Below are 57,671 nucleotides of genomic sequence, written 5' to 3' on the forward strand. Positions count from 1 at the left end.
GTGCTGCCGATGGTCATCCCGGCGCTGATCTCGATCGGGCTATACTTTGGTATGATGTGCGCGGCGCTGCTGCTGCTGGCAGCGGCAACCCAGATCGTGCTCGGCATGCGCCGATTCAGCCCGCCCGAGCAGGCCGAGCCAGGCCGGGCGACCACAGGATAACCATGGAAGATGCACGCGCGGCCCGCGACGCAGGCGGGTGGGAGATCGTCGAATCGGTAGCGCTAGAGCTGGATTTTGGCATAAGCATCGCGTGCGATCGGCTGCCCGCGCCGTTCCGCCAGGAGCGCTCGCGCCAGATCGCCCAGCAGGCCGCCGCCTGGCGCGAGGACTGGGCCGCGCTGATCGGCAGGCCGACCGGCTGGATCACGATCTGCGAGTACCTGGCCGACTTGGCGGGCGTGCTGACCGAGCGCGACTATGGGCGGGCCAGCATGGCCATGCGCGAGCTAGGCCAGCAGGATGCGCTGGAGCGCCTGATCGACAAGGCCGCGCGCTACGGCCTTGCGCCCCACCCCGATCTGCCCCCCGCCGAGCGGCTGCCCGAACTCTACAACCGGCTGATCCAGGCCCGCCGCCAGCACGTGGGCTTCAGCGAGGTGCCGCGCTCGGCGGTGCTGCGCCACGGCCAGCACGAGATCGCGCGGGCGGCGCGCTTCTTGGCGGGCGGCGATCTGCACACGCGCGGCTGGCACCTGATCGACCGCTTCTACTACGAGATCTATGCGCCCTGGCGGGCCGAGCAGCAGCCCGTGATCGACCAGGCCTACGCCGAGGCCGAGGCCGCCATGGGTGGGCGGGCGGGCGCGGGCAGGCCCGACACCAGCTGGCTGCCCGCCCAGAACCCGCTGCGCCACCAGCTGCCGCTGAGCAACGCGCTGGACGCGGGGATGCTGCGCGCGCTGCTGTGGGTCGAGCCATTTGGCTCCTTCGACTCGTGGGCGCTGGGCGATGGGGCGGTGTTCGCCTCGTGCAGCACATCCACCACGGCGCTGACCGGGGCCATGGACAAGCTCGAAGACCTGAGCCGCCGCATCCAGGCGCTGGCCGACCCCACCCGCCTGCTCATCCTGCGGCTCATCCGCAACCGCGATGCCAGCAACACCGGGCTGGCATCCTACCTCGATCTGGCCCGGCCCACCGTGAGCATCCACGCCAAGATCCTGCGCGAGGCGGGCCTGATCACCACCACCAGCGCCGGGCGGGCCGTGCGCCACCACATCCAGGCCGATGCCATCCGCAGCCTGTTCCGCGAGCTTGAGCAACTGCTCGACCTGCCCGAGATCAGCGAGGACTAGCCCTTCCAGATGCGGCGCGGCGCACAAAAGAACATTTGTTTCACCAGCATGAGCGTGCTATAATGCGGCCAAGGTACGAGTATCTACCACGAAACGGAGCCGCAGCATATGGCCACAGCCCCCGACCGTCGCGCTCTCCAGCGCCGCCTCGACGACGAGTTCCCCGACCTCCAGCTGCTCAACTGGTACATCCAGTACCGCCAGCTCAAAGCGGGCTGCCCGGATGCGGTGCTGCTCTACCGCATGGGCGACTTCTACGAGACCTTCGACGACGACGCCAAGCTGGTCGCCGAGAAGCTGGAGATCACGCTCACCTATAAAAAGTTCGCCAACAACAAGGCCACCGGGGCCGAGCAGCGCTGCCCCATGGCGGGCCTGCCCTACCACGCCGCCGAGCGCTACACCAGCCAGCTGGTGAGCGCGGGCTACCGCGTGGCGATCGCCGAGCAGATCAGCGAGACGCCATCCAGCCGAAAAGACACCCGCCCCAAGTCGGTGTTCGCGGGCGGGATCGAGGCCGGCGAGGCCCGCAAGGGCATGGTCGACCGCGAGGTGGTGCGCATCCTCACCCCCGGCACGATCACCGAGACCACCATGCTGCCAGCGGTGCAGAACAACTACCTGGTGGCCGTGATCGCCGAGGGCGGCAAGGTGGGGCTGGCCTACGCCGACCTGAGCACCGGCGAGTTCGCCTGCACCGAGTTCGCGGGCGACCGCGCCCACGCCCAGGCCCAGGGCGAGCTGGCCCGCCTGAGCGCCGCCGAGCTGCTGGTGCCCGAGGATGAGAAGCTGCGCATCCCCGGCCTCGACCCGGCCAGCGCCCGGCTGGAGCACGACCTGGAGTTCATGACCAAGGGCGAGCGCGAGATGCTGCTGCCCGGCGAGCGCCTGGCCCGCCGCACCGAGCGCGAGAACAACGCCCGCTGGGCGCACGGCCACGTCACCGGCGTGCCCGCGTGGAAGTGGGATCTGCGCACCACCTACGATGCGCTGACCCAGCAGTTCGGCGTGCGCTCGCTCGACGGCTTCGGCCTGAGCGCCGAGAAGAAGCTGGCCATCCGCGCCGCCGGGGCCATCCTGCAGTACACCCGCGAGACCCAGAACGGCGCGCTGGTGCACATGACCTCGCTGCGGGCCTACACCACCAGCGACGTGATGTTCCTCGACCCGCAGACGCGCCGCAACCTGGAGCTGCTGGAGGGCAGCGGCGGGCGCTCGAAAGGCTCGCTGGTGCAGGTGCTGGACCAGACCCGCACGCCCATGGGGGCGCGGCTGCTGCGCCGCTGGATCGGCCAGCCGCTGCTGGATGTGGCCCAGCTCACATCGCGGCAGGAAAACGTGGGCTTCTTCGTGGAGAACGCGCTGCTGCGGGCCGACATGCGCGAGCGCCTGAAGGCGCTGGGCGACATGGAGCGGGCGGTCAACCGCGTGGCCCAGGGCGGCGGCGTGGCCGTGCCGCGCGACCTGGTGCGCCTGCGCGAGGCGCTGCGCGCGCTGCCCGCCACCATCGAGGCGCTGGGCGGCTGGCGGCCAGCGGGCATGGCCGCGCCGGTGGCCGCGCCCGAGCAGGATGCCCAGGGCGAGCCAGAGCTGGGCGGCGAGTGGGACATGCTGTTCGATGAGGAGCCGCCCACGCCCGAGCCACCAGCGCCCGAGCCGCCCACGCCCGAGCCAAGTCTGCGCGAGCAGCGCGAGGCCAGGCGCAAGGTGGCGGCCCGCTACGCCGAGCAGGAAGACCTGTTCGCCGACTTCGACTGGGGCGCGGATGAGGATGAGGAGCCGCTGCCCGAGCCGCCCGCCCCCGAGCCGGAGCCGCCCGCCCCCGAGCGCCGCGCGCTGCCCCGCCCGCGCCGCAGCGCGGCCCCCAGCCCCAGCGGCATCGACGCCTGCGCCGACGTGCTGGCCTTCCTTGAGGGCGCGCTGGATGACGACCCGCCAGCGCTGCTGGGCGCTTCCAACTACCTGCGCGCCGTGGCGGGCGGCGAGACGCCCCGCCGCGTTATCCGCCCGGGCTTCGACAAGGGCATGGATGAGGTCGTGAAGGCAGCTCGCACGGCCCAGCAGTACATCAGCAACCTTGAAGCCCGCGAGCAGCAGAAGACCGGCATCAAGTCGCTGCGGGTGGGCTACAACCAGGTGTTCGGCTACTACATCGAGGTGGCCAAGAGCTACGCGGGCGACGTGCCCGCCGACTACATCCGCAAGCAGACGCTGAGCACCGGCGAGCGCTACTACACCAGCGAGCTGAAAGAGTTTGAGAACATCGTCATCACCGCGCAGGAGCGGCTGAACGACCTGGAGCGCCAGGCCTTCGCCCGCGTGTGCGCGATCGCCGCCGAGGCGGGCGAGCGCCTGCTGGCCACCGCCCGCGCCCTGGCCGAGATCGACGTGTACCTGGCGCTGGCCGAGGTGGCGGCGCGCGGCGGCTACACCCGCCCGCTGCTGGCCGAGGACAGCCGCCTGATCATCCAGGCGGGCCGCCACCCCATGGTCGAGCAGGCCCTGGATGACCCGTTCATCCCCAACGACGCGCTGCTGGACACCGACGCCAACCAGATCCTGGTGATCACCGGCCCCAACATGGCGGGCAAAAGCACGGTGCTGCGCCAGATCGCGCTGATCGTGCTGATGGCCCAGATCGGCTCGTTCGTGCCCGCCGAGCGCGCCGAGATCGGCCTGGTCGATCGGATCTTCACCCGCATCGGCGCGCAGGACGACATCGCCACCGGCCAGTCGACCTTCATGGTGGAGATGACCGAGACAGCGGCGCTGCTCATCCAGAGCACACGGCGCAGCCTGATCATTCTGGATGAGGTGGGGCGCGGCACCAGCACCTACGACGGCATGGCCATCGCCCAGGCGGTGATCGAGTACATCCACAACGAGCCGCGCCTGGGCTGCCGCACGCTGTTCGCCACCCACTACCACGAGCTAACCCGCCTGGAGCACGTGCTGCCCAGGGTGAAGAACTACCACATGGCGGCGGTAGAGCAGGATGGCCACGTGGCGTTCCTGCACAAGCTGCGCAGCGGCGGGGCCGACCGATCCTACGGCATTCATGTGGCCGAGCTGGCGGGCATCCCCCGCGCGGTCACCAAGCGCGCCAAGGAGCTGCTGGCCGACCTTGAGCAGTCGACGGCGCAGCCCGCCCCCGCGCCCCAGGCTGAGGGTGCCGCGCCCGAGGCCGCGCCCGAGGGGCTGCACCCGGCGGTGGAGTTCATTCGGCGGCTCCAGGTGAACGAGCTGACGCCGATCGAGGCGCTCACCAAGCTCTACGAGCTGCAGCAGCTGGCGAGGCAGTAGTTTTTCTTCACCACGAAGACGCGAAGGCGCGAAGGTTTTTTACCACCAAGGCTCCAAGGCTCCAAGTTTGCAGACTTGGGGCCTTGCGCCTTCTTCGAGCATTCACCTGCCTTCGTCGAGCGTTCACCCGCCTTCATCGAGCATTCACCTGCCTCATTCGAGCGCTCACCTGCCTCATTCGAGCGCTCACCTGCCTCATTCGAGCGTTTCCCAGCCTCATTCAAGCCGCCGCAATGAATCGCGCCGTATGCATCGCGTGCATCGTGTGCATCGTGCGATGGTTCGATGTGGCGATGCACGCGGCGCGGGCGGACACGAGATCCGCCCCTACATCGATGTGTGACACTGTGCGCATCGGGCGGGGCGGCAATAAGGGCAAGGCGGGCATTCTCGCACTCCTCAAGCATCTTTTCCCAGCACATCCAAAATCTTGGCGCCTTGGTGGCAAAAAATCCACGCCGAGCACATCCAAAATCTCCGAATCTTGGAGTCTTAGAGTCTTGGTGGTAAAAAATCCTCGTGGTGAATCTGGGTGTTGCCTTGGGGCGAGGCGGCGTGCTATACTGCGGGCAAGAAGAGGAACCCCTATGGATATGACAGCGGCACAGCCCAGCGTCAACGCTATCGCCCTTCACGACTACGGAGGCCTGGGCTGCTGCGTGCCATGGCTGTGGGGGCGCAGGGCCTAGTGTACCTTGCTAGGCAGAACCTCTTCCACAGCCTTCCCGAGCGGGAAGGTCTTTTTATTTTCCTGCTCTGATCGCGCGATGTCCGTGGCGGCGAGGCGTACCCGCGCCCGCTCGACGGCGAGCCAGCGGCCCCCATGCGGCTGCGCGCCCCACAGATGCGACAGAGCCAAGCAGAGAGGACTCTGTATGAGTACCATCAAACCGTTCGCGATCAAGACCCACGCCCCGCGCATGCCGTCGATCCTCAAGCTGTTCCAGCGGATCGCCAAGGCCCACCCGATGATCATCGCCGTCTCGCCCCCCGACCAGCACACGCGCCCCGAGCGCACCACCCGCTACTAGCCCTACCGCGCCGTAGGCGCTGCCACCACCCCTCCGCCCCGCTATGGCCAGGGCAGGGGGCGAACACAGCCATACGCCGCGTAGGTGTGAGGAACACCGAAACGAATGACCGCACGACCAAGCAAACAGGGCATCAGGCGCAACCTGATGCCCTGTCTTTTTTTGTGCCAAGCCCCGCTACGGCGCTAGATCGCCTTCTGGTTCTCGCGCGCGGTCTCTAGGCGGCCCAGGTGGCTGGCCTCGCTCAGCGAGACCAGGTAGGGCATGCCCTCGCCGTACTCGATCACGCTGATGCTGGCGTTGGTGACCCAGATGCGGTTGATGCGGTCCATGTCCATGCCCAGCGCATCGGCCACCAGGATCTTGACCACCACATCGTGGGTGGAGAGCAGCACGTTGCGGTCGGCGAACTCGCTGTACAGCCGCTCTTTAAAATCGAGCACGCGCTTGAGGATGTTGCTGAAGCTCTCGCCGCCGGGCATCTGCGAGCGGGTGGGGTGCATGCGCCACTCGACCAGGCCCGCGCCGTAGCGCGCGACCACCTCATCCAGCATCAGGCCCTGCCAGTCGCCGTGGTCGATCTCCAGCAGGGAAGGCTCGACGGTGAAGGGCACCGCCGGGTGGTGGGCGGCGATGGCCTCCGCCGTGCGGCGGGCGCGCTGTAGCGGGCTGGCGAAGATCGCATCGATCGGCTCGCCCTTGAGGCGCTCAGCCAGGGCGGCGGCCTGGCGCACGCCAAGCTCGGACAGCGGCGCGTCGGCCTGCCCCTGGTAGCGCCCGATTCGGTTCCACTCGCTCTCGCCGTGGCGAATAATGATGAGACGCATAGTTACCCTCTGCTCAAATGACTGCCTGGCAGATGCCAAGGGACCACGCTGAACCAGAGACACTGCCGGCTACCGCAAAACCGCAACCTGTTTACCGCGCGCCATTATAGCGGAAACTCGCCGCGCCGATGTGGTACCATGCGGCCACGAAGAAGCGCGATACAGGCCGCCCCACGCGCCAGAGAGGCTTGCGCAGGCTCTGGCCGCGCGCGGCAAGCGAGGAAAATATGGCCGAGACCCAAACCTGGCAGATCCTGCCCACCGCCGACGACGTGGCCGCCGAGGCCGCGCGGCGCTTCGTGGCGCTGGCCCAGCAGGCCGTGGCCCAGCGCGGCGTGTTCACCGTGGCGCTGGCGGGCGGCACCACGCCCAAGCGCATGTACGAGCTGCTGGCCCAGGCCCCGCTGGTCGACCAGGTGCCCTGGCCGCAGGTGAAGTTCTTCTGGAGCGACGAGCGTTTCGTGCCGCTGGACCACCCCGACAGCAACTACCTTGCCGCCCGCCTGGCGCTGCTCGACCACATCGCCATCCCAGCCAACACGGTGTTCCCCGCGCCGGTGGCCAGCGACACCCCCGAGCATGTCGCCGCATCCTACGCCGCCACCATCGCCCAGGAGCTTGGCGAGGGCGGGGTGTTCGACCTGGTGCTGCTAGGCATCGGGCCGGATGGCCACACCGCCTCGCTCTTCCCCGGCCGCCCCGAGGTGGACGCGCCCAGCGCGCCCGATGTGATCGCCATCCGCGAGTCGCCCAAGCCGCCGCCCAGCCGCATCACCTTCGCACTGCCGCTGATCAACGCCGCCGCCCACGTGATCGTGCTGGCCCCTGGGGCCGAGAAGGCCGACGCCGTGCGGCGCTGCCTGCGCCCGGCTGCGGGCGAGCTGCCGCCGCCCGCCGGGCGGGTGCGCCCCGGCGCGGGCCGGCTCACCTGGCTGATCGACGAAGCCTCGGCCAGCCAGCTCTAGCGGGAGAGGCAGCACCGATGATAGCCGAGCAATCTACCTTCGCCCAGATCCGCGCCCTGCTCGACCGCGCCGAGCGCGACACCGTGGCGGTGCGTCAAGATGCGGCCCGCGCCGCCGAGCTGCTGCGCGGCATCGAGCAGGCCGAGGCGCTGCTGGATGTGCAGCGCGGCCAGGGCATCGACAGCCGCGCCGAGGAGGGCCGCGCCAGCTCGCTGCGCGGCTTCGCCCTGCGCGAGGCCCGCATGATCGTGCGGCAGGCCCAGGCCGCTGGCCAGGCCCAGCAGCTGGCGGACAGCCCGCTGTGGGCCGAGCTGCTGGCCAGCGAGGCCGCGCGCACGGCCCGCCAGCGCCGCAGCCTGCTGCTGTGGCTGGGCGGCATCGCCGCGCTGGCCGTGCTGCTGGTGGTGGTGGTGCCCCGCGTCTTCCCATCCGCGCCGGTGGCCAGCACGCTAGAGGTGAGCGCGCATGTGGAGCAGGGCGACCTGCAGGGCGCGCTGGCCCTGGCGCTGGCCGAGCAGGCCAGGGTGCCCGAGGATGAGCAGATCGGCATGTGGGTGGCGGCGCTCCAGCAGCAGCTGGGCCAGGCCAGCGCGGCCAGGGCCTCGTGGGATGCGGCCAGGGCGCGCTACCCCAGCGAGGCCAGCTACCTGAACGATCAGGTGGGCGTGCTGGTGGCCGTGGGCGACACCGCCCAGGCCGAGCAGGCGGCCACCCGCCTGCAGCAGCTGCCCGGTGGCGCGGCCTTCGGCACCTACCAGCTGGGGGCCGTGCGCGAGGCCCAGCTGCGCTACAGCGAGGCCATCCAGCTCTACGACCAGGCCAGCCAGCTGGCCGACAAGGAGGATCGCCCGCAGCTGGTGGTGGTGGCCAGGGCGCGCATGGCCGCGCTCATGCAGCTGCCGCAGCAGCCCTAGCGGGCGCGGCGGGTCGCAAAAAACGGCGCGGGCGGCATCACAACCGCCCGCGCCGTTTTGCCATGATCTCGCCCGGCTAGAACAGCTCGTCCATGTCGTTCTGGGCGCGGCGGGCGCGCACCTCCAGCGGCTCGGCCTCGCGCGCGCCCATGGCCCTGTAGAAGTGTTCGTCGTAGGCGCGGGTGCGCACCACCACCGGCATAGGCACGGCGTGGCCCAGCACCATGGCCTGCTGGCGCGAGTCCAGCGTGGCCAGCACCGACTTCAGCGCGCTGCCGCCGCTGACGCCGGTGAACACCGCGTCGATGTCCTTGTCGTCGTTGAGCAGCGCGGTGATGCGCGTGCCCAGCTGGCTCATCACCTCGTTGCTGATCGACGAGGGCCGCTGGTCCACGATCAGCAGCGTCACGCTGTACTTGCGCAGCTCGCGGGCGATGGTGCCAAAGATCGTCGCGCCCGAGGCCGAGGCGCTGAGGAACTTGTGGGCCTCCTCGATCGTGATCATCAGCGGGTGGGGCTTGTCGGCCTTGTTCTTCGAGCGCAGGTAGCTGTCCGTCATCTCGACCCAGCGGCGGTGGATGCGGCGGGTGATGATGTTGGCGGTGAGCATGTACGAGAGCGTGTCGGTGTGGCGGCCAAACTCCAGCACCACGTGCTTACCGTGGCTCAGCGCGTCGATCATGCGGTCGATCGTGGCGCTGGGCGCGGTCTCGCGCACGAACTCCTTGCGGGCCACCTGCTCCAGCTTGCGCTTCAGCGCGCTGATCGCCCCGGCGTGGCCGCCCGCCTCCTCGGCGAACTCCTTCAGCTCATCGGCGCTCATGGCCAGCAGCGCCTTCAGCCACTTGTCGCGGTAGCGGTCCACCAGCAGGTAGGCCGACTCGGTGGCGGTGGGGTTGAGGTTCAGCTCGTCGCGCAGCAGCTCGATGTCGCCCACCTCGATCTGGTCGAGGCCGATCACCACCTCCTCATCCGGGGCCACGCCACGGTTGCGCGAGGATGCGGGGTCGAGCGAGTAGACCAGCACCTGCGAGCCGCCGAACAGCTGGCGCAGGCCCTTGACGAAGGTGCCGCTCTCGCTGGTGGCGTCGTGGCCGTACTCGCTGTGCATGTCGAAGATCAGGTTGGATGCCGACTTGGCCTTGATCGTGCCGCAGAGGATCAGGCGGGTCAGGAAGCTCTTGCCGGTGCCGCTCTTGCCGAACACGCCGTTGGAGCGCTCGACCAGCCGCTCCAGGTCGAGGCAGATCGGCACGTCCATGTCCAGCGGACGCCCGATCTCGAAGTGGGTGCGGTCTTCGGTGCCGAACACGCGGGTGAAGTCGCTCTCGTTGGCGTCGAACACGGCGGCGAAGTGGCGCGGCACCGTCTTCACCGGGCGCGGCCCCTCGTTCAGGTCGTGCGGCACCATCAGGTTGGGCTTGAGGTTGATCGAGCCGTAGGTGGATGTGCCCGCCAGCACCTCGTAGAAGAACGGGTCGCTGCCGGGCGGGTCGGCCAGGATCTTCTGGTTGGTGGCCTCCAGCGACACGTCCGTCACCATCGAGAAAAACTGGTGCTTCTCGCCCTCCACCACCACAAATTTGCCCACCCGCATATCTTCGACACTGGCGTCCGCGTCGAGCCGGGCGCTCAGCCCCTCGATCAGCGAGCCGCTGGTGATGACGCCCAGCTTCGCGCGCGTGAACATGGACATACGCGTGATCTCCTGCCTCGGTCTTTGGTACATCTGTGCGACAACTATAGCATTATTGGGGGGGCTGTCAAGCGCAGCGAGGTAGGCTGTTTACCACGAAGACGCGAGGGTTTTTAACCACGAAGACGCGAAGACGCGAAGGGGATGGGGAACCATTTACCACCAAGACTCCAAGAGGGCGAAGGGGATGAATACCACGAAGACGCGAAGAGGATGGGGAGCCGTTTACCACCAAGACTCCAAGACTCCAAGAGCGCAAAAAGATCGAGAAACGGCAAGGAGCCAGCCCTACCCACCTGGCCCATGCGGCGAAGGTGCCGCTCATGTTTTGATGGCCATATGCGCGAACATCAGCAGCCAGGGAACGGCACAGGAACGCCCAAAATTGGGGGTTCGAAGGGGGCGATGCCCCCTCGCGGGGTCGCTAGGGGCAGGCCCCTAGCCGCCGCCCGCGCAGGGCACACACCAAACAGAAAAGAGGAACCTACATCATCGAAGCCGCAGCCGGTCGCCCCAACCGCGCAATGCTCCAAACATTGCCTACGGTCGGGCCGACCCAGAACCGCCGCCAAACAGGCAAGCAGCCCTTCATCCACCCCCAGCAGCCCTTCATCCACTCCCAGCAACCCTTCATCCACTCCCAGCAACCCTTCATCCACCCCCAGCAACCCTTCATCCACCCCCAGCAGCCCTTCATCCACCCCCAGCAGCCCTTCATCCACCCCCAGCAGCCCTTCATCCACCCCCAGCAGCCCTTCATCCACCCCCAGCAACCCTTCATCCACCCCCAGCAACCCTTCATCCACCCCCAGCAACCCTTCATCCACCCCCAGCAACCCTTCATCCACCCCCAGCAGCCCTTCATCCACCCCCAGCAACCCTTCATCCACTCCCAGCAACCCTTCATCCACTCCCAGCAACCCTTCATCCACTCCCAGCAACCCTTCATCCACCCCCAGCAACCCTTCACCCCAATCTTGGCGTCTTGGAGTCTTGGTGGTTACGAATCTTCGTGCCTTCGCGTCTTCGTGGTAAAGAATCCCGTGGTAAAGAAAAAAGCCCCGGCCCAGACAGCGCGTGTCCGGGCCGGGGCTAGTGGGAAGGGCCTACTTGCGGCGGTTGCGCAGGAACGGCGGGATGTCCAGGTCATCCGTGTTCGTGAACGACGGGGCCGGGCGCTGCGGCTGCTGCGGCTGCTGCGGCTGCTGCGGCTGCTGCGGCTGGGCAGGCGCGGGGCGGATGGGCTGCTGCTGCGGGCGGGCCTGCTGCGGGGGCTGCTGCGGCACGCCTGCGGCGGGGAAGCTGCTGCGCTGGCGCTGCTGCTGGTTGTTCTTGTTCACGTCGAAGCCGGTGGCGATCAGCGTCACCTTCACCGCGCCGGGGGGCATGGTCGGGTCGAACACCGCGCCCCAGATGATCTGGGCCTCGGGGTCCACGGCCTTGGCCACGATATCGGCGGCCTCGTTCACCTCCAGGATGCCCAGATCCTCGCCGCCGGTCACATTGAAGAGCACGCCCTTCGCGCCGTCGATCGAGACCTCCAGCAGCGGCGAGGCGATCGCCATGTTCACCGCATCCACCATGCGGTTGTCGCCCGTGCCGTGGCCGATGGCCATGAGCGCCGAACCTTGCTGGGCCATGATCGTCTTGACGTCGGCGAAGTCGACGTTGATCAGGCCGCGCTGGGTGATCAGGTCGGAGATACCCTGGATGCCCTGGCGCAGCACATCGTCGGCCATGCGGAAGGCCTGGAGCATGGACGTGTTCTTGGATGCGGTCTGGAGCAGGCGGTCGTTCGGGATGGTGATCAGGGTGTCCACCATCGGCTTCAGCTGCTCGATGCCCTGCTCGGCGGTCTTGCCACGGTGGCGACCCTCGAAGGTGAAGGGGCGGGTGACGACGCCCACCGTGAGCATGCCCAGATCCTGCGCGATGCTGGCGATGATCGGCGAGGAGCCAGTGCCGGTACCGCCGCCCATGCCAGCGGTGATGAAGCACATGTCCGCGCCCTTGAGTGCGTCGTAGATCTCCTCAGTCGTCTCCTCGGCAGCCTTCTGGCCGATCACCGGGTTACCGCCTGAGCCAAGGCCCTTGGTCAGCTTGTCGCCGATGCGGATGCGCACATCGGCGCGCGAGTGCATCAGCGCCTGGGCATCGGTGTTCACGGTGATGAACTCGACGCCCTGGACCCCGTCCTCCACCATCCGGTCGACAGCATTGGAGCCGCCGCCGCCTGCACCGATCACCTTGATTACCGCGTGTGGCTCGGGCATGTAGCTCGAAAAATCGGTCATGGAAACCTCCTGTGAGAGCACCCCGCATGGCGAATCGCGGCGCGACTGGCATCACGCCACGCCATCCAGAGCGCGTGCATCACGGCAGAAACTCGCGAAGCCAGTTTTTAAAACGCTCGTAGGTATTCGTCCAGCCCTCGTGGCCCTCATCGGGCGAGGACGAGAAGCTCTGGTCGGGCAGGCCGTGGCGCGCGCCCCAGCGCACCAGGCCCACGGCGGTGGCGTAGGGCGGGCTGTCGAGCGCGTCGGCCAGGCCGCCCAGGTCGCTGGGCACGCCGATCCGCACCGGCACGCCCAGCATCTCGCGCATCAGCTCGTCGAAGCGCGGCAGCAGCGAGGTGCCGCCGGTGAGCACGATGCCTGCGGGCAGCATGCCCTCGTAGCCGCTGCGGCGGATCTCGTTGTAGATCAGCTCCACCACCTCCTCGGCACGGGCCTGGATGACCTGGTTGAGCGTCTGGCGGCTCACCTGCTGGCGCTCACCCACGGCGAAGGCCTCGACGTCGATCAGATCCTCGGTGGTGTCCTGCGGCTCGTCGGCGATCGCCGAGCCGTACTTGAGCTTGAGGTACTCGGCGGTGTGGTAGGGCGTCTGCAGCACCAGGGCGATGTCGTTGGTGAAGTGGTTGCCGCCCACCGCCACCACGCTGGTGTGCCAGATGCCGCCCTGCACAAACACGGCGATGTCGGTGGTGCCGCCGCCGATATCCACCAGCACCACGCCGCGATCCTTATCATCCTCGGTCAGCACGGCCTCGCCAGATGCGAGCGGCTGGAGCACCAGGTCGTCGATCTCGACCCCGCCGCGCTGCACGCTCTTGATCAGGTTCTGGATGGCCATCACCTCGCCGGTGACGATGTGGGTCTCGACCTCCAGCCGGAAGCCGCTCATGCCCACAGGGTCGCGGATGCCCGAGTTGCCATCCACGATATAGGCGCGCGGGATGACGTGGATGACCTCGCGCTGGGTGGGGATGGCAATCGCCTGGGCGTTCTCGACCGCGCGCGAGACATCCTGGCGGGTGATCTCGTGATCGTTGCGGGCCACGGCCACCACGCCGTTCGAGTTGAGCGAGGCGATGTGCCGCCCGGCCACGCCCACATAGGCCGCGCCGATGCGGTAGCCCGAGACGCGCTCGGCCTTCTCGATGCTGGTGGCGATCGCATTCACCGCGTCGTCGATATTGACCACCACGCCTTTATCGAGGCCCTTCGAGGGCGTCAGACCGACCCCAAGCACATTGAGCCGACCATTTGGCTGCACCTGCGCCACAATCGCGCAGACTTTTGTGGTTCCAACATCAATGCCGACGATGGTTCGTTGAGCCATAGCAACATCCTACGGATGACTGGAGAAGGGCAGCGGCCTCGCGGCGCTCAGCCTTCATTACGGTAATACGGTGTCTGTGGCCGTAGATCGAGTAGTGTAAATACCGATCCGTCTTTTAGCAAACGATCCAGCACGACCAATTTCTCATCGAGCCGTTCGCTCGTTCCAAAGATGATCGTCTTGTTGTCGGGGGCCAGCACGTAGACCCCCTTATCATCCGACCAGTTGATACTGATCGGCTGCACCCCAGTCTCGGGCGTGAGCCGCAGGGCCAGCGCGTTGGCGAGGCTCAGGGCGTCGCTGTCGACGTAGTCGTTGGGCTTGAGCGCCTGGGCGCTGTGGTCCTCGATCACCAGCGTGTCGCTCACGGCGGCGGTCGGGTCGGCGTCGCCCAGCACGCGCCCCGAGGCATCCACAAAGAACAGGCTGCCGCCGTTCTTCCAGCGGATCTGGGGCCGCCGCTCGACCACATCCACCAGCAGGGTGTCGGGCAGGGCCACGCTGGCGCTGGCGTCGGCGATGTAGGCGCTGGCCTTGAGCCGACGCACCACCTCGGCGGTGTCCACATACCAGATCGACTGCTCGAAGGCATCGGCCTGCTTGATCACATCGGCTGGCTTCATCACCTCTGCGCCATCCACCTGCACGTTCTGCACCGTGAAGCGGTTGTTGGTGAAGATGTAGACGATGCTGAAAAGCGAGACCACCAGCAGCGCAGCGCTAGCCACGTGGCCGCTGGCCACCCACTCGGCCAGGGTGTGGCGCGGCCCCGGCGTGGCGGCCTCGGCGGCGGCGGGCCTGCGGCGCGGCCCTGGCCTGGCCCCCAGGGGCTGCGAGCGCAGCTTGGGTGTGGCGGCCTCGGCGGCCTTGCGCGGCCTCGCGGGCTTGGGCGCGGCCCCAGCGGCGGGGGTCGCGTGGTCGCCGCCCCTGGGCGGGGCGCTGACCGCCACCGCGTGGTCGCCGCCCTTGCGCGTGCGGGGCGCGGCGGGCTTGGTGCTCTCGGCTACCGCCTTGGTGCTCTCATCCGCCGCCTTGGGGGCGCGCGCCCTGGTGGGGCGGGGCGCGTCGCCTGGCGCGGCGGGCGGGGCCGCGCGCGGGCGTGGCGGGCGGGGGCGGGCGGGCTTGGCGCTCTCGGCTGCCGCCTCCTTCTCGCGCCGCCGCGCCTCCACGCGGTCGCGGGCCGTCAGCGGGCTGTGCTCGGGGTGCACCGCGCCATCGGCGGGCTGCTCGCTCTGTGGTTTTTTGCGCCTCTGCTCCATGTGCTGCGCTAGGCCTTGGGGTGGCGCTCAAGCGCCAGCTCGATCAGCCGATCCAGCAGGGCGCTGTAGCTCAGGCCGCTGGCCTCCCACATCTTGGCGTACATGCTCAGCGGGGTGAAGCCCGGCATGGTGTTGACCTCGTTGATGTAGAGCGCGCCAGTGTCCTTGTCCATCAGGAAGTCAACGCGGGCCAGCCCAGCGCCGTCGATCGCCTTGAAGGCCAGCACCGCCAGCGACTTAATCTCCTCCATCTGCGCGGGCGTGATCGGCGCGGGGATGAGGATCTGCGACTCGCCAGCCAGGTATTTGGCCTCGTAGTCGTACCACTCCTTCGACGAGACCACCTCGCCGGGCACGCTGGCCTCGGGGGTGTCGTTGCCCAGCACGCTGATCTCCAGCTCGCGCACGTTCAGGCCCTGCTCCACCACGATCCGGCGGTCGTAGCTGGCGGCCAGGCGCAGGCCCTCGGCAAGCTCCTCGCGGGTTTTGGCCTTGGAGATGCCCACGCTGCTGCCCATGTTGGCGGGCTTGACGAACATCGGGTAGCGCAGCTGCGACTCAAGGGTATCGAGCGTGGCCTCGGGGGCGGCCTGCCAGTCGACGCGGCGGACAAAGGCCCAGGGCACCTGCGCCAGCCCGGCGGCGGCAAAGGCGGCCTTCATCATGGCCTTGTCCATGCCCACCGAGGATGCCAGCACGCCGCAGCCCACATAGGGGATGCCCGCCAGCTCGAAGAGGCCCTGCACGGTGCCATCCTCGCCGCGCGGCCCGTGGAGCACAGGGAAGACCACATCCAGCGGGGCCTGCGAGGATTCGAGCAGGAAGCCCAGGCTGCTAGTGGAGGCGGCCAGCGCACTGGTGGGGGCGGCGCTGGGCGCGGCCTGGGGGCCGCCGGGCAGCAGCGCGGCGTCGGCCAGCGACTCGATCTGGGCGGGGGCCTGCTCGCCAGCGATCCAGCGGCCATCCTTGGTGATGCCGATCGGCAGCACCTCATATTTCTCACGGTCGAGCGCGCCGAGCACCGCCCGCGCCGACACAATCGAGACCTCGTGCTCACCCGACTGGCCGCCAAACAGAACGCCAACCCGTATTTTCTCGGACATGAGACAAACCCTTCGTATCAGAGCATACAGAAGCGCCAGGCCCCTGTGGATGAGAAAGCGATCTCAAAACGATCCGCTCACTGAGAAGGCTACCACACAAGGGCATATTCTGCACGCCGCTAGCGCATGATCTGCACCTCTAGCTCCAGATCCAGGCCAAACTCGGCCCGCACGCGCTCGCGGGCCATGTCGATCAGGGCCAGCACATCGGCGCTGGTGGCCCCGCCCATGTTGATGATGTAGTTGGCGTGGCGCTCGGCGATCTGGGCGTTGCCCACGCGCGCACCCTTCAGGCCCGCCGCCTCGATCAGGCGGCCCGCGCTGTCGCCGGGCGGGTTCTTGAACACGCTGCCGCACGACTGGCCGTGGGGCGTCTTGGCGCGGCGCTGGACCGAGGTCTCGGCCATGGTGCGGGCCAGCTCCTGCGGGTCGGCGCGGCGCATGGCGAACTCGGCGGCCAGGATGATCGGGCGCTGGCTGGCCGAGGCCGCGCTGCGCTTGAGCGCGCTGGTGCGGTAGCCATAGCCCAGCTGCTCGACCGGCCACTCCTCGATCTGGCCGCCCGACCACAGCCAGGCGCGGCGCAGCACGGCGGCCACGCTGCCGCCGTAGCAGCCCGCGTTGCCGTAGATAGCCCCGCCGATGGTGCCCGGCAGGCCCTCGGCCCACTCTAGCCCGGCGTAGCCCTGGTGGGCCAGCTTGCGGGCGGTGCCCGCCATGGGCGCGCCGGCATCCACCCGCGCCAGCACGGTGTCGCCCTGCTCGTCGATCTGGGTGGCGCTGGCGCGGTAGCGCAGCACCAGGCCCGGGAAGCCCTCATCTAGGGCCAGCAAGTTGGAGCCACCGCCCAGCAGGAACACCGGCAGATCGCGCTGGGCAGCCCAGCCGAGCAGAGATGCAAGCTCGGCTGGGCTGCTGGCGTCGGCGCGGTAGCGGGCGGGGCCGCCGATCTTCCACGATGTGTAGCGCGATAGCGCTTCTTGTTCCGAAATAATCAGTTCCATATCTATCCGAAGTCACTCGCGCTGGCAATAGGCAAAAAGTCCGGCATCGGCCCCAAAACCTAGCGATCCACACTATCCATGGCCATATAGCCCAGCCGCCTGCGCAGCGCCGCCGCCTCCTCGGCGTGGCCGAGGCCCTGGCGGATGCGCAGGGCCTCGGCCCAGGCCCGCTCGGCGGCATCCTGCGACTCGGATGCCTGCAGCAGGTCGCCCTGGTGCTCCAGGGTGCGGGCCAGGGCCACCTGGTCGCCGGTGTGCTGGGCCAGGGCCAGGGCGCGGCGGTAGTAGCCGCCCGCCTCGGCGTAGCGCCGCAGGGCCACGTAGGCGTCGCCCAGGTGCAGCAGCGACACGTGCTGGCCGCGCACGTTCTGGGTCTGCTCCTCAAGGGCGCGGGCGCGCTCGTAGTGCTCGATGGCGCGGTCGGTGTGGCCCAGGCGCTGCGCCACCATGCCCAGCAGGCTGTTCGAGCGGGCCAGGCCCACGGTGTCGCCGATCTGCTCGCGGATGAGCAGGCCCTCCCGCCCAACCAGCTCGGCCTCATCCATGCGGCCCTCGGCCAGCAGGGCCAGCGCGATCTTATCCTTCAGCATGGCCTGCCCCAGCGGGCTGGCGCGGCCCTGCTCTAGGCCCAGTGCCTTCTGGTAGAACACCAGCGCCTCGCGCGAGGCCGCCAGGGCGCGGTAGACATCACCCATGCCGGTGAGCACACGGGCCAGCTTGATGCGGTCGTCGGCCTGCACGTGCTCTTCTTGGGCGGCCTGAAGGCCCTCTAGGGCTTCCATATGCCTGCCCTGGAGCTGGTAGACCTTGGCCAGGTGGAAGTGCACCTCGGCCTCGACCGCTCCGGCGTCCTCGGTCTCGGCCAGGGCCAGGGCCTCGGCCAGCGTCATCTCGGCCTGGGGCAGCTGGTTCAGCTCGCGCTGCATGCGGCCCAGCGCCACCAGCGCGTGGGCCTGGGCCTGCCTGCCGCCGTGCTGGCGGGCGGCGCGCACCATGCGCTCGGCGTAGCCCAGCGCCTCGCGGTACTGCCCGCCGAACTCGAGCACGGCCAGCGCCGCGCTGTAGGCCCGCAGCTCGTAGGCGCGGCGCTTCTGCAGCTTCTCCATATATTCTAGGGCGCGCTCGACCCAGCGCCGCGCAGAGGCGAAGTCGAGCTGGGCGATCATGGCCTCGGCCACAGCGATCGCGCCATCCACCGCCGCCCCGAACTCGCCAGCCTGCACCCAGTGCCAGACCAGAGTCTCGCGCCAGCCTGCGGGCGCGTGTGCATCCACCGCGTAGCGCGCCATCATCTCGCGGGCGACTTTGCGGTGGAATACTGCTCCGTCATCGCTCATGCGTACTGCCTTTACTTGGGCATCTCTACCATATCCGGGTGAAATCTGCTCTCATCCATGATATGACTTTGGCCCATGACAGGGCAGTGGGCAAGATGACCGTTGTATTACAGCTGCCCAGCGCGTCGCGCCAGAATGAGCGATCCGACCGCGTGGCCATCGCCAGCGCCCAGCGTCAGCAGCACATCGCCGGGGCGCAGCAGCGCCGCGATCGCCTCGGCGGCCTGGGCCACGCTGCCCGCCGCCGCCACATCCGGGTGGTGGATGCGGGCCACCAGCTGCTCGCTGCTGACGCCCAGGGTGTTCTGCTCGCGGGCGGCGTAGATATCGCCCACGCGCAGCACATCGGCGTCGCCAAACGCGTCGGCCCAGTCATCCAGCAGCGCCGCTGTGCGCGAGTAGGTGTGGGGCTGCAGGTAGACCACCAGCCGACGGCCAGGGAAGCGGCTGCGGGCCGCCTGGAGCGTGGCGCGCACCTCGCTGGGGTGGTGGGCGTAGTCATCCACCACATCCACGCCGCCCGCCGCACCCTTGTGCTCGAAGCGGCGGTCTGCGCCGTGGTAGGCGGCCAGGCCCTCGGCGATGGCCTGCGGGCCGACGCCCAGCGCCACAGCGGCGGCCAGCGCGCCCATGGCGTTGCGCACGTTGTGCTGGCCATACAGCCCCAGCAGGAAACGGCCCAGGCTGCGGGTGGCGAATGTGCGCTGGTCGTAGCGCCACACATCGAAGGATGTGCCCTCGGCGTCAGCGCGCACGGCGGTGGCGCTCCAGTCGAGCAGGGCACGCCTGCACGAGACCGGGTCGCTGCCCAGCGCCTCGTCGATGCCGTAGAGCGTGGTGCCCTCGCCGCCCACGGCCCGCAGCGCGCCCTCGTCGTCGCCGCAGGCGATCACGCGGCGGCGGTCGGGCACGGCGCTGGCGAAGGTGCGGAACGCCTCGTCGTACTCGGCCTGGGTGGGGTAGATGTCCACATGGTCCCACTCGACATTCGTCACCACGGCCAGCGCGGGCGTGAGCGCCAGGAAGGTGCGGTCGTACTCATCGGCCTCCAGCACCAGCGGCGCGGCGGGGTCGCCCCAGCGGGCGTTGGTGCCCAGCGCGGGCACATCCGCGCCCACCACAAAGCCGGGGTCGCGGCCATCCTTCAGCAGGATGAGGCTGAGCAGCGCGGTGGTGGTGGTCTTGCCGTGGGTGCCCGCCACCGCGATCACATCGCGCTGGGCCGACCACTCGCGCCAGAGGTCGGCGCGCTTCTGCACGGGGATGCCCGCCGCCCGCGCCGCCGCCAGCTCCACGTGGTCGGGCCGCGCGGCGGATGTGGTGAGCACCACATCGGCCCCGCGCACAAACGCGGGGTCGTGCCCCTGGTGCACGGTAGCGCCCCGCGCGGCCAGGGCGGCGGTCAGCGCGTTCTGCTGCGGGTCGGAGCCGCTGACCGCGTGCCCCTGGTCGAGCAGCACATTGGCGATGGCGCTCATGCCCGCCCCGGCGATGCCGATGATATGATAGTGAGCCACGTTGGTTTTGTCCTAGCCCTTCCAGATGTTCGGCAGCCGCAGCACCGCCAGCACGCCCAGCACCAGCAGAATGACCACCAGCATGGTCGGCACCAGGCCCAGCAGCACCTCGGGGTTCTGGAAGGTCGGCACCGAGATCGTCAGGCCCTCGGGCGGGATGGTGGGGTCGTCGCGCAGCAGCCGAAAGGAGTCGAGAAAATTATTCAGCGCGAGGAACCAGAAGAACAGCGTCGATCCGCCGAAGGCCACGCCCATCAGGCGGCCCGCCGTGGTCTTCACGCCGCGCGCCTTGCCGCCCTCGTAGGCCCAGCCGTAGCGCGTGTTGTAGACCAGGAAGGTGAGCAGCGCGAACAGCGCCATCCGCGTCAGCAGAAAGCGCCCGCTGTCGGGCGTGCCGAACAGATCGGTGGATGTGGGCAGCGAGAAATCCCCGCCGACCATGACGCGAAAGATTCTGGGGATCAGGACAATCAGCTGGCTGACCAGATCCATAAACTGCTCGGGGAAGATCACCGTAGCCAGCAGAACCAGCGCCATGCCCAGGGTGTAGCCAACCTCGATCCAGAAGCCGCGCTTCCAGCCGATGTACGCGCCGAATGCTACCAACGGTAGTAAAAGCGACTGATAGCTCTCGAATGTAAAACTCATCGCTCCGTCCTCGTGCTTGTCGCCAGAGCGTGCAGCAGCGTCGCGAGGCGGCGGGCCGCATCCGGGCGGGCCAGCGCGCGGCTACAATCTGACATGCGTGAACGTTCCTCCGGGGCCAGAAGCAGGTGCCGAACCTCTCGAAAGAGAGGGCCATCCTCCGGGCGGCCCGATCCGAGCATCGCGGCATCCTGAACCTTCACCGCCGCGCCACGCGAGACCAGGTAGTCAGCATTCTCATCCTGATGCACGAACGGGTACGGCACAAGCACCGCCGGCAGCGCGGCGGCTGGCAGCTCGGCCATGGTGGAAGCGCCGCTGCGACAGACCGCTAGGTCGGCAGCGCCAAACGCGTCAAGCATCCTGGGCGTGTTTGAATCCTCCCCCTTGCCGCTATGCAGGTACTCGTAGAGCCGGTAGCGGGCCTGCAGCTCGGCGGGCATAGCCCCGGCAGCCTCGCGCAGGAACTGGTCGTCGCCCTCGCGCCCGCACACGTGGATGATCTGGCAGATCGGCAGCAGGTGGGGCAGCAGCGCCGCGATCGCCTGGTTCACGCTGCGCGCGCCCCGGCTGCCGCCATACACAAACAGGATCGGCAGGTCGCCGCTCAGGCCGAACGCCGCGCGGCAGGCCGCGCGCTGCCGGGCCAGGCCGAACAGATCCTGCCGCACCGGGTAGCCCGTGACCACCACCTTGCGATGGATACTCTCGATCGCGCGGTTGTCATTAATATACTCGTCCAGGCGCAGATCATCCACAGGCATCTGGAAATATCGCCCAGAATCCTCGACATTGCAGGCCACCACGGTGGCGATCTTGGCCAGCGAGCGCACCGCCAGGCCGGGCACCACATCCGGCAGGTAGATCACCGTGGGGATGCCCACCGTGCGCGCGGCCACAAACAGCGGCACGCACACATAGCCGCCCGTGCCTAGGATGGCGCTAGGCCGCAGCTCGCGCAGCAGCCTGCGGGCCTCGATGGTGCCCTGCGACAGCAGCAGACTGTTGCGAGCCAGCACCAGCGGGTTGCGCCCGCGCACCGCCGCCGCCGTGATCGCGCGGAACGGCAGGTCGCTCTCGCGCGCCACCAGGCCCGACTCCATGCCATCGGCGCTGCCCACGTAGACCACGCGCGGCGGCTCGGCCCACAGCGCGCTAGGGGGTACGATCTCGCCTGCTGGGCTGGGCCGCCCGCTGGGCGACGCGGGGGCGCGCTGCGGGGCGGGCGCTTGCTCGCGCAGGGCCTCGGCGACCGCCAGGGCTGGGTAGACGTGCCCCCCGGTCCCGCCACCACACAGCAACAGTGTTCGCGAGGCTTTCTGACGTTCTGCGGACGATTGGGATGCCATCGAGTTCGTCTCCTGCACTGCGAGAAACCATATGTCGAGAGATATTCAGCAGGATGCCCGCAGCGACCATACTCATAACCAGCGATGAGCTACCGTAGCTCACGAATGGCAGCGTCAGACCCGTGAACGGGATCAGGGTTGTCACCACCGCGATGTTGATAAAGGCCTGAAACACCAGCCAGGATGTGAGGCCCACGGCCAGCAGCGCGGCGAACGGGTCGGGCGCGCGCCCGGCCACGCGGAAGCCGCGATAGGCCAGCAGCACAAAGCAGCCGATCACAAACAGCGTGCCCACCAGCCCCAGCTCCTCGCCGACCACCGCGAAAATCGCATCGGTGTGCGACTGCGGCAGCCACAGAAACTTCTGGCGGCCCTGGCCCAGGCCCACGCCGAAGAAGCCGCCGCTGCCCAGCGCGTAGAGCGCGTGGGCGGGCTGGTAGCCAGCGCCCCAGTAGTAGTCCCACGGGCCATTCAGCCACACCGCGATGCGCTCTTGGCGGAACGCGGCCACCTGCACCATGCCCAGGAAGGCCAGCCCAGCCACCGCGCCCGCGCCCACCAGATGCAGCAGGTTGGCACCGGCGGCGAAGAACACCGCCACACCGATCACCGCCAGCACGATCGTGGTGCCCAGGTCGTGCTCCAGCATCACCAGGCCGCACACCACGCCCATCACGATAGCGAAGGGGATGAGGCCGTAGGTCACATTGCCAATCTTCGCGCCGCGCCGCGAGAGCCAGTCGGCGAAGTAGACGATCATGGCCAGCTTGGCGATCTCCGAGGGCTGGACGCTCAGCGGGCCGACCCGGATCCAGCTGATCGAGCCATTCACGGTGGTCATCGACCTGGGCAGCACTAGCACCAGCACCAGCAGGCCCAAGGCCCCGGCCATCAGGTGCACCGAGTACTTGCGCCAGAAGCGGTAGTCGATGCGCTGCGCCACCAGCATGGCCACGCCGCCGATCACCGCCCCGGTGATCTGGCGCAGGATGTAGTACATCTGGTAGCCCTTGGTCTGCATGGCATCCATGAAGGAGGCTGAGTAGACCATCACCAGGCCCAGCGGGATGAGCATGCCCACCGCGACCAGAATCAGGTAGTCGGGCTTGCGCCGCGTCGTGTCAAGCATCATAGGCGTCCACCACCAGCAGAGAAAAGGCCGACCCCGCGCCGCTAGGGCACGGCCAGGATCGGCGGGTTGATAGCAAAGCCGACCAGCGCGGCCAGCAGCAGAGCCACGGCCAGCGCCCCCGGCCAGCCGAAGGGCAGAAAGCGCCGGACCACAGCCGGCGGGTAGGTTCGCTCGTCGATCGCGTAGCGCGGGGCCAGCAGCACGCCCAGCACGCCGCCGCACACCAGGCCGCCCACGTGGGCGTAGTTATCGATCCCGCCGCCGCTCAGCCCGATGAACAGGTTGAGCATGATCACCGTAACGAGGCTGCCCAGCTGCTGCTTGGCCATCTCGCCCAGCGTCTCGCGCGAGACGTAGAAAAAGCCCGCCAGCGCGCCCACCAGGCCGAAGATCGCGCCCGACGCGCCTACCGAGAGGTTAGGCGAGAAGGCGTAGGACGCCACGCTGCCCGCAAGGCCGGTGATGAAATAGATGGCCAGAAAGCGCGCGGTGCCAAAGAAGCGCTCGACCGCTGGGCCGACGGCAAACAGCGAGTAGCCGTTGAACATGATGTGCAGCAGACTGGCGTGCAAAAACATCGCCGAGATCAGCCGCCAGTACTCGCCGCTGGAGATCGCGGGGTTCCATTTCGCGCCCAGATAGTACACGGTGAGGTTATCTGGCGTAAGATTCTTTGCCACAACAACCTCAAGCACATACATCGCGATGATCAGGCCCAGCAGCACCTTCCAGGCCCACGCGCCGAACAGCGGCAGGCTCAGGCGCACCATCTGGGGCTGGCCCGGCAGCGGCTGGGCCTCGCCGATTAGCGCGTCGTCGGGCGTATCGGGGCGCTCGCGCCACTGGTTTGGTTCGTTGCTCATCGTCATTCTCCAGGGCCGAGCGCCGCGCCCCGACCTACAGCTCGTGCACCAGCCGCCGGAACTCCTCGCCACGGTGGAACTCGTTGCGGAACATGCCGAAGCTGGCGCAGCCGGGCGAGAGCAGCACCACATCGCCGGGAGCCGCGAGGGCATGCGCCGCCGCCACCGCCTCGGCGAAGCTGGCGTGCGGCCCGCTCACCAGGTCGGCCAGGGGACGGCCAGGGTGGGCCTGCTGCCACTCGGCCTCGATTGCGGCCAGCAGCTTGGGCGTCGCGGTGCCCTCCAGCAGCACCACCGCCTTGGCCCGCGCCACGATCTCGCGGGCCAGCCCGCCCAGGTCGAGCCGCTTGTCCGACCCGCCGCAGATCTGCACGATCGGCTGGGCGAAGCTGCGCAGCGCCGCCACCGCCGCCTCGGGCACGGTGGCAGCCGTATCGTTGATGTAGCGCACCCCGCCCAGGTCGCGCACGTGCTCCAGCCGGTGCTCCACGCCAGTGAAGCTGGCCAGCACCGCGCGGATGTGCTCGGGGCGCACCCCAAAGGCCAGAGCCAGCGCGCTGGCGGCGGCGGCGTTGGCCAGGTTGTGCGCGCCGATGATGGCCACCTCATCCAGCGGGCAGATCTGCAGGGGCGCGGCATCTGCCGCGTGCCACCACAGGCCGCTGGGGCCATAGGCCATGTGCGGCAGCGCCGCGCCCGCGCCCTCGGGCGCGAACCAGACCACCGCGCCGGGCGCATCGGCGGCCCAGGCCGCCACCACCGGGTCGGCGGCGTTCAGCACCACTGTACCCGCCGCGCCCTGGTGCAGAAACACCTGGCGCTTGGCCTCGCCATACGACTCCATCGTCGCGTAGCGATCCAGGTGGTCGGGCGAGAGGTTGGTGACGCAGGCCAGCTGCGGGCTTAGCCCGGCCTCGCCCAGGTTCTCCAGCGCGAACGAGGACAGCTCCAGCACCACCGGCGTGCCCGGCCCGATCTTGGGCAGCTGCTCCAGCGCCGAGATGCGCAGGTTGCCCGCCACCACAGTCTCGGGGATCTGCGCGCGCAGCATGGCCGCGACCAGGCTCGTGGTGGTGGTCTTGCCCTTGGTACCGGTGATGCCCAGGATCGGCCCCTGGCACAGCCGGAAGAACAGCGTCATCTCGGTCTCGATCTGCGCGCCGTGCTCGCGCCCGATCTGCAGGAAGCGCGAGCTGGCGGGCACGCCGGGGTTCTTGATGATCAGCTGGGCGCTGGCGAAATCTTCCTCGCGGTGCTCGCCCAGCACATAGCGCACGGGCAGGCCAGCCATCGCATCCAGCGAGCTGCGCAGCGCCTCGGCGTCGCGCAGGTCGGTCACGGTCACGTCCGCACCCTGAGCAACAAGGAAGCGGGCTACCCCCAGCCCGCCGCCGTGGACTCCCAGGCCCATCACCAGGGCGCGGGTGCCGTGTAGATGTATTCGCGTATCTGTCATATTCCTCGCGCAGCGCGCTACGCTGCGGCCTATGGGCCAGAGACCACCGCAGGCACCGCCTCGGATGCCCGCTCGGCGGGATTCGGGGAGATCGTCGCATCGGCGCTGATCGCCAGCGACATGCCGATCAGCGCGGCCACCATGCCCACCAGCACAAACCGCTGCATCACCTGGGTCTCGCTCCAGCCCAGCAGCTCGAAGTGGTTGTGCAGCGGCGACATCTTGAACACGCGCCGACCCTCGCCATACTTGTGCTTGGTGTACTTGAAATAGCCGACCTGGATCATCACCGAGAGCGCCTCGGCCACAAATACCGCGCCCACCACCGGCAGCAGCAGCCACTGCTGCGACTGGAGCGCGATCACCGCCAGCACCGCGCCCAGCGAGAGCGAGCCAAGATCGCCCATAAACACCTGGGCCGGGTAGGCGTTGTACCAGAGGAACGCGGCGCACGCGCCCACCAGCGTGAAGCTGAAGGCCATCAGGTTGGTGAACTCGCCGTTCAGCAGCGTGATCACGCCGTAGGCCGCGAACGCGATCGTCAGATTCCAGCCCGCCAGGCTGTCCAGGCCGTCGGTCAGGTTCACCGCATTGCTAAAGAACACGATGATCAGGGTGGAAAACGGAATAAACCACAGCCCGATGTCGATCGGCGCGGCGATGAAGGGGATGCGCACAAAGCCGTAGTTCGCCAGGCCGTAGGGCTTGGGCAGGTACAGCACCAGGCTGGCCCCGAGCGCGATCAGCAGCATCAGCGCCATCTTGGTGCGCGGCGTGAAGCCGTAGGTCTTCGACTTGGTGCCCACCAGCGACAGATAGTCGTCGATCGCACCGAGCGCGGCGAAGGCCACCAGCACGCCCAGCGGCAGCAGCACCGACCAGCGGTCGACCAAGTTGAAGATCAGCGTCAGGACAACCACCGGCGAGATGATGATGATCCCACCCATGGTGAGGGTGCCGGTCTTCACCATATGGCTCTGCGGGCCTTCCAGCCGGATCTGCTTGCCGATCCGCTTGGCGCGCAGCAGCCGCAGCCAGTACACGCCGCCCACCAGCGTCAGCACAAACGAGGCTGCCGCTAGCAGCAGCGCTCGCGAGACATCGGGCACTTGGATGGCCACCCAGTAATTTTCAAATGGCACGCGGGGTTCTCCTCAGAACGAGCACAGGTTGGTGCGGCGCACGCCGTGGTGCGTGGCCTCGGGCCAGCCTACGCGCTAGGGCGGGCTGGCACCTGAAGCGCCGCGACCACCTGCTCCATTTCTACGCTACGCGAAGCTTTGATCAGCACATAGTCGCCAGCCTGCAGGAGCGTCCGCAGCAGCTCGGTCGCCTCGGCGTTCGAGCCAAGAGTCCAGACCCGATCGTTGGGCATGCCATAGGCCAGCGCCTCCTCGGCGATCCAGCGCGCGCGCTGGCCCACCGCGATCAGCAGCTGCGCCACATCGGCCGCCCGCCGCCCCACCACCCGGTGCGACTCCTCCTCCACCGGGCCAAGCTCCATCATGTCGCCCAGCACCGCGATCCGCCGCCCTTCCAGATCGGCCAGCAGGTTGAGCGCGGCCAGCGACGAGACCGGCGAGGCGTTGTAGGTATCATCGATCAGGGTCGAGCCGTTGACGCCGGGCACGGCCAGCAGCCGCAGCTGGGCGCTCTGATCGCGCAGGCCATCGATGATCGCGTCCCAGCCCAGGCCCAGCAGGATGCCAGCGGCGGCGGCGGCCAGCGCGGTGTGCACGCTGTGGCGACCCAGCAGCGGCAGCTTTAGCGTCACCGCCTCGCCCGCGTGGTGGGCGCGGAAGCTGATGCCCTCAAGCCCTCGGCTCACCACCTCGTCGGCCCAGATATCGGCGGCGGGGTCCAGCCCGTAGGTGAACACCCGCGCCGTGGTGAGCGCGGCCATGGCGCGCACCCGCTCGTCGTCGTAGTTCAGGATGGCGATGCCATCGGGCGGCAGCGCCTGCACCAGCTCGCTCTTGGCCTGGGCCACCACGTCGATGTTCTGCATGCGCCCCATGTGCGAGGGGCCGACATTGGTGACGATGCCGATCTTGGGCCTGGCGATCACGGCGAGGTGCGTCAGGTCGCCCGGGCCGTAGATGCCCATCTCAAGCACGGCCACCTCGTGGCTGGCGTCGAGCTGCATCAGCACCAACGGCATGGTGGCCTCGCTATTATAGCTTCTCGGGTTTTTTAATGTGCGGTATTTGCGCTGCAGAACTGCGGCCACCACCTCTTTGGTGGATGTCTTGCCGACGCTCCCAGTGATGCCGATTAGCGTGGGGGTAAACAAGCTGCGGTGGTAGGATGCCAGCCGCTGCAGCGCGGCCAGCGGGTCATCCACCGCCACCAGCAGCGGCTCGCCCGGCTGGGCGGCATCCAGGCCCTGGCCATCGGGCGTGATCACGGCGTGGGGGAAGCTGAGGCCGAGCGCCGCCACCTTCTGCCGATCCACCAGCGCGGCCAACGCGCCGCTGCGGATGGCCTGCCCGACAAACTGATGGCCATCGACCCGCTCGCCCGCCAGGGCCACAAACAGCGCGCCCTGGCCCGCCAGCCGCGAGTCGATGGCGATATCGCCAAATTGCACCTGCTGAAGCGCGGGCGGGATGCTCGGCGTCACCCGCTGGTCCGCATCCTGTATCCCGGTCAGCAATTCCGAAAGATCAAACACCGCAGCCCTCCATCATGCATTCCCAAGAGATGCGGCGGCATTGTAGCATATGTTCCAGGGCCATATGGTAGCTAGGGCTGCGCGCTGGCGCTCACCTGGGTGACATACGGCTCCTGCCCAGGGCTGACCAGCGCCATGTCGGGGGCCAGCCGGTCGTAGCGCATCAGCTGCTCGACCACACGCTGGTACACCGGGATGGAGGACTGCAGGCCCCACTGGTCTTTCTGGGGCCGGTCGATCTTCACCAGGATGGCGTAGCGCGCATCCTCGGCGGGCGCGAAGCCCAGCACCGAGCCGATCACGTATGGCTCGTAGCTACCGTTGCCGTCGGGGATGGACGCGGTGCCAGTCTTGGCCCCCACCTGGAAGCCCGGCACCAGCCACTGATCGGAGTAGTCGCCCGTGCGCGGCCCCCACACCACCTTGGCGTAGGAGTTGGCGTTGTTCACCAGCATGCGCCGCACCGTCCAGGCCACGTCGGCGGCGATCGGCTGGCCTACCACCTGGGGCTTGGTGGACTCGCACACCTCGCCCTTGCACTTCTTCTCGATCAGGTAGGGCTTCATCATCGTGCCGCCGTTGGCGATCGCGCCAGCCATGCGCACCATCTGGATGGGCGTGACCGCGATGCCCTGGCCGTAGGCGTTGGTGTCCAGCTGGATGGGCGACCACGACTCGCTGGTGTAGTCGGGCACGATCCCCGCGCTCTCGCCCGCGATCTCGATCCCGGTGGGCTGGCCGAAGCCATACGCGTGCACAAATTTGTAGAAGGTCTCCGGCCCCTCTAGCTCGGCAAACTGCAGCGCGGCCACGTTGCTGGAGTAGTAGAGCATCTGGCCCACATTGATCGGGCCGTGGCCGCCGCCGTTGTAGTTCGAAAGCGTGGTGCCGTAGCGCCCGATCACGCCGGGGTCATCGACTAGCGTGTCGGCGGTGAAAGCCTTGCTCTGCAGGCCCGACGAGGCTGTAACCATCTTGAAGGTCGAGCCTGGCTCGTAGGTGTCGGTTACGGCGGGGCTGCGCGAGTAGAGCTGCTCGTCGAAGTCGCTATACCTGTTGGGGTCGTAGCTGGGGTAGGTGGCCAGGCCGCGGATGGCCCCGGTCTTGGGGTCCATCACGATCACGGTGCCGCCGGTGGCGCTCTGCTCATCCACCGCCTTCTTGATCTCATCCTCGATCACATGCTGCACCAGCGGGTCGATCGTCAGCTGCAGGTCGAAGCCGTCGCTGGCCGGGTTGGTCTCAGGCGGGTTCAGCCAGATCGGGTTGTTGCCCGCATCCCACTCGGCCTTGAGCGTGCCGGTGATGCCCTTCAGCTCGGTGTCGAAGTAGGCCTCCACCCCGCTGATGCCCACGCCCTCGTAGTTGACCGCGCCGATCACCTGGGCGGCGTACTGGCCCTGCGGGTAGACGCGCTTCGGCTCGGGCTGCAGCACCAGCGCCGACTCCCAGCCGTTGTCCTCGATCAGCTTCTGCACGGTCTTGGCGGCCTCGGGGGTGAGCCAGCGCGCCAGCCGATGGTAGCGGTCTTTGTCGCCCAGCAGGCTCTGCAGCTTGTCGGCGGGCTGGCCGATCGCCGCCGAGAGCAGCAGGGCCATGGGGGCCACATCATCCTGCGCGATCTGGCGGGTGTCGGCGTAGAGGCTCTCGCGGTCCACATCCATCGCCAGGGTGTTGCCCTTGCTGTCGCGGATGATGCCGCGCTGGGGCTGGAGCGTGATCGTGCGGTCGATCTCGCTGCGGGCGGCCTGGGCCAGCTCGGCGTGCTGCAGCAGCTGCACGTCGGCCAGGCGCACGCCAGTGCGCAGCGTGAGCAGCAGCACCACCAGCAAAATGGCATTGATGCGCCAGCGGCTGATGGTGATGGGGCGGGCGGGCGAGGTGGTTGGGTTCTTTGTGGTGTTTGTGGCCATAGATACCAGCGCGCGGCAGCCGGGGCTACCGCGCAGATGTTATGGTGTCGGCGTCGGGGTTGGCTCGGTGCTGCTGGGGGCGGGGGTGGCAGCGGCGGGCAGCGCGGTCGGCGTCAGCGCGATGGTCATGTAGCGCACCTGGTCGGGGGTCATCGGGCGCAGCTTCAGGGCGTCGGCGCGCTGCTGCACGTTGGAGAGCGACTGGGCCTCGGCCAGCTGCAGCTCCAGCTGGCTCTGCTCGCGCAGCAGCTCGGTCTTGCGCGCGTCCAGACGCCCAAGCTCGTAGCCGCGCGTGGCCAGGGTGCCAGTCTGCGCCAAGAACAGCAGGCTCATCAGGGCGAGGATTACCGCCGCGAGGATGAGGTAGCGACCGCCATCAAGCTGCAGGTAGCGCGGCAGCTGCAGGCGGGTCGCCCGTGCCTCGGCTAGCGGGAAAGGTTTTCGCCAATTTATCGCCATAGGCGTCTCCGATGCGTGTTGTAGTATGGTGGGCGCTCGGCTGCCGCCCTGCGCCAGGCTAGATGCGCTCCACGATCCGGAGCTTTGCACTGCGGCTGCGCGCGTTGGAGCGCTGCTCGTCGTCGCTCGGAATGATCGGCTTAGTCTGCACCAGCCGCAGCAGCGGCTCGCGCTCCTCGTACCCGGCCTCGCGCTGGCCGATGGTGGGCCTGCCGCTCTCGGCGCGGAAGTACAGCTTCACGATCCGGTCTTCCAGCGAGTGGAAGGAGATGATCGCCAGCCGCCCGCCGGGCCGCAGCAGCGACACGGCCTGGGGCAGCGCGCGCTCCAGCTGCTCTAGCTCGCGGTTGACCGCGATCCGCAGCCCCTGGAAGGTCTTGGTGGCCGGGTGGATCTTGCCCTTGCGCCCGCCCAAGGCCCGCTCGACCAGCGACGCCAGGGCCAGCGTGGTCGCGATCGGCCCCGCGCGCCGCGCCTCCACCACCGCCCGCGCGATCCGCCGCGAGCCCGGCTCCTCGCCGTAGCGGTAGATCGTGTCGGCCAGCTCGGTCTCGGGCAGCTCGTTCACCAGATCCGCCGCCGTCGGCCCCTGGGTCGGGTCGAGCCGCATGTCCAGCGGCGCGTCGTGCATGAACGAGAAGCCGCGCTCGGGCGTGTCCAGCTGGTGCGACGAGACGCCCAGATCCAGCACGATCCCGTCCACATCGGTGAAGCCGTTGGCGCTGGCCAGCTCGGCCATCTGGCCGAAGTTGCCGTGCACCAGCGTGGCCCGCTGGCTGTAGGGCCGCAGCCGCTGGGCCGCAGCCGCCAGCGCCGCCGGGTCGGCGTCAATGCCCATCAGCTGGCCATCCGGCGAGCTGGCAGCCAGCACCGCCAGGGCGTGCCCGCCGCCGCCCAGCGTGCCGTCGATGTACCGCCCGCCCGGGTGCGGCGCGATGCCTGCTATCACCTCGGACAGCAGCACGCTCATATGTCGAAACGGCGCTGGGGCTGCGCTCGCGGCCCCGCCAGACACCTGCTCGTTATCGCTCATTCAGATCGCCTGCCGCTCTATTATGCCCCAGAGATTGCCGCTGGAATATTGCACATGCGTTACAATCTTTGTGGCCCGTACTATCGGCTACATCCCTAGCTCGGCCAGCTTGCCTGCGATCGCGCCGCCGTTGACATCCAGGCCATCCAGCACCTGCTGCCAGCGCTCGGCAGACCAGATCTCGAAGTGGGTGTGCATGCCTGCGATCACCGCCGTGTCCTTATCCTTCAGGCCAGCGTACTCGCGCAGGTTGGCCGGGATGTTGATCCGGCCCTGCTTGTCCAGCGGCATGTCGGAGGCGCCCGAGAACAGCAGGCGGCGCATGTCGCGCGCCTCGGCGCTGCCCAGCGACAGCCCGCTGACCTGGGCGGCCAGCCGCTCGAAGTAGGCGATCGGGAACGCCATCAGACAGTGCTCGAAGCCGCGCGTGACCACCAGGCCCTCGCCAAGCTGCTCGCGGAAGCGCGCCGGCACGGCCAGCCGCCCTTTGTCATCGATGGTGTGTGCGTATTCGCCAAGAAACATCGCTTGACCGCCTCGAACATTCGTTCGCCACTGTTAAAGCGTTTTGCGGGAAAATTCCCCACTTTGCCCCACTTTGCCCCACTTCGCGGCTCATTATATACTAGCGGGGGCGACTTTTCAACGAATTCTGATACCATCTTGGTCCTATATTAGCCGTTGCCTCGCTGGCTACGATGCATGGTCGGTGGCAATTCTCGGCTTCCCAATCACATATGCGCTCTTTTCTCGCCCACATGTTCCGAATAAAGATTTTGTGAAGCGCTGTCATCATTTTCACCCCACAGGAGGCCCACAATGGCTGATCTGACCCACCTAGATGCCGAGGGCCACGCCCACATGGTCGATGTGGGCGCAAAGGATGTCACCCAGCGCGAGGCGGTGGCACGCGGCGCGGTGCGCATGCTGCCCGCCACGCTCCAGCGCATCGTCGCAGGCGACATGCCCAAGGGCGATGTGCTGGCCGTGGCGCGGGTGGCCGGGATCATGGCCGCCAAGCGCGCCTGGGAGATCATCCCGCTCTGCCACCCGCTGCTGCTCACCCACGTGGCCGTGGATCTCGCGCCCGGCCCCGATGGCGACGCGCTGCTGATCGAGGCCACCGTGCGCACTTCCGGCAAGACCGGCGTGGAGATGGAGGCGCTCTCCGCCGTGAGCGCGGCGGCGCTGACGATCTACGACATGTGCAAGGCGGTCGACCGCGGCATGCAGATCACCGACATCCGCCTGGCCCAGAAGCGCGGCGGGCGCAGCGGCGAGATCGTGCTGGAGGAGTGAGCGCCGCGCGGCATGCAAAAGCGGCGGGGTAGCCCCCGCCGCCTTTCGCACTGCAATGGGCGAGCGCGCCTAGCTGCCCCAGGAGAACCCGCTCAGATCCTCGGCCTTGCCCAGCTCTACCGGCTGGCCATCCACCGGCAGCCATGTGAACTTGGCCTGCGCCTCGCGGGTGTTGTACCAGATCGCCGCGCCGCTGCCATCCGGTGCCCACGCGATCTTGGTGGGGCTGAAGAACGACTCCTCGCGCAGCACCTTCCAGCTGCCTTTGGCCAGATCCAGCTCGGCGAGCTGGAACGAGGGCAGATTCTGCACATCCTCCTCGAACATGCTCGGCAGCTTGGGGCTTTCGCCCACGAAGGCCAGCACGCGGCCATCCGCTGTCTCGAACGGGAAGATCACAATCGGCACCTTGCCGCCCACCTCGCTGGGGATGACCTGCTCGCTGGTGCCGCTGGATGCGCTGGTGCGCCACAGGCCTGCCCCGTAGATATAGCGGTCGTCGCCGGGCGTGAAGGTGGTGTACAGGCTGGCGCTGTCGCGGCTCCATGCGGTGGAGATGCCGCCGAAGTGCAGATCGCTGCTGGGCTGGGCGAAGCTGACCGCAGGGCCGCCCTCGGCGGGGATCACCACTTGGTCGGACTGCTCGACCTGAAGCGAGTAGCGCACCAGCAGCAGCTTCTTGCCGTCGGGCGAAAAGGTCTGCGGGGTGTACCCATACTTGTCGGGCAGCACCTCGGACGCGGTCGTGGCGGTCTGGGTCAGCACGTCGTTGGCCTGGATGAGGCTCGGCTCGCCGCCCGCCGCCGGGATGCGGTACACGCCGCCGGTCATCGCCCCGCTGGCCGCATCCGTCTGCGAGATCGCGGTGATGAGAGCGCTACCATCGGGCGACCACACCAGGCTGGTGATGCTGCTCGCATCTTTATCAAACAGCACGGTGCGATTCTTGCCCTCACCATCGGTGGTGACCAGCGCCACGCCGCCGCCCTGCTTCTGCACCACATAGGCCAGCTGGTTGCCGCCTGGCGCGGCGGCCAGCTCGGTCACGGCCATAGCGCCATCGTCGCTCGGCTCGCTGGTGATCGTCGCGCGCGTCGTGCCGTCGCGCTCGATCCGCTCGATCTGGCCGTTGACGCCAACGTACAGCGGCGCGGGCAGCACGCCGCCCTCGGCGGCAGGCGCGGTGGCCTCGGCGGTGGCGGCGGTCGCAGGTGTGACCTCGATGATGGCGGGCGCAGTGGCGGCCTCGGTGGCGGCAGGGGCGGCGGTGGCAGCAGGGGCGCTGGTGGCAACAGGCGCGGCGGTGGCGGGCGCGCTGGTAGCAGCGGCCTGGGGGGCGGCGGGCGCACCGGCGCACGCGGCCAGCGCGCAGATCGCCGCAGCGCCAAGCGCCACGCGGGGGAGCAGACGAGCCATGGGGCATCTCCTTCGCTTCAGGGCATTCGAGAATCCACCCAATACAACGAGCGGCGGCGGGCAATTTGGCCCGCCGCCGCTCATATATCACATGGTGTGCCGCCAGAGCGCGCTAGATCAGGTCGATCTCGCACGAGCCGGAGGAGCAGGCCAGCTCCATCGCCGCCGTGGTCAGATCCTCTTCCTCGTAGCGCCAGACCTTCGAGAAGTCGACCTCGGGGAAGGCGGCGGCTAGGCGCTCGTACTCTTCCTTCTCGATCTCCACATACGGCATCTGGGCGTAGTTGGCATCGAACGACGGCAGGAACGACAGGCCGCCGATCTGCTCGCGGTGCTCGTACACCCACTTCATCAGGTCGATCACCTCATCCGGCTGGTACGTGATCGTGCAGCTCGGGTTGTGGTCGGTCCACTGCAGCTTGTTCTGCAGCCAGAACTCGCACTGCTCGATGGCCGAGCGACCGTTGCGCGTGATCGCGGTCTCGGGTGCCTTAACCGGGAAATGGATAACCCAGGTGTTGGCGTTCTCGGGCGTCTGGCCGTTCTCGGGGTCCATCGGCACGCCAGCGTCGCGCAGCACCTTGAACAGCGGCGAGTGGACGGCCACGCGCACGTTGCGCACGTAGTAGGGTGCCCAGCGGGCGTGCAGGCCCGACGAGCAGTTCAGCAGCTGCGACGAGTTGCCCGAGGGCTTCACGCAGGTGATCGAGGCCGACTGGTTGATGCCCAGCGCCTGCGCGGTCTCCAGGTTCACCTGGGTTGCGATCTCGCGCAGCTGCGCCTTGATGCTGCCATCCTGCGCGGCGGGGCTGTCCATCTGGCCGGTGATGTCCACGCCCAGCAGCCGCTCCTCCTCGCAGTTCTGCTGCCACATGGGGCGCAGGCCGGGGAAGTGCGTGGCCATCGACTGGATGGAGCCGATGATCGTCGCGACCTCCACCTTGTCGCGCAGGCTCTCGAAGTCGTCGTCGGCGCGGGCCACCGCCGCCGTCAGGTTGCAGAACTGCCAGGGGCGCAGGTTGATCTCACCACCACATCTGTTAGCCTACCGCTGCTGCGGTAGCCTGCGGTCATTTCTGCCGCAGTCTGCACCTTCTTCCCGTGCGTTATAGGTGCAGGTCAGAGCGCATCACCATCTCGATTGAGATGCCCTTTGTCGCTCGTTCGCGCCTTCCCTTTCGGGCTGTGCGACGGAGTTATCCACGCCTGGACTTCCTCCGTTATTCAGGGTTTTCATAGGGGGTCGCCCGCCCTATGCCGCTAGGTTTAACGGGTTGGTGCCAAACTCGGCTTCTGTACGCCGCGCGGGCTTAAGGCGGTTGGCCGCCTCGCGGTTGAAGATGCCCGGCTCGCCGCGACCGGAGTCCACCATCTCCATGAACTGCTTGATAAACTCGTGCTGGCCCAGGCCGCCGTTTGGCCACACCACCGAGTTGTTGGCGTTCCAGCGCTGGCTGTTGTCGCGCTCGAAGTCGCCCGACTTGGCAAGCCGCATCTCCTCGTCGTCGTAGTCGAACAGCGAGATCATGGCCGTGCGGCGCACGCCGCCGCTCACCGCCGCGTTGCCCACCGCGCACATGATGTCGTGGGCGTCCAGCGGGCGCAGGAAGCTGCCCTGGCGGGCCAGCACGCGCGAGCGGGCGAAGTTGAGCATCTGGCGCAGCGGCTCGGGGCCGGATGCGCGCCCGCCCTTGGTGCGCAGGGCCACGCCAGCGGCGCGCAGCTGCGAGAGGTCGAAGGTCACGTCGCCGCCATCGAACCAGCGCTCCATGCCGAAACGCAGCGCGTCGGCCCAGCCCTCGGCGGAGTCATCCACCACCATGTGCGCGGGCGCGAGGCCGCTCTGGCGCTTGATGCGCGGGAAGCTCTCGACGTACTTGCTCTCGACCGAGAAGCCCACGCCGCAGCCCGCCATCGAGATGATCAGGGCCTCGACGAACGAGTCGATCGACTCGACCGGCTGGTACGAGCAGTTGTAGATCGCGATGTTGTTGCGCCGCGCCGCCGGGCCGGCCATGGCCAGCAGGCGCATCGAGGGCATCGAGCGCATCTCCAGGATGCTGCGGCGGATGCGCTCGTAGGTCTCGCGGGGCAGTCGCGACCCGGCTAGCTCGTAGAGGTAGTCGACGGCGCGGTCCACCGTCTCGATCCAGGTCTCGCGGCGGCCCAGGTCGTAGTTGAAGCGGGCGTACTTGTCGAAGTACTGGAACTGCTGCAGCGTGGTGGGGAAGTACTGCTTCGACTCCTCGAAGGCCTGGCGCACCTTGGTGGGCACCGGGCGCTCCTTGCGCTGCTGGGCGTGCTCGGCGCGGTAGAGGATGTAGCGCTTGGCTGCCTCGAACTCGCCCGCCGCCTGCAGCACCGTCTCGACGATGTCCTGCACCTCTTCGACCGAGGGGGTCTTGTCCGCCGATTTGGCGGCGAGGATGTTCACCACACGGCGCACCAGGTCATCGGCAGGAGTGGCCGGGGTGCGGCCAAAGCTGGCGAAGCAGCGCGCGATCGCCCGCTCGATCCGGTCGGAGTCAAAGCGAACCACGCGCCCATCGCGCTTGGTGATGGTGGTGGGGACCACAAGCCCGGCGTCCTTGGCATCCAGCGGCGGGGTCTGGCTCTCGTTAAGCTCCTCAGCTAGGATCGTCTCAATTGACATAGATCTCACCTTAAAAACAATACAGAGCATGAAAGAAGTCCATCTAGCTCAAAGATCTGCGTTTAGAGACAGAAATGAGAGCCAAATGGCACGAAAATGACAATTGCTACAGAGAGTAATGATCAGCTATATGCGGGGCAGATAATCTAGATACAGTACACATAATAAATATACACACTATATCTAGAACATTCGGAGTGTACCATAGCATATTTAGATTGTCAACCGTAGAACATCAATAAACAAATGCAGATATTTATTTTATGCAAAGTAAGAATAACACAAGAGCGTAGTAAATACGTTTCTCTAACATAAATCAAAAAAGCAGAATATTTTTACAATACTCTGCTTTGAGCGCTCTTCTTTTCCTAACTTCAACCCACTTATTGAAAGCGACGCCCGCAAACCATCCCCATCATACCGCCTTAACATGAGGATCAGCGCGTCTCGCCCCAAACAGTAAACCCAAAGGCGATAAAAAACCGCGCTGTCTTGGATCAAACAGCTCGGCGGCAGAGAGTGCTCTTTTGTAAATGATATTGTGTTACGTCAAGCCACACACATCGTTGTGCAGTTGACCGCGCAACCCATTCTATGGCGAGCAAACTTGCCATAAAATCACAACATCTTGTGTCAGGTATCGGTAGATGCCCTACATCTAGGTGCGACTATAGCATAGCCAACCGCCGATGTCAAGCGCCCACCCACACAAAACTCTTTACACTCACCAGACTACTACCCACCATACATGAACACTCGCCATGCCCGCAAAAAGCCCATTGCTGCACCCACTTCTGCTTTACAAGTGCGGCCCTATGCGCCATAAAGCGGCGGCTCAACCCACCGCCCCAGTGTAAAAATCTCTTAATCGTTATCTCTGAAAATGCCACGCAGCCGGGCAGCACCCCAGCCACACAGCCCAAGCGCGGCGGCCAGCCACGCGGCGGCAAGGGCCGCATTGGGTAGCGCCGGGTAGCGCGTGTGCGCCATGTACCACCACCAGAAGTCCCAGTGGGCGTAGCGGTGATCGGTCATCCAGTAGCGCGCCGCCGTCACGTCATTGGGCATGGGCGGTATGGCGAAGGGGTCGCCCCGCAGCGCCAGCGGCTGCCCGCCCGCCGTGGCCTGCACAGCCAGCACCTGCACGCCCAGGTGCTCGTCGCGCTTCCCCCCGAAATCCACTGGATCCCAAGTGGTGGATGCGATCTCCAGCGTGCTAGCGCGGTCGGGCAGGCTCAGGCGGTAGGCGCGGGCCGGGCAGGGCGCGTGCTCGCCCACCACCTCGCGGCCATCCAGCAGCAGCCGCACGCGCACCTCCTGCGGGGCGGCGCAGCTGCTCAGGCGCAGCAGCAGCGCCACCGGCCCGCCCGTGGGGCGCACGGCCAGCTCGGCGCGCTCCAGCGTCCAGCGCGGCAGCTGGGGCCGCTGCTCGTCGTTCGTGCCCCAGCGCGAGCCGGGGACGGGCGTCGGCTCGCCCTCGCTGTAGGAGAAGCCCGAGCGGAGGGCCACGCTCGCGGGCGCGAGGAAGCGGTCGTAGAGCCGCCCGGCGCGGTCGGCGATCAAGCCCCAGTGGATGAGGATGGCCGAGTCGCCCACGTTCGCGGCGCTCACTTTGTCGCTATGGGTCAGGCTGAAATAGTTGTTGAGGTTGACCAGCACCCCGGCGGCCTGCACCGGCAGCGCCACGGCCACAGTCAGCGCCAGGGCCAGCCTGCGCCAGCGGCGCGCGCCCAGCTCGGCCAGAAACGCGGCCAGCGGCAGCGCGGCGAAGGGCAGCGCCACGTTCAGGAAGCGTGGCCCCCAGGCCCCGGCCCCCTCCCAGGCCCACCACGCGGCGTAGAACAGCACCTGGGCCATGAACATCGCGCCGCACAGCAGGGCCACATCGGCGTGCCGCCGCCGCATGAGCCACATGCCCAGCGGGGCCAGCGCCAGCGGCGGCGCGTACCACAGGATACCCCGCCCTGGGCTCCACAGCTGGCCGCTGAAGCCGCGCCAGAACGGCGTGGTGAAGCCCCCGCCGATGTCGCCGTAGCCGCTGCGCAGCGGGCTGCCGAACAGGGCGTACTGGTACCAGCCCAGCAGGCCCAGCGCCACCAGCGCGCCCGCGCCCCAGGCCGCGCAGCGCAGCGCGCCCGCGTGCCAGCGCCGCGCCCGCACAGCATCGGCCAACACCAGCAGCCCGATCAGCGGCAGACCCATGCCAGCCTGGATCTTGATGGCGGCGGCCAGCCCGCCCAGCAGCCCCGAGGCGGCCAGCAGCGCCAGCGCGCGCGGGCCGCGCCGCGCCGCCAGTGCCAGCGTGAGCGAGCCGAACAGCACCAGCGCGGTCAGCGGCTCGGCGAAGAAGGTCTTGCTGTGCGGCCAGGCCATAGTGCCCAGGCCGTAGAGCAGCGCGGCCCCCACGGCGGCGCGGCGGCTGTAGCCCAGCTCGCAGGCGGCCAGCACCACCAGCGCGGCCACCGCCGCCGTCACGCACGGGTTGAACCAGCTGATCGCTAGGCGGATGAGCCACGGCCCGGCCTCGGCGGGCCAGAGCGCGCCCAGCGCGTGGCCCGCCGCGTAGAACGGCAGCGCCGCGATCGACTGGGCCGGGCCGTAGGTGCTGTAGACGGGGGGCGACCCGGTGTTGAGCGCGAAGCTGTGGCGTAGCGCCATGCTCTCGGTCAGGCTCAGCATCATTTCCTCATCCACGGCGTAGGGGTGGCCGCCCGTGGTCAGCAGGTAGATGCCCAGCAGCAGGGCGAAGACCGCGATGGCGGCGCGGCCAGCGCGGGCGGGGGCGGGGTGGTGCATGGCGTTTCTCTGGCTACCCGGCGATGCCCTGCTCGGCGAACAGGTCGTCGGCGGCGGCCAGCAGCTCGGCGATCCGGGCCTCGTCGGTGTTCTTCGAGCGCAGGTACAGCTCAAGCGCGCGGCGCGGCGTCAGGCCATCCAGCAGCTCCTGCGCGCCCGCTCCTAGGCGGCTGCGGCTGGCCCGCTCGACCTCAACCTTGATCGTGGCCACCACCGACGCGCCCGCCGCCTCCAGCTGCTGGTGGATCTCGGATGCGCGCAGCAGGTTGGCCTGCTCTGCCGTGGCCTGCACCAGCACCCGCACCACGGCCCCATCCACGCTGCGCTTGGCGATGGCGTCGGCCACGCGCTGCTGCGGGGCGGATGAGGCCCGCACATCCACGCTGATGGTGACGAAGGGCCGCGCGGCCAGCTTGTGGAAGGCCCAGGTGGTGCGGCCCTTCTCCAGCTCCACCAGCACGCAGCCCTTGTCCTCGTGCTCCTCGCCAAAGTCGATCCGCTCGATGCTGCCGCTGTAGACCACCGGCGGCTGGTTGACCAGCAGCTGGTGCTTGTGCACGTGGCCCAGCGCCACATAGTCGATGTTGGGCAGCGACACGAAGCTCTTGGGCAGCATCATGTCGCGCCCCAGCATGATCTGGCGCTCGATGCCTACGGTCGCGCCGTCGATGGTGCCGTGCAGCGTCAGCACCGCCGGGATGCGCGGGTCAAGCTCCTCGGCCTTGGTGCGCAGAAACTGCTCGACCCGCGAGAGCAGCAGCATCTCCACATCCACCATGGATGCGCGGGTCAGCTCCTCCTTAGTCAGCAGGTTATGTCGCGTCACCCACGGCATAGCCATGATCTGCACCGGCCCCGACTTGGTCTCGATCACATCCACCCTGGCGCGGTCGGCGATGGTCACGCCCTCCAGCGCCAGCGTGTCGAAGATCTCGATCGCGTGGGCGCGCCCAGCGGCGGGCGAGATGTCGTGGTTGCCCACCAGGATGTAGACCGGCAGCCCCGCGCTGCGCAGCTGGTTGATGCGGCGGGCGAACTCGCGCTGGTGCGTGGGGTTGGGCGTGCGGTTCTTGTACACGTCCCCGGCGATCAGCACCAAGTCCACATCGCTCTCCAGCCCGAACGCGATGGCCTCATCCAGCCGGTCGAGGTAGTCGCGCAGCCGCGAGTGCAGGCCGGTGGCGGGGTCAACCCGCCCATAGTTCTCCATGCCGATATGAAGGTCGGCAAGGTGCAGCATCTTTATCGTCATAGCGGTGTCGCCTTGTGTGCTCCGGGGGCGAAAAAAAGCGCCTGCGTCAGGCGCTGCTATTGTACGTTCCTGTCGGCGGCGCGTCAATCTGCTGGGGACGAATACCACGAAGGCGCGAAGGCGCGAAGGGAACAAAAAACCGTTACCTCCAAGACTCCAAGGCTCCAAGAGAACAAAGGTGAGTGGGAAGAGGGATCAGGGAAGAGACAGCTCTTCATCCACCCGGCCCATGCGGCGAAGGCGCTACTCGTGCAAGCTGGCCATATGCACGCACATCAGCCGCCGGATTTCGGCATAGGAAGGCTACACATTGGGGATTCCAAGGGGGCGATGCCCCCTGGCGGGGTTCCGAGGGGCTGGCCCCTCGGCGCCACCCGCGCAGGGCACCCACCCACCAAACACCAGCAACCTGCTCATCACGAAGGCCCGAGGTTCTTTTACCACCAAGGCTCCAAGGGGGTCATAAAGGCTCCAAAATACGCAGGCATGGCGCACGCGAATCGCTTTACGCCGCCGAGCGGAAAGGCTTTACGAAAATTAGAACAAGTGTTCTAATCTCACCGCATCCCTGTGGGAAACCATGTGGGATTCTGTGGGATAAGTTGGGATAACTTTGGGATATCGGGTGTACAGCCGTTTCTCACATCGCTATCAGATGGATCTGGCCCCGATCCCCGTATAATAGGCCTATTCCGCACAGCAAAAACGGCAGCAATCTCACGGCATCAGGAGGCACACACATGCAGCTGCGCATCGGGCATCTCTACCCCGACCAGATGAACATCTACGGCGACCGCGGCAATATCCTCACGCTCAGCCAGCGCTGCAGGTGGCGCGGCATCGAGCCGCAGGTGGTGCCCATCGGCGTGGGCGACGCGGTGGACTGGTCCAGCCTCGACATCTTGTTCTTCGGCGGCGGGCAGGACAGCGGCCAGGCCCTGATCGCGCACGACCTCGTGCGGCGGCTGGGCGCGTCGCTCAAGGCCGCCATCGAGGATGGCGCGGTGATGCTGACGATCTGTGGCGGCTACCAGCTGCTGGGCGACCACTTCCTCACCCACACTGGCGAGAAGCTGCCGGGCATCGGCGCGCTCGACCTGCGCACTGTGGGCGGCCACAAGCGCCTGATCGGCAATATCGTGGTGGAGGCCAGCCTGGCCGAGGGCCAGCCGCCCGTACGGCTGGTGGGCTTCGAGAACCACTCGGGGCAGACCTTCCTGGGCCAGGGCGTGCGCCCGCTGGGCCGGGTGCTGGCCGGGTTCGGCAACAACGGCGAGGACGGCACCGAGGGCGCGGTCTACAAGAACACTATCGGCTGCTATATGCACGGCTCGCTGCTGCCCAAGAACCCGCAGCTGGCCGACGACCTGATCCGCCGCGCGCTGCTGCGCCGCTATGGCCGCGACGACCTGGAGCCGATCGACGACACGCTGGAGCTGCGCGCCCAGCGCACGATGATCGAGCGGGTGGTGTAGGCGTTTTCTGCCATGGCCGCCCGTGCAGGGCTGAGCGGGAGGGCGGCCTCAATGTTGATGGTTCCTCTTTTGCACTGGGTGTGTGCCCTGCACGGGCGGCGGCTAGGGCTATATCATTCACGATAGGGTTTTTCGTGATTGGGTGGTGACTGCCCTGTGCGGGCGGCACCAAGGGCTCCGCGCCCTTGGAACCCCGCCAGGGGCGATGCCCCTTGGAACCCCAATTTGTAGCATTCCTATGCCGAAATCAAGCAGCTGGTGTTCGTGCATATGGCCATCAAGACCCTAGCGGCACCTTCGCCGTATGGGATGGGTGGGTAAGGTTTGCCTTCGTCGAGCGTTCACCCGCCTTCGTCGAGCGTTCACCACCAAAACTCCAAAACTTGGTGTCTTGGAGTCTTGGTGGTGAACTGTTCCCTTTCCCCTTCGCGCCTTCGCGTCTTCGTGGTTAACGGCTCCCCTTCGCGGCCATGCGCCCAGCCAGCGCCAGGCCCGCCGCGCCTGCGGCCAGCCCGCCCAGCCAGAGCTTGGCGCGCTCGCGGGCGCGGTCGGCCAGCACCGTGCGGGCGGCGTTGTAGCCCGCCGCCGCGAACACCCCGCCGCCGGGGTGCATCGAGGCCCCGGTCATATACAGGCCCTTAATCGGCATGCGGTACGAGGCCAGCTCGGGCAGCGGGCGGAACATAAACATCTGGTCGAGCGACATCTCCACGTGCATCACGTTGCCGCGCAGCAGCGCCAGCCGCCGCTCTAGGTCGAGCGGGGTCTGGATGAAGCGGTCGATGATCTTGCCGCGCATGTTAGGCGCGTAGCGGTAGAGCACCTCCAGCACATTGTCGGCCACGCCCTCGCGGATGTCGTCCCACTGCCTGCCGCCCGCCAGCTCGTAGGGGAAATACTGCGACCACAGGAACACCGTGTGCTTGCCGGGCGGCGCAACATCCGGGTCGATGGCGCTGAAGGTCATGGCGATCACCGCCGGGTCGCGCGATGGCTCGCCGCGCAGGTAGTCGGCGTAGGCATCACGCACGTACTGCATGGATGGGGCCAGCAGCTGCAGGCCGTGGTGGCTCTCGTGCGGCCTGCCGCCGGATGGGTCGGATGTATAGTCGGGCAGCTCCTCGGCGGCGCAGCGCACCGTCATGCCAAAGCCGTTGCCGATGCGGATGGAGCGGATGCGCTCGGCCAGGCGCGGCTCTAGGTGGGCCTCGCCCACCAGCCCCAGCAGCGTCGTCACCACGTGCGCGTTCGAGACCACCAGCGGCGCGCTGACCGCATCGCCGTCCTCCAGCACCACGCCCGCCACCCTGCCGCCGCGCACCACGATCTGGCGCACCGGCGCATCCAGCCGCACCACGCCGCCCGCCGCCTCCAGCGAGCGCGCCATGGCCTGGGTCAGCATGCCCGAGCCGCCGCGCGGGTGCATCGCGCCGCTCTGGTGGATCATGGTGTGCCAGCCGAAGAAGTCGCCCGCGCCCAGCTCATCCGGCGGCGGGCCAGACTGCGCGGCCAGCCAGGTCATGGCCGCGCGCATCGGCTCGCTGCGGAAGGTCTCGGCGATCAGCTGGCCGTAGGATGAGAACAGCCGCCGCGTCGTCTCAATCGAGCGCGCGATCTGGCCCGATTTGATCTGGCCCTTGGCCACGCCGCCCACCAGCGCGCCCATGCTGGGCGGGCGCATGAAGGCCTCGAATACGCCCTCGTTGATGGGCCGCCAGAACTCCACAAACTCGCGGTAGGCCTCGGCATCCTGCGGCGAGATCTTCTCGATCGAGGCGTAGGTGCGGTTGAAGTCGCGGTAGAAGGCCAGCGCGCCCGGCCTGCCCAGCAGCGGGTGGTAGCCCCACGGGTCCATGTCGATATACTCCAGCCCGTAGCGCTCCAGCTCCAGCTCGCGCACCACCGGGGTCATGTGAATCATGATGTGGGCCGAGGAGCCGACGTCGATCTTGTAGCCGGGGATGACCTCCTCGGTGCAGACCGCGCCGCCCACGATCGGCCTGCGCTCGCAGACCAGCACGCGCATCCCAGCCCGCGCCAGGTAGCCCGCGCAGGTCAGTCCGTTGTGGCCGCCCCCCACGATGATCGCGTCGTAGTCGTATGCCATGCGTCTATCCTTTTTCAAAAAGAACAACCGCCGATATCGGCCATATTGCCGATCTGTTTTGGGGCAGGGAAAACAAACAGGTGTGCTATGATGCAAAAAAAGCCGAGGAGAAGAGAGACCCATGCACCACCAGATCACCCCGCTCAGCTTCCGCCCCGCCCGCGAGGGCGACCGCGAGGCCGTGTTCGCCATGGTCGCCACCGTCTGGGGCGGCACCGACTACATCCCCTCGATCTGGGACGCATGGCTGCACGCCGAGGATGGCCCCATGCTTGTGGGCACGCTGGGCGACGAACGCCCGGTGGCGCTGTGCAAGCTCACCGGCCTGACGCCCGCCGAGGACTGGCTGGAGGGCGTGCGGGTCGACCCGGCGTTTCGCGGCCAGGGCTTCGCCCGCGCCATGATCCGCCACGCCATCGCGGCGGCGCGCGAGCGCGGCAAGCGCACCCTGCGCTACCAGACCGACGAGAGCAACACCACCATGCACCGCCTGGCCGAGGAGCTGGGCTTCACGCTCTCCAACCGGCCCCGCTGGTGGGTGGGCGCGCCGGTGCTGGGCGAGCCAGCCTTCCGCCCGCTCGGCCCCGAGCGCCTGCCCCAGCTGCTGGCCGAGATCGCGGCCTCGCCGCTGCTGCGCCAGACCAGCGGGCTGTTCTCGGTGAGCTGGACGGCCTACGAGCTGACCGAGCAGCAGCTGCGCCAGCGGCTGGCGGCGGGGCAGGTGGTGGGCATCCCTGGCGACGAGGCCTGGGCCATCGTCACCACCTCGCGGGTGGGCGGGTGCTGGGTGGGCTACGCGGCGGGGCCGCACGCCCAGCTCGTGCGGCTGCTGGCCGAGGTGCGCCGCAGCCCCAACCCCGACGAGCCGGAGATGTACGTGCGCGCCCATTTCCCCGCTGGCGCTGCCGTGCTCGACGCCCTGGCCGAGGCCGGGTTCCAGCCCGGCGAGCACAACGCGCGGGTCTACACCTACCAGCTGGGCGAGTAGCCCCAGCCGCGCCGCATCCAGAGAAAACAGGCCGCTCCACCGCCCAAAAATGGAAAGCGTGCCTGATCGAACGCCTGCGGCAGCAACGCCCCTCATGTGTGTGATACGGCGAGCTGCGCCATATCACACACATGAGAGATCACCAATTCCACTCTGCCGAAGGCATTTTCAGCACCCTACCGCCGCACACGCTCAACCATAGAGCATACCGCCTAGAGTACGCGCCCGCCTAGCGGCAGGATCTTGCGCCGCTAGGCACCGCCGCGCAGCCGCGCCACATCCTGCCGAGGCGGTGCGCCAAACATCCGCCGGTACTCGCGGCTGAACTGCGAGGGGCTCTCGTAGCCCACCTGGAAGCTGGCGCTGGCCGCATCCACATCCTGCGTCAGCATCAGCCGCCGCGCCTCCTGCAGCCGCACGTGCTTCTGGTACTGCAGCGGGCTCATGGCCGTCACCGCCTTGAAGTGGTGGTGCAGCCCCGACACGCTCATGCCCACCTCGCGGGCCAGGTCGGCCATGCGCAGCGGCTCGGCGTAGTGGCGGCGCAGCACCCCGATGGCGCTGGCGATCCGCTGGGTCGGCCCGCTGGCCGCCGCCATGGCCCGTAGGCGCGGCCCCTCGGCCCCCACCAGCAGCAGGTAGATGATCTCGCGCTGGATGAGCGGGGCCAGCGCGGCGATATGGGCGGGCTGCTCCACCAGCCGCGCCAGCCGCAGCAGCGCATCCAGCAGCAGCGCATCCAGCTCGCCCACCGAGATGCCCAGCGGCGCATCGCGCCCCGCCTGCGCTGCGGGGTGCTCCACCGCCAGCGCGGCCACCGTGGCCGGGTCAAGGTTGATGTGCAGCCCCAGGTGCGGCCTCTCCGGCGTGGCCTCCAGGATACGCGCCCCGATCGGCAGGCTCACCGACACCAGCAGGAAGTGCGCAGGGTCATAGCAGCGCTCCTCGTCGCCCAGCGCCGCCACCTTGCGCCCCTGCGCCACCAGGCACAGCGACGGCTCGTAGAACGAGTGTGTCCAGTCGGTCGGCTCCACCGCCTGAAAGAAGTAGAGCGCGGGCACCGCCGTGGGCTGCGCGCCCGCGCCGGTGGCGTGGCGCGCGATCAGGCCCGCCAGCTCGGCCCGCCCCGTCTCCAGCCAGTCTGTCTCCATCTCCCCTCCGCGCTTTTGCAGGATCAGGCAATCCTTCGCCACGATCAGTCTACCACATGGCAGCCCCGCTCGGGCATACTGAAGCCACACCGTCAGCACAGCCAGGAGCATTGATTATGAGCGAGAACACACAGCGGGTCGCGATCGTCACCGGCGGGTCGCGGGGGATCGGGCGGGCCGTGGCCGAGCGGCTGGCCGCCGACGGTATGGCCGTGGCCATCGGCTACGCCAGCAACCAGGCCGAGGCCAGCGCCACGGTGGCGGGCATTGTCGAGAAGGGCGGGCACGCCATCGCCGTGCAGGCCGATGTGGGCGACGAGCAGGCGGTCGCGGCGCTGTTCGACGCGGCGGAAAGCGCGTTCGGCGGGGTGGATGTGGTGGCCAACGCGGCGGGGATCATGGCGCTCTCCAGCGTGGCCGATCTGGAGCTGGCCACGCTCGACCGGATCTACCACACCAACATCCGGGGCACCTTCGCGGTGAGCCAGCAGGCGGCGCGGCGGCTGCGCGCGGGCGGGGCGATCATCAACTTCTCCACCAGCGTCACCAAGATGGCGCTGCCCGGCTACGCCGCCTACGCCGCCAGCAAGGGCGCGGTCGACACCGTCAGCCTCATCCTAGCCCGCGAGCTACGCGGTCGCGACATCACCGTCAACGCCGTGGCCCCTGGCCCCACCGCCACCGAGCTGTTCTTTGAGGGCAAGGACGAGGCCACCATCGAGCGGATGGCCAAGGCCAACCCGATCGAGCGCCTGGGCACCCCCGCCGACATCGCCGAGGTGGTGGCGCTGCTGGCCGGGCCGGGGCGCTGGATCAACGGCCAGATCATCTACGTCAACGGCGGGATGATCTAGGGGCGGGCTTAGGGGTCGGGGATCGGGGATGCGGGATCAGGCAAACCACCGCCGCAGCATGCAGGAAAAATCGCGCCGCCTCGTGCGCCGCCACCTCGTCGCTACGGGTGGGATTATGGCCAGAAGCACCTATCGCACACCTTCGCCGGATGGGCGAGGCCGCGCTGTTGCACGGTTCGGCACCATCTCACCCACCCCATGCGGCGATATTGGGGTTCGATGCACCCGCAACGCATTCATCGCGTGCTCCGACGTTGCGGGCGATGAATGCGTTGCGGGCGGACACAAGATCCGCCCCTACACCAATGTTCCCATGGCTGGCGCGGCGCACCACCGCCCCCCATCCCATGCGGCGAAGGTGCCGCTAATGTTTTGATGGCCCTATGCACGCACATCAGCCGCCAGGAAACGGCATCGGAATGCCTCACACTGAGAGTTTGAAGGGGGTGTACCCCCTCGCGGGGTGCCGAGGGGCTGGCCCCTCGCCGCCCGCGCAGGGCATCCACCACCATCCAAGAGCGCCCGCTATTCCACGAAGGCGCACCCTGGCCGACCCAACAGCACCGCGCCATTTCACCAAAAACGCCTCCCCAATACGCCGAAGGATCTATGCGTTCTCCAAAAGCATGCGATAGGGGCAAACCAACCCATGAAGCCGTGCCTTCGTGAGGAAATTGGTTCTTTCGCCCCTTGGTGCCTTGGAGTCTTGGTGGTAAACGATCTCCCGCGTGCCGAAAACGCAAGGCCGCACCTACCATCCCACATCGCAGCAAGATGCGGTACAATGCACCTAGCGAGGGTACCCACGCCCCAAGCGCCGCCACAGCAGGAGAAACTATGTCCGACGATATTGCAGCTTGGCTCTATGATGGTGCGGTCGCCGTCACCGAAGGGCGCTACGAGGACGCCCAGGCGCTGCTGATGCGCGTGATCGAGCAGGACGAGCAGAACGAGCTGGCCTGGCTCTGGCTCAGCGGCGCGGTCACCGACGCGGGCGACCAGCAGATCGCCCTGGAGAACGTGCTAGCCATCAACCCCCATAACGCTGCTGCGCAGACCGGGCTGGCCCACCTGCGCAACCAGCAGGCCTTCACCCCCGGCAATGTCACCTTCACCAGCGCCCCCAGCGGCGGCGAGTGGCAGCCCCCAGCGCCGCTGGACGAGGACGACGTGCGCGAGCTGACCTGCTGGCAGTGCAGCGCCTCGCTCTACAGCGTGGCCCAGTTCTGCTGGCAGTGCCACGCCGCCGTCCACTGCTGCAACAACTGCGAGTTCCGCACCGTGCAGCGCTGCAAAGAGCTGCAGGATCTGACGGCCACCATGGCCCAGGCCGCGCAGAACCGCTGCGAGTGGTGGCGCCCGTCGGCCTAGCGGCACAGCAAAGCCCCGCCCACATGTGTGGGCGGGGCCGCGCGGGCGCTAGGCCGCAGCCGCAGCCTTGCCAGCGCCCATCGGCACCGCGCGCGCCGCATCCTCCCAGCCGACCCAGAAGTTATGCCGACGGATGAAGCTCTCGGCGCGCACCACCATCCCCGCGATCTCGGCCACATCGGCCTCGTTCACCAGCACCACGTTCGGGCGCTTGCCAAAGCGGCGCACATAGGCATCGATCGCATCCTGAATCTTCAGCTCGACCGCCAGCTTGGGGTTGTCATCAAACCAACCGTAGTACATCGCTTCCCCCTACGCGCTCAGATACCACATGCCCTGCCGCAGCTCCTGAAAGAGCATCCGCTCGCCGCCATCGTCGCACAGCACATGAAAGTAGCGGCGCGGCGGTAGAATCGCGGTCGCCGCCACATCCCAGCTGCGCCGGATCGCGCGGACGCTCCACAGGCAGCCTGCGCTACGAAACCGACGCGGCAGGAAGTTATAGCGCTGCTCGACCACCTCGATCGGCTGTGGGCGCGCAAATACTCGCCCGACCCATTCCGCAAGCTGGCCTTGCCGCCTCACCCCATGCTGGCCATATCGAATCATCTGCAGCCTCTCTTCCCGCTACTGGTGCTGACGCAGAAGCAAGGAAGTCTGCTTGGATGAATGCCCGCGTGAGCTTTCGTAGTCTCTCGTATTTATAGATCTCATTATATAAGAACACACGTTCTAAGTCAAGCGACATTTCCCATTCTAAAGCCCTAGATCATTTGGTGCAAACACAGTGCCGCTTGAGCCAGAGTCACTACCTGCTCAAGGCAGGGAGTTTCTACCAGCAAGACTCCAAGACAGCAGGGGTAATGCGAGGGGGCTGCCAGCGCCGCAACAAAGCGGCAGCCTGCCATAGCGTGACAGGCTGCCGCACAGATGCCTCGGGAGTAAGCGCGCAGGCGCTGGATAGCTGCCGCAGCACAGGCGGCCTCGCCTATCCCGCGCGAGGGGCCGCATGGTGCCGCTGGCCATGATCCCGCCCAGCGCGGGATGGCTGGGGCGGCTGCCGCCGCGCCGCTTTTCCCCAGCCCTCTGCGCCCGAGCCATGTAGGCTGCCGCTAGAGCAGCGGGCTCATCAGCCGCAGGGTGTTCTCTACCATCTGCTGGCGCACCGGCCTGCGCCGCCACTCCTCGGCGCGCAGGCGCTGCGACGAGGCAAAGTAGCGCTCCTCCACCGCCCGCAGTGCCCCGGCCACATACGGCCCGTAGAACACCACCGAGATCTCCAGATCGAGCCGAAACGAGCGAATGTCCACATTGCTTGACCCGATCACCGCCATATCATCGTCGATGCTCAGGTGCTTGGCGTGCAGCAGGTTCGGCGGGTCGTAGAGATGGATGGTCACGCCCGCCTCAAGCAGCTCGTCGTAGTACGAGCGCTGGGCGCGGGAGACCGCGAACTGATCGGCGGCCTTCGACACCACCAAGTGCACATCCACCCCACGGTACGCCGCCGACTCGATAGCGCCCAGCAGCGCCTCGTCGGGGATGAAGTAGGGCGTCACCAGCACGGCGCGCTCGCGGGCGGCGTGCAGCAGGGCGCTAAACAGCAGCGGCACGTTGTCCGAGTCGTAGGCGGGGCCGCTGGGCAGCACCTGCGCCACCACGCTGCCCTGGGAGGCGACCTCCTGCGGCAGCACGGGCACATCATCCAGCCGCAGCTCGGTCTCCGAGTACCAGTCGATCATGAAGGTGGCCTGCAGCTGGGCGACGATCGGGCCGGTCAGGCGCACCATCAGCTCCTTGTACACGATCCCGGGCTTGAAATCGGCGCAGACCATGTTCTGCGAGCCGGTGTAGCCCACCTCGCCATCCACCACCACGATCTTGCGGTGGTTGCGCAGGTCGATGCGCGAGTAGTCGCGCAGCGAGATCGGCAGGGCCACGCAGGCATCCACCCCGCCCTCGCGCAGCAGGCCCAGCACCCGCCGCAGCCCCAGGCTGCGCGAGCCCATGGCGTCGATCAGCACGCGCACCTTCACGCCGCGCCCCGCCGCGCGGATGAGCGCGTTGGCCAGGCCCATGCCCACGGTGTCGTCGGCAAAGATATAGAACAGCACGTGCACCTCGCGCTGGGCCCGATCCACATCCGCGATGATCCGCCCGACCGCTAGGTCGTAGTCGGGCAGCAGCACTGCGTTGCTGCAGCCCACCGGCGGCATGCCGCCCAGCCGTTGGGTCAGCGCGGCGATCTGGCGGTGGCGCTCGCTGAGCTGCACATCAAACAGCGGGGCCAGCTCGGGGTCGGCCTCGGCGCGCGCCACGATCTGCTTGAGCATGCGGTCGACCGTGCGCTGGCGCGCGCGGCGGTGGGCGGGCAGCTTGGGGCTGCCGATCAGAAAATACAGGATGATACCGAGCCAGGGCAGGAACAGAATCAACATCAGCCAGGCCTGCGCTGCGCCGGTGCTGCGCCGACGCGGCACCACCAGCAGCATCGCCACACGCACCAGCAGCTCGGCGGCCACATACGCCACCGCCAACACATTTCCCCACGACGACATAGCGCTCCCCTACCCCTCAGCAACCAGCCGCAGCCCACTGGTAGCCGCAATGCACGCCATATGCCAAGAACTTGCCAGCGCCCTGGTGGCGCAAAAAAGGGCAGGCCGGGTCTCCCCAGCCTGCCCAGCGCCACAGCGCCTATGCCTACGCGTCCTCGCCCGCCTCGGGGAAGGCCTCGTCGCCGCCCTCGATGCCAGCATCGCTGGCGTCGCCAGCGTCGCCCAGGTCGCCAGCCGCATCAAGCGGCAGGTCGCCATCCAGCAGGGCGCGCAGGCGCTCGCGGATCAGCTCGTCGTTGGCCGTGCGGGTCTCCACCGCCACCGCCTCGCGACCGCCCGCCGCACCCAGGATATCATCCTGGCCCAGCGACTCGACGCGGCCGGCGGCCAGCTCGCCCATCATCTCCTCGGCCAGCTGGCGGCGCTTCTCGATGCCCGTGCCCGCCGGGATGAGCTTGCCGATGACCACGTTCTCCTTCAGGCCGCGCAGGTAGTCGACCTTGCCGGTGATCGCGGCCTCGGTAAGCACGCGGGTGGTGTCCTGGAAGGACGCCGCCGACAGGAAACTGTCGGTCGAGAGCGAGGCCTTGGTGATGCCCAGCAGCACAGTGGATGCCGTGGCTGGCTCGCCGCCCTGGCTCACCACCGACTCGTTGATGCGCTGGAAATCGACCGAGTCGATCAGCTCGCCCGGCAGCATGCCGGTGTCGCCTGGCTCGTCGATGCGCACGCGGCGCAGCATCTGGCGCGTGATGATCTCGATGTGCTTGTCGTTGATCGTCACACCCTGCGAGCGATAGACCTTCTGGGCCTCGTTCACCAGGTAGCGCTCCACCGCCTCGCGGCCCTGCAGCGCCAGCATCTCCTGCGGGTCTGCCGAGCCTTCGGTCAGCATCTGGCCGGCCATCACGCGCTGGCCATTGTCCACCCGCAGGCGGGCGGTCGCGGGGATGGGAACTTCCTTCTCCTCGTGATCCTCCTGCACCACCACGATCTTCCCAGCCGAAAGGTCGACGTGCACGCGGCCCGTCAGGCGTGCCATGATCGGCGCGCCGCCCAGGCTCACGTTGTTGCTCTCGGCGATCACTTGGCCCTCGGAGACCTCGGCCCCATCGGAGACGGTCAGCACGTAGTGTGGCGGCATGTCCTGCTCATCGGTGTAGATGTCGGCAGAGACGATGCGCAGCCGCCGGGTCTCATCCTCGCGGATGATCTCGACCGTGCCGTCGATCTCGGCCAGCACCGACTTGCCCTTGGGCGAGCGGGCCTCGAAGATCTCCTGCACGCGCGGCAGACCCTGGGTGATGTCGTCTGCCGAGGCCACGCCGCCGGTGTGGAAGGTTCGCAGAGTCAGCTGTGTACCAGGCTCGCCGATCGACTGGGCGGCGATGATGCCCACCGCCTCGCCGATGTCCACCAGCTTGCCGGTGGCCAGGTTGCGGCCATAGCACAGCTTGCAGACACCGTGCTCGGCCTGGCATGCCAGCGGCGAGCGCACGTACGCCGAGGTGATGCCAGCGGCCTTCACCAGCGACGCCATCTCCTCGTCGATCTCGGCATTTTTGGGAACCAGGATCTCGCCCGTCTTCGGATCCACGATCTCCTGCGCCGCCACACGCCCGATCAGGCGATCCGAGACATCCTCGGGCACGCCGCGATCGTCCACGCTGTGCATCCACACACCCAGCTCTGTGCCGCAGTCGTCGATCGTGATGATCGCATCCTGCGCCACATCCACCAGACGGCGGGTCAGGTAGCCCGCGTCGGCAGTACGCATGGCGGTATCGGCCAGACCCTTGCGCCCACCGTGGGTAGACACAAAGTACTCCAGCACCGAGAGGCCCTCGCGGAAGTTCGACTTGATCGGCAGCTCGATGATTCGCCCGGTCGGGTCGGACATCAGGCCACGCATACCGGCCAGCTGCGAGAGCTGGTTGGCGTTACCACGAGCGCCGGAGTTGATCATCATAGCCACCGGCTTGTAGGAGTCCAGGTTGACCTTCACGGCCTCGGCGGTCTGCTTGGTCGCATCGGTCCAGATCGCCACCACCTCGCGGTAGCGCTCCTCCTCGGTGATCAGACCGCGGCGGAACTGCTTGTCCACATCGCGCACGCGCTGATCGGCGCTCGCCAGGATGTCCAGCTTGATCGGCGGAACCTCGACATCCACCACGCCGACGGTCATGCCGCCGCGGGTCGCGTACTTGAAGCCAAGGTTCTTGATCTTGTCGGCCTGGATGGCCGTCATCTCCGAGCCGTAGATGCGGGCCAGCTCATCCATCGAGCGATCACCATACTGCTGGCGAATGTTGTCCAGCGCCTCCTCGGGGATGTTGCTGGGCGTGGTGTAGTGCTTGTAGCAGCGGGCGATGATCTCCTTGAGGCCCTTCTTGGGCACCAGGTCGTTCACAAAGCGCAGCGGGGGCAGCAGCGCGTTGTTGAAGATCAGGCGTCCGATCGAGGTCTCCAGCAGCAGCTTACCGCTCTCCAGCTGGCGCACGCGCTGCTGCTTCCCGATCACAAACGTGGTCATATCGTCCGTGTCGCTGGGGATCCAGTGGCGCATCGCCGCCACCTCCTGGGCATCGGCGCTGCGCACGCCGTTGGCCGCAGGTGCAGGCACCATGTCGTTCGAGAGGCTCACGTTCGACGCGCCCACCGTGAAGTCGCGCAGCGCCGCCTCGGAGTCGAAGCGCACAAAGATCGGGGCCTGGATGCCCAGGAAGCCCTGGTCGTAGGCGATCATCGCCTCATCCACCGAGCTGAAGGTCTTGCCAGCGCCGCGCGCGGCCGGCTGCACCTGGGTCAGGTAGTAGCAGCCCAGCACGATGTCCTGCGAGGGCGTGATGATCGGGTCGCCGTGGGCGGGCGAGAGCAGGTTGTACTTCGACAGCATGCGCAGCCGGGCCTCCTCCTGCGCCTTGCGCGAGAGCGGCACGTGCACGGCCATCTGGTCGCCGTCGAAGTCGGCGTTGAAGGCGGCGCAGACCAGCGGGTGCAGCTGGATGGCCGAGCCTTCGATCAGCTTGGCCTCGAAGGCCTGGATCGAGAGTCGGTGCAGCGACGGGGCGCGGTTGAGCAGCACAAGGTAGTCCTTGATGACTTCCTCCAGCACATCCCACACCTCGGGGCGCACGCGCTCCACAATGCGCTTGGCCGACTTGATGTTGTGCGCGAAGCCCTTCTCCACCAGCCGCCGCATCACGAAGGGCTTGAACAGCTCAAGCGCCATCTTCTTGGGCAGGCCGCACTGGTGCAGCTTCAGGTTGGGGCCAACCACGATCACCGAGCGGCCCGAGTAGTCCACGCGCTTGCCCAGCAGGTTCTGGCGGAAGCGGCCCTGCTTGCCCTTGAGCATGTCGCTCAGGCTCTTCAGGCGGTGCTTGCCCTTGCCCGAGACCGCGCGGCCACGCCGACCGTTGTCGATCAGCGCATCCACAGCCTCCTGGAGCATACGCTTCTCGTTACGCACGATGATCTCCGGCGCATTCAGCTCCATCAGGCGCTTGAGGCGGTTGTTGCGGTTGATCACGCGGCGGTAGAGGTCGTTCAGGTCGGATGTGGCGAAGCGGCCGCCGTCGAGCTGCACCATGGGGCGCAGGTCGGGCGGGATGACCGGCAGCACCGTCATAATCATCCACTCGGGGCGGTTGCCGCTCTTGCGGAAGGCCTCGACCACGCGCAGGCGCTTGGTGGCCTTCTTGCGGCGCTGGCCCTGGGTGGTCTGCACCTCGACCTGCAGGTCCTCGCCCATCTTCTCCAGGTCCACGGTCTTGATCACCAGCTCGCGCACCGCGCCCGCGCCCATATCGGCCTTGAACACGCCGGGGGCGATCTCGCGCAGCTGGCGGTACTCGACCTCGCTCAGGATCCGGCGCATCTTGATCGCGTCCAGGTGCTCCAGCTTATCCTTCTCCTCGCGGATAAGGGTGTCAAGCTCGCGCTGGAGCCGCTCCTGCAGGCGCTCGCGCTCCTGGATGACCTCATGCTCTTTGCGCTCGCGCTCGGCATCGGTCAGCAGCTCGGCGTCGGCCATGTCGCGCTGGCGGCGCTGCTCAAGCGTATCAAGCTCCTGCTCGACCAGCTCGTCCAGCTGGTCCAGCACCTTCTCGGAGATGCCCTCGCCCTCCTCGACCAGCACCACGCCGCGGTAGAGGATGTCCTCCTCGGTGATCTCGCCGGCGCGCTCCTCCAGGTCGCCGCGCAGGGCCTCGGCCTCGGACTGCAGCGTCTGCCGCGCCACATCATAGTCCTCGGCGATCCGGCGCTGGGCGGAGAGCTGCGCGTTCTCCATGCCGCCGATGTCCTGGGTCAGCTGCGAGGAAAGCTCGATGCGCTTGCCCTCGGCCTGGCCCTGGATGCGCTCGCGCTTCTCAGCGTAGTCGTGCTGGATCTGCTCGCGCATGAAGCCCTTGGCCTCGTCGTCCACATTCGTCACCACATAGGATGCGAAGTAGAGCACGCGCTCCAGGTTGCGCGGCGAGATATCGAGCAGCAGGCCGAGGCGGCTGGGCGTGCCCTTGACAAACCAGATGTGCGAAACCGGCGAAGCCAGCTGGATGTGGCCCATTCGGTCACGTCGCACCTTAGAGCGTGTTACTTCGACGCCGCATTTGTCGCAAATGACGCCTTTATAACGTACACGCTTGTATTTTCCACAATAGCATTCCCAATCCTTTGTGGGGCCAAATATTTTCTCACAGAACAAACCATCACGTTCTGGCTTTAAAGTTCGATAATTAATTGTTTCTGGCTTTGTCACTTCGCCATGCGACCAAGCCATAATATCATCCGGAGATGCAAGGCTGATGCGAATCGCGTTGAAATCATTAATTTCCAGCATTTAATGCTCCTATCACCCTATTTTGGTAGATAGTCTGGAAAATTACGACGCATTTCGTCGGTAATTGTCCCCTGTTCAGGCCGTTTCTTCGGATGCCACTGTAAAAAGGCGTCTGCGATAGTAGCTTTACGCTCCAGCGCTATGCCTCTATGCTGCTCATAAAGCCATGCCGCAAGGCATTTCGCCCGAGTAGTGCTCCATTTGATGTAATGATTATTTCGATTCGGTGTTAGATTTGGCGAAGGAATGCCAGTTAACTTTTCTACTGCTATTCCCAACTGCTCTAAAAAAACAGAAGAAGCTGAGTAGATGTAGATAACAGGCCGATCACCATTCCATACAAGCGAACCATCACCATCAATCACACCACGGACAAAATGCGAAAGGAACTCATCAGGAAGCTCAGGAAAACCTATAGTTCTTGATTTCCGAGGCGTTCCCCCATGGGCAAGGATATCCTGGTACATCTCCTTACTGCAAAACGAGATTACATACGTATTTGATGTAATCGCTACTTTGCGCAGGTGATAGTTTCCGCCGATTGCTTCTGCTAATAGTTCAAGATGATCACGATCATTACTCGCGATCTCTATCATATGCGCACCTGTATCGCTCTTAATGCGCATACAGCCATCGGTCCACCAGTATCCCAGCACATACGCCATCGCTGGCGTCCACACGCGGAAGAAATCCGCGCTTCTCGCAGGGCGACCCATACCACGCTCCCGACCTACATACGAATATCTGTTCGTAGTATATCCGGTTTCGTGTTACGGGTAAAACAGCCGTGTGGGCGGGGAAGCTCGCGCCGCCCCACCCACACGCCGCCACTATCTAGAACTCGCCGCGCTCCATGCCGCTCAGGTTGATACCATCGAGCGCCGCCATGTCGCTATCGACATCGTCGGAAAGCTCAACTGGCGTCTCATCCGAGTTCAGCACCTCAACCGAGAGGCCGAGCGACTGAAGCTCCTTGATCAGCACCTTGAACGACTCCGGCACACCGGCCTCAAGGATCGGCTCGCCCTTCACAATGGCCTCGTAGGTCTTTACGCGGCCAACAACGTCGTCCGATTTCACCGTGAGCATCTCCTGAAGCGTATAGGCTGCGCCGTACGCCTCAAGCGCCCACACCTCCATCTCACCAAAGCGCTGGCCGCCGAACTGCGCCTTACCACCCAGCGGCTGCTGGGTCACTAGGCTGTAGGGGCCAGTCGAGCGGGCGTGGATCTTGTCCTCGACCAGGTGGGCCAGCTTCAGCATGTAGGTGTAGCCGACCGTCACCGGGTTATCGAAGGACAGGCCCGTGCGTCCGTCGAACAGCGTGATCTTGCCGTCGTAGGGCAGATCGGTGGTCTGTAGCATCGAGTGGATCTGCTCCTCGCTCGCGCCGTCGAACACCGGGGTGGCCACGCGGAACCCGAGGCGGGCAGCAGCCCAGCCCAGGTGCGTCTCCAGGATCTGGCCCAGGTTCATGCGGCTCGGCACGCCGATCGGATTGAGCAC

Annotated in this window: 39 protein-coding genes and 5 pseudogenes (2 of these 44 cut by a window edge); 10 read left to right on the top strand and 34 right to left on the bottom strand. The window is 67.2% G+C overall.

All coding sequences use genetic code 11. The annotated features are described in order from the left end of the window. From F8S13_15935 to mutS, 3 genes are all read left to right on the top strand, one after another. Positions 1-162: the 3' portion of an MFS transporter gene (locus F8S13_15935; GenBank protein ID KAB8142040.1), read on the top strand. Its footprint begins 1,077 nt before the window's first position; the window shows 162 of its 1,239 coding nt (coding positions 1,078-1,239); its start codon lies off the left edge, out of view; it ends in the stop codon at positions 160-162. 2 nt (positions 163-164) lie between these two features. Then, positions 165-1,298 carry a winged helix-turn-helix transcriptional regulator gene (locus tag F8S13_15940; protein KAB8142041.1) on the top strand — a complete coding sequence of 378 codons (1,134 nt, stop codon included), beginning with the start codon at positions 165-167 and terminating at the stop codon, positions 1,296-1,298. Positions 1,299-1,406: 108 nt separating this feature from the next. Then, complete coding sequence (gene mutS, locus F8S13_15945; protein KAB8142042.1) at positions 1,407-4,601, top strand: DNA mismatch repair protein MutS; 3,195 nt, start codon at positions 1,407-1,409, stop codon at positions 4,599-4,601. A 1,216-nt stretch (positions 4,602-5,817) separates the two neighbouring features. Here the strand turns inward: mutS and F8S13_15950 are convergent. Continuing rightward, positions 5,818-6,459 (bottom strand): histidine phosphatase family protein, encoded by a 642-nt coding sequence (locus F8S13_15950; protein KAB8142043.1) that lies wholly within the window; start codon positions 6,457-6,459, stop codon positions 5,818-5,820. A gap of 128 nt (positions 6,460-6,587) precedes the next feature. Between F8S13_15950 and pgl the strand changes: the two genes are divergently transcribed. Beyond that, positions 6,588-7,424 (top strand): 6-phosphogluconolactonase, encoded by an 837-nt coding sequence (gene pgl / locus F8S13_15955; GenBank protein KAB8142044.1) that lies wholly within the window; start codon positions 6,588-6,590, stop codon positions 7,422-7,424. A gap of 17 nt (positions 7,425-7,441) precedes the next feature. Then, positions 7,442-8,338 (top strand): hypothetical protein, encoded by an 897-nt coding sequence (locus F8S13_15960; GenBank protein ID KAB8142045.1) that lies wholly within the window; start codon positions 7,442-7,444, stop codon positions 8,336-8,338. Between the two features lie 76 nt (positions 8,339-8,414). On the opposite strand, the gene F8S13_15965 is transcribed toward F8S13_15960, so the two are convergent. The 20 genes and pseudogenes from F8S13_15965 to mraZ form a co-directional block, all read right to left on the bottom strand. Next, positions 8,415-10,028, bottom strand: coding sequence for a DUF87 domain-containing protein (locus F8S13_15965; protein ID KAB8142181.1), 1,614 nt, complete (start codon positions 10,026-10,028; stop codon positions 8,415-8,417). Between the two features lie 587 nt (positions 10,029-10,615). Next, positions 10,616-10,999 (bottom strand): annotated as a pseudogene (locus F8S13_15970) (hypothetical protein). A gap of 141 nt (positions 11,000-11,140) precedes the next feature. Beyond that, positions 11,141-12,328 carry a cell division protein FtsZ gene (ftsZ, locus tag F8S13_15975; GenBank protein KAB8142046.1) on the bottom strand — a complete coding sequence of 396 codons (1,188 nt, stop codon included), beginning with the start codon at positions 12,326-12,328 and terminating at the stop codon, positions 11,141-11,143. 79 nt (positions 12,329-12,407) lie between these two features. Then, entirely contained in the window at positions 12,408-13,658 is a 1,251-nt protein-coding gene (gene ftsA / locus F8S13_15980) for a cell division protein FtsA (GenBank protein ID KAB8142047.1), read from the bottom strand. A 47-nt stretch (positions 13,659-13,705) separates the two neighbouring features. After that, positions 13,706-14,917, bottom strand: coding sequence for an FtsQ-type POTRA domain-containing protein (locus tag F8S13_15985; protein ID KAB8142048.1), 1,212 nt, complete (start codon positions 14,915-14,917; stop codon positions 13,706-13,708). Between the two features lie 8 nt (positions 14,918-14,925). Beyond that, the gene (locus F8S13_15990; GenBank protein KAB8142049.1) at positions 14,926-16,020 is read right to left on the bottom strand and encodes a D-alanine--D-alanine ligase; all 1,095 of its coding nucleotides are present in this window, start codon (positions 16,018-16,020) and stop codon (positions 14,926-14,928) included. A 119-nt stretch (positions 16,021-16,139) separates the two neighbouring features. Continuing rightward, positions 16,140-17,018, bottom strand: coding sequence for a UDP-N-acetylmuramate dehydrogenase (gene murB / locus F8S13_15995; protein ID KAB8142182.1), 879 nt, complete (start codon positions 17,016-17,018; stop codon positions 16,140-16,142). Positions 17,019-17,083: 65 nt separating this feature from the next. Beyond that, positions 17,084-18,361 (bottom strand): tetratricopeptide repeat protein, encoded by a 1,278-nt coding sequence (locus tag F8S13_16000; GenBank protein KAB8142050.1) that lies wholly within the window; start codon positions 18,359-18,361, stop codon positions 17,084-17,086. A 107-nt stretch (positions 18,362-18,468) separates the two neighbouring features. After that, on the bottom strand, positions 18,469-19,878 hold the full coding sequence (gene murC, locus F8S13_16005) for a UDP-N-acetylmuramate--L-alanine ligase (GenBank protein KAB8142051.1): 1,410 nt from the start codon (positions 19,876-19,878) through the stop codon (positions 18,469-18,471). A gap of 12 nt (positions 19,879-19,890) precedes the next feature. Continuing rightward, the gene (locus tag F8S13_16010) at positions 19,891-20,526 is read right to left on the bottom strand and encodes a hypothetical protein (protein ID KAB8142052.1); all 636 of its coding nucleotides are present in this window, start codon (positions 20,524-20,526) and stop codon (positions 19,891-19,893) included. Further along, positions 20,523-21,653 (bottom strand): annotated as a pseudogene (locus tag F8S13_16015) (UDP-N-acetylglucosamine--N-acetylmuramyl-(pentapeptide) pyrophosphoryl-undecaprenol N-acetylglucosamine transferase). The gene F8S13_16010 and the pseudogene F8S13_16015 overlap by 4 nt, the downstream one beginning before the upstream one ends. Positions 21,654-21,678: 25 nt before the next feature. Next, positions 21,679-23,001, bottom strand: a complete 1,323-nt coding sequence (gene ftsW / locus F8S13_16020) for a putative lipid II flippase FtsW (GenBank protein KAB8142183.1) — start codon at positions 22,999-23,001, stop codon at positions 21,679-21,681. A gap of 44 nt (positions 23,002-23,045) precedes the next feature. Then, entirely contained in the window at positions 23,046-24,020 is a 975-nt protein-coding gene (locus tag F8S13_16025) for a rhomboid family intramembrane serine protease (GenBank protein ID KAB8142053.1), read from the bottom strand. Continuing rightward, positions 23,902-25,308: a UDP-N-acetylmuramoyl-L-alanine--D-glutamate ligase gene (gene murD, locus F8S13_16030; GenBank protein KAB8142184.1), complete on the bottom strand. Its 1,407-nt coding sequence runs from the start codon at positions 25,306-25,308 to the stop codon at positions 23,902-23,904. Before murD ends, F8S13_16025 begins: the two co-directional genes overlap by 119 nt. A gap of 44 nt (positions 25,309-25,352) precedes the next feature. Next, positions 25,353-26,444: a phospho-N-acetylmuramoyl-pentapeptide-transferase gene (locus F8S13_16035; protein ID KAB8142185.1), complete on the bottom strand. Its 1,092-nt coding sequence runs from the start codon at positions 26,442-26,444 to the stop codon at positions 25,353-25,355. Positions 26,445-26,533: 89 nt separating this feature from the next. Next, entirely contained in the window at positions 26,534-27,997 is a 1,464-nt protein-coding gene (gene murF / locus F8S13_16040; GenBank protein KAB8142054.1) for a UDP-N-acetylmuramoyl-tripeptide--D-alanyl-D-alanine ligase, read from the bottom strand. Positions 27,998-28,068: 71 nt separating this feature from the next. Continuing rightward, entirely contained in the window at positions 28,069-29,910 is a 1,842-nt protein-coding gene (locus F8S13_16045) for a penicillin-binding protein 2 (protein ID KAB8142055.1), read from the bottom strand. 120 nt (positions 29,911-30,030) lie between these two features. Beyond that, positions 30,031-30,369: pseudogene (locus F8S13_16050) on the bottom strand (hypothetical protein). Positions 30,370-30,427: 58 nt separating this feature from the next. After that, on the bottom strand, positions 30,428-31,402 hold the full coding sequence (rsmH, locus tag F8S13_16055; GenBank protein KAB8142056.1) for a 16S rRNA (cytosine(1402)-N(4))-methyltransferase RsmH: 975 nt from the start codon (positions 31,400-31,402) through the stop codon (positions 30,428-30,430). An 87-nt stretch (positions 31,403-31,489) separates the two neighbouring features. Then, positions 31,490-31,927 carry a division/cell wall cluster transcriptional repressor MraZ gene (gene mraZ, locus F8S13_16060; GenBank protein ID KAB8142057.1) on the bottom strand — a complete coding sequence of 146 codons (438 nt, stop codon included), beginning with the start codon at positions 31,925-31,927 and terminating at the stop codon, positions 31,490-31,492. A gap of 294 nt (positions 31,928-32,221) precedes the next feature. Here mraZ and moaC point away from each other — a divergent pair, with 294 nt between their 5' ends. Beyond that, entirely contained in the window at positions 32,222-32,701 is a 480-nt protein-coding gene (moaC, locus tag F8S13_16065; protein KAB8142058.1) for a cyclic pyranopterin monophosphate synthase MoaC, read from the top strand. A 69-nt stretch (positions 32,702-32,770) separates the two neighbouring features. Here moaC and F8S13_16070 read toward each other — a convergent pair whose 3' ends face one another. The 5 genes and pseudogenes from F8S13_16070 to F8S13_16090 form a co-directional block, all read right to left on the bottom strand. Beyond that, the gene (locus F8S13_16070) at positions 32,771-34,117 is read right to left on the bottom strand and encodes a hypothetical protein (GenBank protein KAB8142059.1); all 1,347 of its coding nucleotides are present in this window, start codon (positions 34,115-34,117) and stop codon (positions 32,771-32,773) included. Between the two features lie 112 nt (positions 34,118-34,229). Next, positions 34,230-35,147, bottom strand: a pseudogene (locus tag F8S13_16075) (recombinase). A 240-nt stretch (positions 35,148-35,387) separates the two neighbouring features. Further along, positions 35,388-36,770, bottom strand: a pseudogene (locus tag F8S13_16080) (recombinase). An 864-nt stretch (positions 36,771-37,634) separates the two neighbouring features. After that, a complete protein-coding gene (locus tag F8S13_16085) occupies positions 37,635-39,566 on the bottom strand; it encodes a hypothetical protein (GenBank protein ID KAB8142060.1) in 1,932 nt (643 codons plus the stop codon). Between the two features lie 13 nt (positions 39,567-39,579). Then, positions 39,580-40,806 (bottom strand): exonuclease SbcCD subunit D, encoded by a 1,227-nt coding sequence (locus F8S13_16090; GenBank protein ID KAB8142186.1) that lies wholly within the window; start codon positions 40,804-40,806, stop codon positions 39,580-39,582. A 752-nt stretch (positions 40,807-41,558) separates the two neighbouring features. Here F8S13_16090 and F8S13_16095 point away from each other — a divergent pair. Then, a complete protein-coding gene (locus F8S13_16095) occupies positions 41,559-42,293 on the top strand; it encodes a glutamine amidotransferase (GenBank protein KAB8142061.1) in 735 nt (244 codons plus the stop codon). A gap of 448 nt (positions 42,294-42,741) precedes the next feature. On the opposite strand, the gene F8S13_16100 is transcribed toward F8S13_16095, so the two are convergent. Beyond that, positions 42,742-44,400: an NAD(P)/FAD-dependent oxidoreductase gene (locus F8S13_16100; GenBank protein KAB8142062.1), complete on the bottom strand. Its 1,659-nt coding sequence runs from the start codon at positions 44,398-44,400 to the stop codon at positions 42,742-42,744. Positions 44,401-44,521: 121 nt separating this feature from the next. Here F8S13_16100 and F8S13_16105 point away from each other — a divergent pair, with 121 nt between their 5' ends. Continuing rightward, positions 44,522-45,388: a GNAT family N-acetyltransferase gene (locus F8S13_16105; GenBank protein ID KAB8142063.1), complete on the top strand. Its 867-nt coding sequence runs from the start codon at positions 44,522-44,524 to the stop codon at positions 45,386-45,388. A 251-nt stretch (positions 45,389-45,639) separates the two neighbouring features. Here the strand turns inward: F8S13_16105 and F8S13_16110 are convergent, their stop codons facing one another. Beyond that, positions 45,640-46,539 carry an AraC family transcriptional regulator gene (locus F8S13_16110; GenBank protein ID KAB8142064.1) on the bottom strand — a complete coding sequence of 300 codons (900 nt, stop codon included), beginning with the start codon at positions 46,537-46,539 and terminating at the stop codon, positions 45,640-45,642. Between the two features lie 116 nt (positions 46,540-46,655). Here F8S13_16110 and F8S13_16115 point away from each other — a divergent pair, with 116 nt between their 5' ends. Then, the gene (locus tag F8S13_16115; protein ID KAB8142065.1) at positions 46,656-47,393 is read left to right on the top strand and encodes an SDR family oxidoreductase; all 738 of its coding nucleotides are present in this window, start codon (positions 46,656-46,658) and stop codon (positions 47,391-47,393) included. Between the two features lie 837 nt (positions 47,394-48,230). Beyond that, positions 48,231-48,764 (top strand): tetratricopeptide repeat protein, encoded by a 534-nt coding sequence (locus F8S13_16120; protein ID KAB8142066.1) that lies wholly within the window; start codon positions 48,231-48,233, stop codon positions 48,762-48,764. Between the two features lie 48 nt (positions 48,765-48,812). Here the strand turns inward: F8S13_16120 and F8S13_16125 are convergent, their stop codons facing one another. The 6 genes from F8S13_16125 to F8S13_16150 form a co-directional block, all read right to left on the bottom strand. Further along, positions 48,813-49,067, bottom strand: coding sequence for a hypothetical protein (locus tag F8S13_16125; protein ID KAB8142067.1), 255 nt, complete (start codon positions 49,065-49,067; stop codon positions 48,813-48,815). 9 nt (positions 49,068-49,076) lie between these two features. Beyond that, positions 49,077-49,373, bottom strand: a complete 297-nt coding sequence (locus F8S13_16130; protein ID KAB8142068.1) for a hypothetical protein — start codon at positions 49,371-49,373, stop codon at positions 49,077-49,079. A gap of 503 nt (positions 49,374-49,876) precedes the next feature. Continuing rightward, complete coding sequence (gene cls / locus F8S13_16135; GenBank protein ID KAB8142069.1) at positions 49,877-51,322, bottom strand: cardiolipin synthase; 1,446 nt, start codon at positions 51,320-51,322, stop codon at positions 49,877-49,879. Between the two features lie 145 nt (positions 51,323-51,467). After that, entirely contained in the window at positions 51,468-56,165 is a 4,698-nt protein-coding gene (locus F8S13_16140) for a DNA-directed RNA polymerase subunit beta' (GenBank protein KAB8142070.1), read from the bottom strand. Between the two features lie 17 nt (positions 56,166-56,182). Next, positions 56,183-56,881, bottom strand: a complete 699-nt coding sequence (locus tag F8S13_16145; GenBank protein ID KAB8142071.1) for a hypothetical protein — start codon at positions 56,879-56,881, stop codon at positions 56,183-56,185. 118 nt (positions 56,882-56,999) lie between these two features. Next, on the bottom strand, positions 57,000-57,671 hold the 3' end of the coding sequence (locus F8S13_16150) for a DNA-directed RNA polymerase subunit beta (protein KAB8142072.1). 3,024 nt of this gene lie beyond the right edge of the window; only the last 672 of its 3,696 coding nucleotides appear in the window; its start codon lies beyond the right edge, outside the window; it ends in the stop codon at positions 57,000-57,002.

This window comes from Chloroflexia bacterium SDU3-3, assembly GCA_009268125.1.
In the GTDB taxonomy this organism is placed as follows: domain Bacteria; phylum Chloroflexota; class Chloroflexia; order Chloroflexales; family Roseiflexaceae; genus SDU3-3.

Coding starts and splice junctions, on each gene's coding strand:
- F8S13_15940 (KAB8142041.1), top strand. CDS start 165: ATGGAAGATGCACGCGCGGCCCGCGACGCAGGCGGGTGGGAGATCGTC.
- mutS (KAB8142042.1), top strand. CDS start 1,407: ATGGCCACAGCCCCCGACCGTCGCGCTCTCCAGCGCCGCCTCGACGAC.
- F8S13_15950 (KAB8142043.1), bottom strand. CDS start 6,459: ATGCGTCTCATCATTATTCGCCACGGCGAGAGCGAGTGGAACCGAATC.
- pgl (KAB8142044.1), top strand. CDS start 6,588: ATGTGGTACCATGCGGCCACGAAGAAGCGCGATACAGGCCGCCCCACG.
- F8S13_15960 (KAB8142045.1), top strand. CDS start 7,442: ATGATAGCCGAGCAATCTACCTTCGCCCAGATCCGCGCCCTGCTCGAC.
- F8S13_15965 (KAB8142181.1), bottom strand. CDS start 10,028: ATGTTCACGCGCGCGAAGCTGGGCGTCATCACCAGCGGCTCGCTGATC.
- ftsZ (KAB8142046.1), bottom strand. CDS start 12,328: ATGACCGATTTTTCGAGCTACATGCCCGAGCCACACGCGGTAATCAAG.
- ftsA (KAB8142047.1), bottom strand. CDS start 13,658: ATGGCTCAACGAACCATCGTCGGCATTGATGTTGGAACCACAAAAGTC.
- F8S13_15985 (KAB8142048.1), bottom strand. CDS start 14,917: ATGGAGCAGAGGCGCAAAAAACCACAGAGCGAGCAGCCCGCCGATGGC.
- F8S13_15990 (KAB8142049.1), bottom strand. CDS start 16,020: ATGTCCGAGAAAATACGGGTTGGCGTTCTGTTTGGCGGCCAGTCGGGT.
- F8S13_16000 (KAB8142050.1), bottom strand. CDS start 18,361: ATGAGCGATGACGGAGCAGTATTCCACCGCAAAGTCGCCCGCGAGATG.
- F8S13_16010 (KAB8142052.1), bottom strand. CDS start 20,526: ATGAGTTTTACATTCGAGAGCTATCAGTCGCTTTTACTACCGTTGGTA.
- ftsW (KAB8142183.1), bottom strand. CDS start 23,001: ATGCTTGACACGACGCGGCGCAAGCCCGACTACCTGATTCTGGTCGCG.
- F8S13_16025 (KAB8142053.1), bottom strand. CDS start 24,020: ATGCCCTCGCGGCTCCCGGCGATGTGGTGCTGCTCTCGCCCGGCTGCG.
- F8S13_16045 (KAB8142055.1), bottom strand. CDS start 29,910: ATGGCCACAAACACCACAAAGAACCCAACCACCTCGCCCGCCCGCCCC.
- rsmH (KAB8142056.1), bottom strand. CDS start 31,402: ATGAGCGATAACGAGCAGGTGTCTGGCGGGGCCGCGAGCGCAGCCCCA.
- mraZ (KAB8142057.1), bottom strand. CDS start 31,927: ATGTTTCTTGGCGAATACGCACACACCATCGATGACAAAGGGCGGCTG.
- moaC (KAB8142058.1), top strand. CDS start 32,222: ATGGCTGATCTGACCCACCTAGATGCCGAGGGCCACGCCCACATGGTC.
- F8S13_16070 (KAB8142059.1), bottom strand. CDS start 34,117: ATGGCTCGTCTGCTCCCCCGCGTGGCGCTTGGCGCTGCGGCGATCTGC.
- F8S13_16085 (KAB8142060.1), bottom strand. CDS start 39,566: ATGCACCACCCCGCCCCCGCCCGCGCTGGCCGCGCCGCCATCGCGGTC.
- F8S13_16090 (KAB8142186.1), bottom strand. CDS start 40,806: ATGCTGCACCTTGCCGACCTTCATATCGGCATGGAGAACTATGGGCGG.
- F8S13_16095 (KAB8142061.1), top strand. CDS start 41,559: ATGCAGCTGCGCATCGGGCATCTCTACCCCGACCAGATGAACATCTAC.
- F8S13_16100 (KAB8142062.1), bottom strand. CDS start 44,400: ATGGCATACGACTACGACGCGATCATCGTGGGGGGCGGCCACAACGGA.
- F8S13_16105 (KAB8142063.1), top strand. CDS start 44,522: ATGCACCACCAGATCACCCCGCTCAGCTTCCGCCCCGCCCGCGAGGGC.
- F8S13_16110 (KAB8142064.1), bottom strand. CDS start 46,539: ATGGAGACAGACTGGCTGGAGACGGGGCGGGCCGAGCTGGCGGGCCTG.
- F8S13_16115 (KAB8142065.1), top strand. CDS start 46,656: ATGAGCGAGAACACACAGCGGGTCGCGATCGTCACCGGCGGGTCGCGG.
- F8S13_16120 (KAB8142066.1), top strand. CDS start 48,231: ATGTCCGACGATATTGCAGCTTGGCTCTATGATGGTGCGGTCGCCGTC.
- F8S13_16125 (KAB8142067.1), bottom strand. CDS start 49,067: ATGTACTACGGTTGGTTTGATGACAACCCCAAGCTGGCGGTCGAGCTG.
- F8S13_16130 (KAB8142068.1), bottom strand. CDS start 49,373: ATGATTCGATATGGCCAGCATGGGGTGAGGCGGCAAGGCCAGCTTGCG.
- cls (KAB8142069.1), bottom strand. CDS start 51,322: ATGTCGTCGTGGGGAAATGTGTTGGCGGTGGCGTATGTGGCCGCCGAG.
- F8S13_16140 (KAB8142070.1), bottom strand. CDS start 56,165: ATGCTGGAAATTAATGATTTCAACGCGATTCGCATCAGCCTTGCATCT.
- F8S13_16145 (KAB8142071.1), bottom strand. CDS start 56,881: ATGGGTCGCCCTGCGAGAAGCGCGGATTTCTTCCGCGTGTGGACGCCA.